The organism is Roseovarius nitratireducens, from assembly GCF_002925845.1.
GTDB lineage: Bacteria > Pseudomonadota > Alphaproteobacteria > Rhodobacterales > Rhodobacteraceae > Roseovarius > Roseovarius nitratireducens.
This window is the reverse complement of record NZ_PDNI01000065.1, coordinates 334,025-387,077: the sequence shown is the minus strand read 5'-3', so window position 1 is coordinate 387,077 and position 53,053 is coordinate 334,025. Positions and strand designations below refer to the sequence as shown.

Annotated in this window: 63 protein-coding genes and 1 tRNA gene (2 of these 64 cut by a window edge); 35 read left to right on the top strand and 29 right to left on the bottom strand. The window is 67.6% G+C overall.

Going from position 1 to position 53,053, the window contains the following annotated elements:
• The 4 genes in view from CRJ03_RS14720 to CRJ03_RS14705 are tightly spaced (at most 12 nt apart) and all read right to left on the bottom strand, a layout consistent with a single transcriptional unit that may run on beyond the window.
• Positions 1-242 carry the 5' end (the start) of a GcvT family protein gene (locus tag CRJ03_RS14720; protein WP_104019620.1) on the bottom strand. It extends 2,209 nt beyond the left edge of the window, so 242 of the gene's 2,451 nt are visible here — the first part of the coding sequence; it begins with the start codon at positions 240-242; its stop codon lies beyond the left edge, outside the window.
• A gap of 12 nt (positions 243-254) precedes the next feature.
• Complete coding sequence (locus tag CRJ03_RS14715; RefSeq protein WP_206018376.1) at positions 255-626, bottom strand: GFA family protein; 372 nt, start codon at positions 624-626, stop codon at positions 255-257.
• Positions 626-1,246 carry a LysE family translocator gene (locus tag CRJ03_RS14710; RefSeq protein WP_104019618.1) on the bottom strand — a complete coding sequence of 207 codons (621 nt, stop codon included), beginning with the start codon at positions 1,244-1,246 and terminating at the stop codon, positions 626-628. Before CRJ03_RS14710 ends, CRJ03_RS14715 begins: the two co-directional genes overlap by 1 nt.
• 10 nt (positions 1,247-1,256) lie before the next feature.
• Positions 1,257-1,829, bottom strand: a complete 573-nt coding sequence (locus tag CRJ03_RS14705) for a helix-turn-helix domain-containing protein (protein WP_104019617.1) — start codon at positions 1,827-1,829, stop codon at positions 1,257-1,259.
• Between the two features lie 190 nt (positions 1,830-2,019).
• On the opposite strand from CRJ03_RS14705, the gene rnr reads away from it, so the two are divergent.
• Both rnr and CRJ03_RS14695 read left to right on the top strand, forming a co-directional pair.
• Complete coding sequence (gene rnr / locus CRJ03_RS14700; protein WP_104019616.1) at positions 2,020-4,275, top strand: ribonuclease R; 2,256 nt, start codon at positions 2,020-2,022, stop codon at positions 4,273-4,275.
• Between the two features lie 97 nt (positions 4,276-4,372).
• On the top strand, positions 4,373-5,701 hold the full coding sequence (locus CRJ03_RS14695) for a lytic murein transglycosylase (protein WP_104019615.1): 1,329 nt from the start codon (positions 4,373-4,375) through the stop codon (positions 5,699-5,701).
• A gap of 9 nt (positions 5,702-5,710) precedes the next feature.
• Here CRJ03_RS14695 and CRJ03_RS14690 read toward each other — a convergent pair whose 3' ends face one another.
• From CRJ03_RS14690 to CRJ03_RS14675, 4 genes are all read right to left on the bottom strand, one after another.
• Positions 5,711-6,064: an H-type lectin domain-containing protein gene (locus CRJ03_RS14690; protein WP_104019614.1), complete on the bottom strand. Its 354-nt coding sequence runs from the start codon at positions 6,062-6,064 to the stop codon at positions 5,711-5,713.
• Between the two features lie 215 nt (positions 6,065-6,279).
• Positions 6,280-6,963: a cysteate racemase gene (gene cuyB, locus CRJ03_RS14685; protein ID WP_104019613.1), complete on the bottom strand. Its 684-nt coding sequence runs from the start codon at positions 6,961-6,963 to the stop codon at positions 6,280-6,282.
• An 8-nt stretch (positions 6,964-6,971) separates the two neighbouring features.
• A complete protein-coding gene (hisD, locus tag CRJ03_RS14680; protein ID WP_104019612.1) occupies positions 6,972-8,267 on the bottom strand; it encodes a histidinol dehydrogenase in 1,296 nt (431 codons plus the stop codon).
• Between the two features lie 128 nt (positions 8,268-8,395).
• Positions 8,396-8,833: a low molecular weight protein-tyrosine-phosphatase gene (locus CRJ03_RS14675; RefSeq protein ID WP_104019611.1), complete on the bottom strand. Its 438-nt coding sequence runs from the start codon at positions 8,831-8,833 to the stop codon at positions 8,396-8,398.
• Between the two features lie 39 nt (positions 8,834-8,872).
• Between CRJ03_RS14675 and CRJ03_RS14670 the strand changes: the two genes are divergently transcribed.
• A complete protein-coding gene (locus tag CRJ03_RS14670; RefSeq protein WP_104019610.1) occupies positions 8,873-9,583 on the top strand; it encodes an NAD-dependent deacylase in 711 nt (236 codons plus the stop codon).
• Here the strand turns inward: CRJ03_RS14670 and CRJ03_RS14665 are convergent.
• From CRJ03_RS14665 to rpmB, 3 genes are all read right to left on the bottom strand, one after another.
• On the bottom strand, positions 9,571-10,041 hold the full coding sequence (locus CRJ03_RS14665; protein WP_104019609.1) for a copper chaperone PCu(A)C: 471 nt from the start codon (positions 10,039-10,041) through the stop codon (positions 9,571-9,573). The two genes, CRJ03_RS14670 and CRJ03_RS14665, sit on opposite strands and share 13 nt — an antisense overlap.
• 40 nt (positions 10,042-10,081) lie before the next feature.
• Positions 10,082-10,429, bottom strand: coding sequence for a hypothetical protein (locus CRJ03_RS14660; RefSeq protein WP_104019608.1), 348 nt, complete (start codon positions 10,427-10,429; stop codon positions 10,082-10,084).
• Positions 10,430-10,530: 101 nt separating this feature from the next.
• Positions 10,531-10,821: a 50S ribosomal protein L28 gene (gene rpmB, locus CRJ03_RS14655; RefSeq protein ID WP_104019607.1), complete on the bottom strand. Its 291-nt coding sequence runs from the start codon at positions 10,819-10,821 to the stop codon at positions 10,531-10,533.
• 199 nt (positions 10,822-11,020) lie between these two features.
• On the opposite strand from rpmB, the gene CRJ03_RS14650 reads away from it, so the two are divergent.
• Positions 11,021-11,416: a (R)-mandelonitrile lyase gene (locus tag CRJ03_RS14650; RefSeq protein ID WP_104019606.1), complete on the top strand. Its 396-nt coding sequence runs from the start codon at positions 11,021-11,023 to the stop codon at positions 11,414-11,416.
• Positions 11,417-11,636: 220 nt separating this feature from the next.
• Positions 11,637-12,398, top strand: a complete 762-nt coding sequence (locus tag CRJ03_RS19730) for a hypothetical protein (protein ID WP_129590290.1) — start codon at positions 11,637-11,639, stop codon at positions 12,396-12,398.
• Between the two features lie 148 nt (positions 12,399-12,546).
• On the opposite strand, the gene CRJ03_RS14645 is transcribed toward CRJ03_RS19730, so the two are convergent.
• The 8 genes from CRJ03_RS14645 to CRJ03_RS14610 all read right to left on the bottom strand — a co-directional run bounded on the left by CRJ03_RS14645 (position 12,547) and on the right by CRJ03_RS14610 (position 21,929).
• Positions 12,547-13,593 carry a threonine aldolase family protein gene (locus CRJ03_RS14645; protein ID WP_104019605.1) on the bottom strand — a complete coding sequence of 349 codons (1,047 nt, stop codon included), beginning with the start codon at positions 13,591-13,593 and terminating at the stop codon, positions 12,547-12,549.
• Positions 13,593-14,072: a YcgN family cysteine cluster protein gene (locus CRJ03_RS14640; protein WP_104019604.1), complete on the bottom strand. Its 480-nt coding sequence runs from the start codon at positions 14,070-14,072 to the stop codon at positions 13,593-13,595. Before CRJ03_RS14640 ends, CRJ03_RS14645 begins: the two co-directional genes overlap by 1 nt.
• Positions 14,069-15,007, bottom strand: coding sequence for a bifunctional riboflavin kinase/FAD synthetase (locus CRJ03_RS14635; protein WP_104019603.1), 939 nt, complete (start codon positions 15,005-15,007; stop codon positions 14,069-14,071). Before CRJ03_RS14635 ends, CRJ03_RS14640 begins: the two co-directional genes overlap by 4 nt.
• Before the next feature lie 20 nt (positions 15,008-15,027).
• Positions 15,028-18,399, bottom strand: a complete 3,372-nt coding sequence (locus CRJ03_RS14630; RefSeq protein WP_104019602.1) for an efflux RND transporter permease subunit — start codon at positions 18,397-18,399, stop codon at positions 15,028-15,030.
• A 5-nt stretch (positions 18,400-18,404) separates the two neighbouring features.
• Positions 18,405-19,844 (bottom strand): efflux RND transporter periplasmic adaptor subunit, encoded by a 1,440-nt coding sequence (locus tag CRJ03_RS14625; RefSeq protein WP_104019601.1) that lies wholly within the window; start codon positions 19,842-19,844, stop codon positions 18,405-18,407.
• A gap of 106 nt (positions 19,845-19,950) precedes the next feature.
• A complete protein-coding gene (moaB, locus tag CRJ03_RS14620; RefSeq protein WP_104019600.1) occupies positions 19,951-20,493 on the bottom strand; it encodes a molybdenum cofactor biosynthesis protein B in 543 nt (180 codons plus the stop codon).
• Positions 20,494-20,499: 6 nt separating this feature from the next.
• Positions 20,500-21,120 carry a LysE family translocator gene (locus tag CRJ03_RS14615; RefSeq protein WP_104019599.1) on the bottom strand — a complete coding sequence of 207 codons (621 nt, stop codon included), beginning with the start codon at positions 21,118-21,120 and terminating at the stop codon, positions 20,500-20,502.
• The gene (locus CRJ03_RS14610) at positions 21,117-21,929 is read right to left on the bottom strand and encodes a uracil-DNA glycosylase (RefSeq protein WP_104019598.1); all 813 of its coding nucleotides are present in this window, start codon (positions 21,927-21,929) and stop codon (positions 21,117-21,119) included. Before CRJ03_RS14610 ends, CRJ03_RS14615 begins: the two co-directional genes overlap by 4 nt.
• A 159-nt stretch (positions 21,930-22,088) precedes the next feature.
• On the opposite strand from CRJ03_RS14610, the gene CRJ03_RS14605 reads away from it, so the two are divergent.
• The 12 genes from CRJ03_RS14605 to CRJ03_RS14550 all read left to right on the top strand — a co-directional run bounded on the left by CRJ03_RS14605 (position 22,089) and on the right by CRJ03_RS14550 (position 31,250).
• Complete coding sequence (locus tag CRJ03_RS14605; RefSeq protein WP_104019597.1) at positions 22,089-23,030, top strand: aspartate carbamoyltransferase catalytic subunit; 942 nt, start codon at positions 22,089-22,091, stop codon at positions 23,028-23,030.
• Positions 23,027-23,557 carry a hypothetical protein gene (locus CRJ03_RS14600; protein ID WP_104019596.1) on the top strand — a complete coding sequence of 177 codons (531 nt, stop codon included), beginning with the start codon at positions 23,027-23,029 and terminating at the stop codon, positions 23,555-23,557. The genes CRJ03_RS14605 and CRJ03_RS14600 overlap by 4 nt, the downstream gene beginning before the upstream one ends.
• Positions 23,558-23,577: 20 nt before the next feature.
• Positions 23,578-24,006 (top strand): hypothetical protein, encoded by a 429-nt coding sequence (locus CRJ03_RS14595; RefSeq protein ID WP_240611685.1) that lies wholly within the window; start codon positions 23,578-23,580, stop codon positions 24,004-24,006.
• 133 nt (positions 24,007-24,139) lie between these two features.
• Positions 24,140-25,420, top strand: a complete 1,281-nt coding sequence (pyrC, locus tag CRJ03_RS14590) for a dihydroorotase (RefSeq protein WP_104019594.1) — start codon at positions 24,140-24,142, stop codon at positions 25,418-25,420.
• Positions 25,420-26,031, top strand: a complete 612-nt coding sequence (gene plsY / locus CRJ03_RS14585) for a glycerol-3-phosphate 1-O-acyltransferase PlsY (protein ID WP_104019593.1) — start codon at positions 25,420-25,422, stop codon at positions 26,029-26,031. Before pyrC ends, plsY begins: the two co-directional genes overlap by 1 nt.
• Before the next feature lie 31 nt (positions 26,032-26,062).
• Entirely contained in the window at positions 26,063-26,368 is a 306-nt protein-coding gene (locus tag CRJ03_RS14580) for a DUF805 domain-containing protein (RefSeq protein ID WP_240611684.1), read from the top strand.
• Between the two features lie 254 nt (positions 26,369-26,622).
• A complete protein-coding gene (gene rpsD / locus CRJ03_RS14575) occupies positions 26,623-27,243 on the top strand; it encodes a 30S ribosomal protein S4 (protein WP_104019592.1) in 621 nt (206 codons plus the stop codon).
• Between the two features lie 112 nt (positions 27,244-27,355).
• A complete protein-coding gene (hisC, locus tag CRJ03_RS14570) occupies positions 27,356-28,441 on the top strand; it encodes a histidinol-phosphate transaminase (protein WP_104019591.1) in 1,086 nt (361 codons plus the stop codon).
• On the top strand, positions 28,438-29,355 hold the full coding sequence (locus CRJ03_RS14565; RefSeq protein ID WP_104019590.1) for a prephenate/arogenate dehydrogenase family protein: 918 nt from the start codon (positions 28,438-28,440) through the stop codon (positions 29,353-29,355). Before hisC ends, CRJ03_RS14565 begins: the two co-directional genes overlap by 4 nt.
• Positions 29,352-29,960, top strand: coding sequence for an extensin-like domain-containing protein (locus CRJ03_RS14560; RefSeq protein ID WP_104019589.1), 609 nt, complete (start codon positions 29,352-29,354; stop codon positions 29,958-29,960). The genes CRJ03_RS14565 and CRJ03_RS14560 overlap by 4 nt, the downstream gene beginning before the upstream one ends.
• Positions 29,961-30,141: 181 nt before the next feature.
• Positions 30,142-30,474, top strand: a complete 333-nt coding sequence (locus tag CRJ03_RS14555; RefSeq protein WP_104019588.1) for a hypothetical protein — start codon at positions 30,142-30,144, stop codon at positions 30,472-30,474.
• Positions 30,475-30,806: 332 nt separating this feature from the next.
• Positions 30,807-31,250 (top strand): MmcB family DNA repair protein, encoded by a 444-nt coding sequence (locus CRJ03_RS14550; RefSeq protein WP_104019587.1) that lies wholly within the window; start codon positions 30,807-30,809, stop codon positions 31,248-31,250.
• Here CRJ03_RS14550 and CRJ03_RS14545 read toward each other — a convergent pair.
• Positions 31,245-31,433, bottom strand: a complete 189-nt coding sequence (locus CRJ03_RS14545; protein ID WP_104019586.1) for a DUF6324 family protein — start codon at positions 31,431-31,433, stop codon at positions 31,245-31,247. The genes CRJ03_RS14550 and CRJ03_RS14545 overlap by 6 nt on opposite strands.
• Before the next feature lie 77 nt (positions 31,434-31,510).
• On the opposite strand from CRJ03_RS14545, the gene CRJ03_RS14540 reads away from it, so the two are divergent.
• Positions 31,511-31,996, top strand: coding sequence for a GNAT family N-acetyltransferase (locus tag CRJ03_RS14540; RefSeq protein WP_104019645.1), 486 nt, complete (start codon positions 31,511-31,513; stop codon positions 31,994-31,996).
• Positions 31,997-32,037: 41 nt separating this feature from the next.
• Positions 32,038-32,114: transfer RNA gene (locus CRJ03_RS14535), tRNA-His, on the top strand.
• Positions 32,115-32,265: 151 nt separating this feature from the next.
• Here CRJ03_RS14535 and CRJ03_RS20485 read toward each other — a convergent pair.
• The 3 genes from CRJ03_RS20485 to CRJ03_RS14525 all read right to left on the bottom strand — a co-directional run bounded on the left by CRJ03_RS20485 (position 32,266) and on the right by CRJ03_RS14525 (position 33,323).
• Positions 32,266-32,397 carry a hypothetical protein gene (locus CRJ03_RS20485; RefSeq protein ID WP_276308237.1) on the bottom strand — a complete coding sequence of 44 codons (132 nt, stop codon included), beginning with the start codon at positions 32,395-32,397 and terminating at the stop codon, positions 32,266-32,268.
• Entirely contained in the window at positions 32,390-32,770 is a 381-nt protein-coding gene (locus CRJ03_RS14530; RefSeq protein WP_104019585.1) for a hypothetical protein, read from the bottom strand. The genes CRJ03_RS20485 and CRJ03_RS14530 overlap by 8 nt, the downstream gene beginning before the upstream one ends.
• Positions 32,771-33,011: 241 nt before the next feature.
• Positions 33,012-33,323: a DUF6476 family protein gene (locus tag CRJ03_RS14525; protein ID WP_104019584.1), complete on the bottom strand. Its 312-nt coding sequence runs from the start codon at positions 33,321-33,323 to the stop codon at positions 33,012-33,014.
• Here CRJ03_RS14525 and CRJ03_RS14520 point away from each other — a divergent pair.
• From CRJ03_RS14520 to CRJ03_RS14505, 4 genes are all read left to right on the top strand, one after another.
• Positions 33,322-34,368 carry an RluA family pseudouridine synthase gene (locus CRJ03_RS14520; protein WP_104019583.1) on the top strand — a complete coding sequence of 349 codons (1,047 nt, stop codon included), beginning with the start codon at positions 33,322-33,324 and terminating at the stop codon, positions 34,366-34,368. The genes CRJ03_RS14525 and CRJ03_RS14520 overlap by 2 nt on opposite strands.
• 139 nt (positions 34,369-34,507) lie before the next feature.
• The gene (rpoH, locus tag CRJ03_RS14515; RefSeq protein ID WP_104019582.1) at positions 34,508-35,404 is read left to right on the top strand and encodes an RNA polymerase sigma factor RpoH; all 897 of its coding nucleotides are present in this window, start codon (positions 34,508-34,510) and stop codon (positions 35,402-35,404) included.
• Between the two features lie 66 nt (positions 35,405-35,470).
• Positions 35,471-36,553 carry an alpha/beta hydrolase gene (locus CRJ03_RS14510; protein WP_104019644.1) on the top strand — a complete coding sequence of 361 codons (1,083 nt, stop codon included), beginning with the start codon at positions 35,471-35,473 and terminating at the stop codon, positions 36,551-36,553.
• Positions 36,554-36,615: 62 nt separating this feature from the next.
• On the top strand, positions 36,616-36,885 hold the full coding sequence (locus CRJ03_RS14505; protein WP_104019581.1) for a DksA/TraR family C4-type zinc finger protein: 270 nt from the start codon (positions 36,616-36,618) through the stop codon (positions 36,883-36,885).
• On the opposite strand, the gene CRJ03_RS14500 is transcribed toward CRJ03_RS14505, so the two are convergent.
• Positions 36,848-37,234, bottom strand: a complete 387-nt coding sequence (locus tag CRJ03_RS14500) for a YigZ family protein (protein ID WP_104019580.1) — start codon at positions 37,232-37,234, stop codon at positions 36,848-36,850. The two genes, CRJ03_RS14505 and CRJ03_RS14500, sit on opposite strands and share 38 nt — an antisense overlap.
• A gap of 56 nt (positions 37,235-37,290) precedes the next feature.
• Positions 37,291-39,111, bottom strand: a complete 1,821-nt coding sequence (locus CRJ03_RS14495) for a M3 family oligoendopeptidase (protein WP_104019579.1) — start codon at positions 39,109-39,111, stop codon at positions 37,291-37,293.
• A gap of 272 nt (positions 39,112-39,383) precedes the next feature.
• Here CRJ03_RS14495 and CRJ03_RS14490 point away from each other — a divergent pair, with 272 nt between their 5' ends.
• Complete coding sequence (locus tag CRJ03_RS14490) at positions 39,384-40,214, top strand: fumarylacetoacetate hydrolase family protein (protein ID WP_104019578.1); 831 nt, start codon at positions 39,384-39,386, stop codon at positions 40,212-40,214.
• A gap of 317 nt (positions 40,215-40,531) precedes the next feature.
• Here the strand turns inward: CRJ03_RS14490 and CRJ03_RS14485 are convergent, their stop codons facing one another.
• The gene (locus CRJ03_RS14485; protein ID WP_104019577.1) at positions 40,532-41,485 is read right to left on the bottom strand and encodes an alpha/beta fold hydrolase; all 954 of its coding nucleotides are present in this window, start codon (positions 41,483-41,485) and stop codon (positions 40,532-40,534) included.
• On the bottom strand, positions 41,485-41,775 hold the full coding sequence (locus CRJ03_RS14480) for an SCP2 sterol-binding domain-containing protein (protein WP_104019576.1): 291 nt from the start codon (positions 41,773-41,775) through the stop codon (positions 41,485-41,487). Before CRJ03_RS14480 ends, CRJ03_RS14485 begins: the two co-directional genes overlap by 1 nt.
• Positions 41,776-41,846: 71 nt before the next feature.
• Here CRJ03_RS14480 and CRJ03_RS14475 point away from each other — a divergent pair, with 71 nt between their 5' ends.
• From CRJ03_RS14475 to CRJ03_RS14455, 5 genes are all read left to right on the top strand, one after another.
• The gene (locus CRJ03_RS14475; RefSeq protein WP_104019575.1) at positions 41,847-42,407 is read left to right on the top strand and encodes a tetratricopeptide repeat protein; all 561 of its coding nucleotides are present in this window, start codon (positions 41,847-41,849) and stop codon (positions 42,405-42,407) included.
• A 32-nt stretch (positions 42,408-42,439) separates the two neighbouring features.
• A complete protein-coding gene (locus CRJ03_RS14470; RefSeq protein WP_104019574.1) occupies positions 42,440-45,265 on the top strand; it encodes a helicase-related protein in 2,826 nt (941 codons plus the stop codon).
• A gap of 2 nt (positions 45,266-45,267) precedes the next feature.
• Positions 45,268-45,648 carry an RNA-binding S4 domain-containing protein gene (locus CRJ03_RS14465; RefSeq protein WP_104019573.1) on the top strand — a complete coding sequence of 127 codons (381 nt, stop codon included), beginning with the start codon at positions 45,268-45,270 and terminating at the stop codon, positions 45,646-45,648.
• A gap of 63 nt (positions 45,649-45,711) precedes the next feature.
• Positions 45,712-46,050, top strand: coding sequence for a ferredoxin FdxA (gene fdxA / locus CRJ03_RS14460; RefSeq protein ID WP_104019572.1), 339 nt, complete (start codon positions 45,712-45,714; stop codon positions 46,048-46,050).
• A 293-nt stretch (positions 46,051-46,343) separates the two neighbouring features.
• Positions 46,344-46,853: a CarD family transcriptional regulator gene (locus CRJ03_RS14455; RefSeq protein ID WP_104019571.1), complete on the top strand. Its 510-nt coding sequence runs from the start codon at positions 46,344-46,346 to the stop codon at positions 46,851-46,853.
• Positions 46,854-46,922: 69 nt separating this feature from the next.
• On the opposite strand, the gene cobS is transcribed toward CRJ03_RS14455, so the two are convergent.
• A complete protein-coding gene (gene cobS, locus CRJ03_RS14450; RefSeq protein WP_104019570.1) occupies positions 46,923-47,687 on the bottom strand; it encodes an adenosylcobinamide-GDP ribazoletransferase in 765 nt (254 codons plus the stop codon).
• A 77-nt stretch (positions 47,688-47,764) separates the two neighbouring features.
• On the opposite strand from cobS, the gene cobT reads away from it, so the two are divergent.
• Positions 47,765-48,790, top strand: a complete 1,026-nt coding sequence (gene cobT, locus CRJ03_RS14445) for a nicotinate-nucleotide--dimethylbenzimidazole phosphoribosyltransferase (RefSeq protein WP_104019643.1) — start codon at positions 47,765-47,767, stop codon at positions 48,788-48,790.
• 184 nt (positions 48,791-48,974) lie between these two features.
• On the opposite strand, the gene CRJ03_RS14440 is transcribed toward cobT, so the two are convergent.
• Positions 48,975-49,541 carry a TlpA family protein disulfide reductase gene (locus CRJ03_RS14440; protein ID WP_104019569.1) on the bottom strand — a complete coding sequence of 189 codons (567 nt, stop codon included), beginning with the start codon at positions 49,539-49,541 and terminating at the stop codon, positions 48,975-48,977.
• Between the two features lie 25 nt (positions 49,542-49,566).
• Between CRJ03_RS14440 and argH the strand changes: the two genes are divergently transcribed.
• The 5 genes in view from argH to CRJ03_RS14415 are tightly spaced (at most 40 nt apart) and all read left to right on the top strand, a layout consistent with a single transcriptional unit that may run on beyond the window.
• A complete protein-coding gene (gene argH / locus CRJ03_RS14435) occupies positions 49,567-50,958 on the top strand; it encodes an argininosuccinate lyase (RefSeq protein WP_104019568.1) in 1,392 nt (463 codons plus the stop codon).
• The gene (locus tag CRJ03_RS14430; RefSeq protein WP_240611683.1) at positions 50,955-51,137 is read left to right on the top strand and encodes an argininosuccinate lyase; all 183 of its coding nucleotides are present in this window, start codon (positions 50,955-50,957) and stop codon (positions 51,135-51,137) included. The genes argH and CRJ03_RS14430 overlap by 4 nt, the downstream gene beginning before the upstream one ends.
• Positions 51,134-51,442 (top strand): DUF2834 domain-containing protein, encoded by a 309-nt coding sequence (locus CRJ03_RS14425; RefSeq protein WP_104019567.1) that lies wholly within the window; start codon positions 51,134-51,136, stop codon positions 51,440-51,442. Before CRJ03_RS14430 ends, CRJ03_RS14425 begins: the two co-directional genes overlap by 4 nt.
• A gap of 40 nt (positions 51,443-51,482) precedes the next feature.
• The gene (gene lysA / locus CRJ03_RS14420) at positions 51,483-52,748 is read left to right on the top strand and encodes a diaminopimelate decarboxylase (RefSeq protein WP_104019566.1); all 1,266 of its coding nucleotides are present in this window, start codon (positions 51,483-51,485) and stop codon (positions 52,746-52,748) included.
• Positions 52,749-52,788: 40 nt separating this feature from the next.
• Positions 52,789-53,053, top strand: partial view of a TIGR02302 family protein gene (locus tag CRJ03_RS14415; protein ID WP_104019565.1) — the beginning only. The gene runs 2,300 nt beyond the window's last position; the window shows 265 of its 2,565 coding nt (coding positions 1-265); it begins with the start codon at positions 52,789-52,791; the stop codon falls past the right edge of the window.

Genomic DNA, 53,053 nt, shown 5'->3' with positions numbered 1-53,053 from the left:
ACCTCGGCCCCGAGCCGTGCATAAAGCTCGGTCGAGTAGCGCTGCATGTTCATCACCGACCAGCTCGTGGAAAAGGTGGGCACATTGCCCGCCGCGTGCCAGGTGCTGCCCGCTGTCAGCTCGTTGCGCTCCAGCAGGACGCTGTCGGTCCAGCCCGCGCGGGCCAGGTGATAGAGGCAGGACGCCCCCACGGCGCCCCCGCCGATGATGACCGCGCGTGCGGTCGTTGGAATCTCAGCCATGTCTCCCCTCGCTCACTCTTTCTGCGGCAACCCGTCCGCGATGTCGTAATAGTCACCCTTGTCCGCGACAAAGATATGCTTCTCCAGCCTCACGCCGGTCGGCTCGTCCAGCGCACCAAGCGCGAAACTCATCGTGTCCTCACCGTGCGCTTTCCAGAACAGGAACGATCCGCAGCGCGGGCAAAAGCCGCGTTTCGCGGTGGTGCTCGCCTCGTACCACGTGACCCGACCGGTGATTGCGATGTCGTGCTCCGGCGCGTAGGCCGAGGCCCAGAGGTGCCCCGATTGATTGCGGCATTGTCCGCAATGGCACACGCTTGGCCCCTCCGGCGCCGCGTTCACGGTAAATGTCACGTCTCCGCACAGACACGATCCCTTGTGCATCATATCCTCCCCGGTGTTGCGGCGCTGCCCAGGGCCACGCCATAGAGCACGAACGCGGCGGCCATCCCCCGCCGCAGCCAGACATTGACCACCGCCCCCAGCGCCGCCCGCCCCAGCCCCGCGCCAAGCGCGGTAAAGCCGGTATAGCTGAGCGCCGTGATGGTCAGCGCGGTGGGAAAGATCACCCACATCTGATCCCAGATCGGCACGCCCGGCTGCACGAATTGTGAAAACGCGGCGAGATAGCCCGCCACGCTCTTGGGGTTGATCGTGGCGACCATGAAGGCCCGCCAGAACACCGACCCGCCGCTTTGCGTGCCGGTCTCGATGGGCCGTCGCGCCCGCATCCAGCCGCGTATGCCGAGCCAGATGAGCACACCCGCACCGGCGAGTTTCGCGGCCTCGAACGCCACCGGCGACGCGGCGATCAAGGCGGTGATCCCCGCCGCCGACAGGGTCAGGAACAGAGTTGCCTGCGTCAGGATCGCCGCCACCGCCCAGAGGCCGCGACGGAACCCGACATGCATGCCGGTCTGGATGCAGTTGACATGGTTTGGCCCCGGCGTGGTGACGAACACCACCCAGAAGAGGGCAAAGACGGTCCAGGCCTCCCAGCTCATGCCCGCGCCCTCAATAGACCGGCGGGGCGATCACCCAGATCGCCACGCAGGGGGTGTCATAGGGGTTGGCCCAGGAATACGGCTCGCCACGAAAGCGGAAGCTGTCGCCGGGGCCAAGGGTGAACCGCCGCCCACCGATGCTCAGGTCGAGTCGGCCAGAGACGATATAGCCCACCTCCTGCGTGGGCCGCTGTGCCGCGCGCTGCATTTTCGATGCAGGCTCGAAGGTCGAGTGGATGACCTCGAAATCGTCGGTCAGGTCGGGCGACAGCAATTCCTCGATCAGGCCCTCCTCGCCCGACCCCATCGGTCGCCGCGCGCCCGCGCGCACCACGTATCCCTGCTCTTCGGCGGGGGCGCTGGCATGACCGAACAGCAGCGACATCGGCACGCCCAGCACCTCGGCCACCTGCCGCAGGTCGCTGATCGACGGCTCCGACAGGTCGCGCTCGACCTGAGACAGCCAGCCCACCGACCGCCCCAGCCGCCCGGCCAGCGCCGCGAGCGTCATGCCGCGCGCCTTGCGCAGCGCGCGCAAGTCGGCACCGAGGGTGCGCGTCTCGCTCGGGTCCTGTTGCAGCATCGGCGGCGTGCTCCCTGTGAAGATTCTCGGTTTCCCCGATCCTGCGCGGGGAAAATGAAAATTCCAAGGATTTTTTCACGCGCCGTCGGTGAGGCCGACGCGATACCGACGGAATACCGACAGAATACCGACACGGTTTCAGCCGCTTTTCGCGGATGACGCGCCCGGCGCGCCGTGCTACGTGCAGGCCATGAGCCAACAGCCCTCCAAGGCGGAAATCCTGCAATGGATTTCCGACAACCCGACCCTCACCTCCAAGCGCGATATCGCCAAGGCCTTTGGTATCAAGGGGGCTGCGCGGATCGACCTCAAGCGCGTCCTGCGCGAGCTAGAGGCCGAAGGACACTTGGAAAAACGCAAGAAGACCTACCGCGACCCCGAGCGCCTGCCGCCCGTCACGGTGCTTCAAATCAACGCGCTGACGCCCGATGGCGAACTGCTCGCCCGGCCACTGGAATGGCACGGCGAGGGGGTGGAGCCGGTGGTGCTGGTGCTGCCCCGCGCCGCCGATCCGGCGCTGGGCGAAGGCGACCGCATCCTCGCCCGCGTGCATGACGTGCGCGCCGAAGCGCACCATTACGAGGCCCGCCTCATCCGCCGTATCGGGGCCAACCCACGGAAAGTACTTGGGATTTTCCGCAAGAGCGAAGAGGGCGGCCGGATCGTTCCCATCGACAAGGGCGCGGGAAAGGAATGGCTCGTTGCACGCGACGCCACCGGCGGCGCGCAGGATGGCGAGCTGGTCGAGGCCGAGCAGGCCGGGCCGCCGGGGCGCATGGGATTGCCGCGCGCGCGGGTGCTCGACCGGCTGGGCGATCCCTCGGCACCCAAGGCCGTGTCGCTGATCGCCATCCATCAGCACGGCATCCCCGACGAATTCCCCGACGAGGTGATCGCCGAGGCCGACGCGATGAAACCCGCCGGCCTCAAGGGCCGCACGGATCTGCGCGACCTGCCGCTCATCACCATCGATCCGTCGGACGCGCGCGACCATGACGACGCCGTCCACGCCCATGCCGATGACGACCCGAAAAACCCCGACGGCCACGTCATCTGGGTCGCCATCGCCGATGTCGCCCACTACGTGCGCCCCGGCTCCGCGCTCGACAACGCGGCGAAAAAACGAGGCAATTCCAGCTACTTCCCTGATCGCGTGGTGCCCATGCTTCCGGACCGGCTATCGGCGGACCTGTGCAGCCTGCACGAGGGCGTCCCGCGCCCCTGCGTCGCCGTGCGGATGCAGATCGACGCAGCAGGCGAAAAGATCGGCCACCGCTTTGTGCGCGGACTGATGCGCTCTGCGGCGTCACTCACCTATGCCCAAGTGCAGGCGGCGATGGACGGCGCGCCCGATGACAAGACTGAGCCCCTGCTGGAGGACGTGATCCGCCCGCTCTACGCCGCCCACGCCGCGCTCGCCAAGGCGCGCCACCGGCGGCAGCCGCTCGACCTCGACCTGCCCGAGCGCAAGGTCGAGCTGAGCGACGAGGGCAAGGTCACTTCGGTGCGTTTCGCCGAACGGCTCGAGGCGCACCGGCTCATCGAGGAGTGCATGGTACTCGCCAATGTCGCCGCAGCCGAGGCGCTGACCACCCGCAAGAGCCCGCTCTTGTTCCGCGTCCACGAGGAGCCGCCGGCTGAAAAGCTCGACACGCTGCGCGAGGTGGCCGAGACTGCGGGGCTGGTGCTGGCCAAGGGGCAGGTGCTGCGCACCGCGCATCTCAACGCGCTCCTGCACGCCGCGCGCGATACGGACCATGCCGAGGTCATCAACATGTCCACCCTGCGCGCCATGACGCAGGCCTATTACGCGCCACAGAATTTCGGGCACTTCGGTCTATCGCTCAGGGCCTATGCGCATTTCACCTCGCCCATCCGGCGCTATGCCGACCTGATCGTGCATCGCGCGCTCATCTCGGCGCATGGTTGGGGCAAGGACGGGCTGAGCGGCCCCGAGATCGAAGGGCTCGACGCCACCGCACAGCATATCTCGGATACGGAGCGCCGCTCGATGGTGGCGGAGCGTGACACCAATGATCGCTACCTCGCCGCCTTTCTCTCCGAGCGTTTGGGCGAGGAATTCACTGGCAAGATCAGCGGCATCGCCCGATTCGGCGTGTTCGTGAAGCTGGACGAGACCGGAGCGGACGGGCTCGTCCCGATGCGCGCGCTGGGCCGCGAATATTTTCATTTCGACCCCGAGCGCGGCATCCTGATGGGGGCCGATACCGGGCGCATTATCGCACTGGGGCAGCGGGTGACCGTGCGCCTTGCCGAGGCGGCGCCGGTCTCGGGCGGGCTGGCTTTTGATCTCCTCGATATCGAGGGGTCACAGGTGCCCAAGGGTGAGGGCACAGCACGTGGCAAGCCTCCGCGCCGCAAGATCGGCGCGGCGCGGCGCAAGTCGGCCAAGCTAAAGCGCAAGGCGGAGCGCAAGCGCGGCTGAGATCGGCGGCCACCCGCGCGGCACCGCCGGGATCGCTTTCGGAACGGGAACAATCGCGCTATGATCGGCCAATAATCCGGGCAGGCGGAGACAGGCGATGCGGGCAGGACTGGTGTTGATAACGGGATTGGCGCTCCTTTTCGGGGGGGCAGTCGCGGCGTCGGTGACGGAATCCCTGCGCCCGGAATTGCGGCCGGGGTCCGGCGCGGTGAGCACGGCGGTGGTGATCTCGGTGGACGTGCCGGTGCACAGCCTGCGCCCGCGCGCCCGGCCCGATGTGGCTGACGGTGCCCGCGTCGTGCTGGCAAGCGGCAATACGGGCTTTGACCGCTGGATCGCCGGGTTCCGGGCGCGGGCGGCCTCGGCGGGTATCCGTGGCGACGTGCTTGACCGCGCCTTCCGGGGCGTTCGATACGACCCGGAGGTGGTGGCAAAGGACCGCAACCAGTCCGAGTTCAAGCGCGAGATATGGGATTACCTCGACGCGACCACCTCGCCGAAACGGGTCGAGGACGGGCGGGCCGCGCTGCGCCGCCATAGCCGCGTGCTGAATCGGATCGAGGCGCATTACGGCGTGGAAAAGGAGATCGTCACGGCGGTCTGGGGCATGGAGAGCGCCTATGGCACGCGGCTCGGCGATTTGCCACTGGTGCAGTCGCTGGCGACTCTGGCCTATGACGGGCGGCGCGGTGCATTCTTCGAGAAACAGTTGATTGCCGCGATGCAGATCCTGCAATCGGGCGACGTGAACCCGCGCGACATGAAGGGCTCTTGGGCGGGCGCAATGGGGCACACGCAGTTCATCCCGACCTCCTATCTTGCCTATGCGGTAGATTTCACCGGCGACGGCCGGCGCGACGTGTGGTCGGACGATCCCACCGATGCGCTGGCCTCGACGGCGGCGTATCTCAAGCGGTTCGGCTGGCGCAAGGGGATGCCCTGGGGCGTGGAGGTACGCGTGCCGCGCGGGGCGTCCTTTGGCAACACCAGCCGGATGCCTTCGGACTGGGCGTCGCGCGGCGTGGTGGGGACAGACGGGCGCGCGGTGCGCGATTACGGCTCGGCGCGCATCCTGCAACCGGCGGGTCCGGCGGGGGCGTCGTTCATGGTGTTCGCCAATTTCGACGTCATCAAGCGCTACAACAACGCCGATGCCTATGCGCTCGGGGTGGGACATCTTGCCGACCGGATCGCGGGCGGCCCACCCATCCAGGCGAGTTGGCCGCGCGGCTATGACCCGCTGAGCTTCGACGAGCGCAAGGAAATGCAGCGCCGATTGAAGCGCAAGGGATTCGCGGTCGAGAAGATCGACGGGATCGTGGGGCCCAATACGGTGGAGGCGATCCGCGCCTTTCAACGATCGGTCGGGGCCGAGGCGGATGGTCTGCCCTCGCAACAGCTTCTCAGTCTTTTGCGACGCTCCTGAGCGCGGCGGTCATTCGAGATCGCGCCAGTCATCCTCGTGATGTGCCGCGCCAATGGCGATCCAGCGTACCCGCACGCGGGCGATGCGCGTGTCGCCCCAGGTTCGAAAGACGATGTCGAACCCGCCCGCGGCAATGTTGTCGGCGCTCACCTCCATGCGGGCGTTGGTCCTGCAATCGGTATCCCACAGTGACAGGCCGACATGGACGCTCGGCGCGGCCCGGAAGGGCGGGTCGAACACCACCCGCTTGCGCCGTTCGCGCGTGCCCTCGGCGGTCCACATCTCGCCGCCATCCGCGAAATCGGAAAAGAGGGACTCGTCGCCCTGTGCGATCCCTATCGCCTCTCTCAACAAGACCTGCATGGCATTTCCGTCGATTTGATCCAGAAAGATAACTGGTCCCGCCGAGGGGCTGCAAGTCAAGCCCTCATCACTTTCGCCCCACGCCGCGGCAGCACCATGCTCCTGTCTTATGTCAGGTCGGGCCTATGTGTCCCGCCCCATTGATGTGCTGCGTCCATGACCGGGCCCAGGGCCTTGCGCGCACCATTTCCCGTGACGGACTTGAACGACCGGGATCAGCCGCGGGCGAAGTCCACGATCGCGGCGGTCAGGCAATCTAGGCTGTCGGTATAGTGTCGGTATTGCGTCGGTAATGCATCGGACATCAGCGAGAGTTCGGTGCAGGCGATCAGCAGGTGATCGGCCCCTTGCGCGATGAGGGCCTCGGCCTCGGTGCGCAGGCGGGGACGGAGCGCGGCGAGCGGCTCGCCCGCCTTGACCGCGCGGATGACCGACAGGAGGGCCGCGTCGTCCCGGAGAAAGACGGGTGTGAGGCCATGAGTGGCGAAGGGCGCGTCGAACACTCCCGCGAGCCGGGTCGCGGGCGAAGCGAGCATGCCGATGCGCCGCGCCCCCGCCCCTGCCAGATGCGTAGCGGTCAGGTCCAGCATGTCGAGAAACGGCAGCGCCGTCGCCTCGCGAACCGCCGGGGCGTAGTGATGCGCGGTGTTGCACGGCATGGCGAGCGCCTGCGCGCCGCCTGCCTCGAGATCGCGGGCCATGCGCGCGAGGGTGGGGCCGGGGTCTTCTCCGGTCCCCTCGATCAGCGCCTTGATGCGGCTGGGCACCTGCGGGTTCTGGTGCACGAGGAGTGGCACGTGGTCGGAATCGTCGCGCGCGGGCACTGCCGCCATCACCTTTTGCATCAGGAGGATGGTGGCCTCTGGCCCCATCCCCCCGAGAATGCCCACGGTTTTCATCGGTCGCTCTACCCCGTCGAGGTGAGGGCGCGGTCCTCCGCGCCCATGCGGATATCGGCGCTGCGCGCGTGCCCCTCCATCCCCTCCGCCCGGCTGAGCCGCGCCGTCACCCCGGCCAGATCGCCGAGCGCCTGCGACTCGACCCTTTGCCAGGTAACCGTCTTGAGGAACTTGTGCACCGACAGCCCCCCCGTGTAGCGCGCGGCCCCGGAGGTGGGCAAGACATGGTTGGGCCCCGCCGCCTTGTCGCCGAAGGCCACGGTCGTGCGTTCGCCCAGAAACAGCGAGCCGTAGGCGGCGAGCCGACCCAGCCACCAGTCGAGATCGCGGGCCTGCACATGCAGGTGCTCGGGTGCGCGGTCGTCGGCATGGGCGGCCATTTCCTCGGCGCTGTCGCATAGCACCACCTCGCCCAGGTCGCGCCACGCGGTCGCGGCGGCGGTACGGTTCGGTTCGGGCAGGGCGGCGATGAGCGCAGGCACGCGCGCCATGACCGTCTCGGCCAGCGCGCGCGAGCTGGTCGCGAGCCACACCGGCGAGGTCGCGCCGTGCTCGGCCTGTCCCACGAGGTCGGCGGCGATGGTCTCGGGGTCGGCGCTGTCATCGGCGAGCACGAGGCTGTCGGTCGGCCCGGCGAACATGTCGATGCCGACCGGGCCGAAAAGCTGGCGCTTGGCCTCGGCCACGTAGGCGTTGCCGGGGCCGACGAGGATATCCGCCGCCGGGGCACCGAACAGGCCGAAGGCCATCGCCGCGACGCCCTGCACCCCACCGAGGCACAGGATACGCGTGGCCCCGGCCAGATGCATCGTGTGCACCAGCGCATCGGGGATGCCGCCCGGCCCGGAGGGAGGCGAGCAGGCGGTGATGTCGCCCACGCCGGCCTCTCGCGCGGTGGCGATGGACATCAGCGCCGAGGCGATGTGGCTGTAGCGCCCGCCGGGGACGTAACACCCAGCCGCGCGCACCGGGATCTGCTTCTGCCCGGCGATCAGGCCGGGGCGCAGCTCGATTTCCATGTCCTGCGCGGTGGCGCGCTGGGCGGCGGCGAAGCGCGAGATGTTGTCATGCGCCCAGGCGATATCGTCCTTGAGCGCCTGCGGCACGCGGGCCGAGGCGGCTGCGATCTCGGCCTCGCCGAGCGTCACAGGCCCGTCCCAGCCATCGAGGTCGCGGGCGTATTCCAGTGCCACTTGCGCGCCGCCCGCCCGCAGCCGCGCGAGCATGACCTGCACCGTGTCGGCGATATCGGCAGCGGCCTGTGGCATCTCTGCGTGGGCGATCTTGAGGTATGTCAGCGGCATGGTGCGGGTCTCCTTCCCCTCTTGGAATGGGGCGCGGCGCCGTGACGGGCAAGCGATTTGCCGGGGATGTGACGGGGTTTTTCCAGCACGTGAAAGCCGGTTTCGGACTTTCCGAACGGGCGCGCGGATCAGAGCCGCGCGGCGAGGCCCCGCGCGCAGCTCTCTATCAGGTCGAGTACACCGTCGAAATCGCGCGTGTAATAGGGGTCGGGGACGTGATCGGCACGCGCCTCGGGCGCGTAATCGGTGAGCAGGGTGACCGGCGTGGCGCAGTGCGCTGGCCGCAGCGCCTCGATCGCGCGGCGATTCTTGTCGTCCATCGCGACGATCAGGTCGAAGCGCTCGAAATCCGCCGCCTCGAATTGCCGCGCGCGCAGGTCCGAGATGTCGAGCCCGCGTGCCTGTGCCGCGTGCTGCATCGGGCCATAGGGCGGCTCGCCCACATGCCAGTCGCCCGTGCCCGCGCTGTCGGTTTGTGCGCCCGGCAACAGCGCGCGAACCGCGCCCTCGGCGGCGGGCGAGCGGCAGATATTGCCAAGGCAGACAAATAGAATCCGGGTGGTCATGGGGCCTCCGATCCGGCAGATATAGACGGGGAGGTCGCGATGGAAAAGATCGTCATTCTCACCGGCGCGGGGATTTCCGCGGAAAGCGGGCTCGCGACCTTTCGCGACGCGGGCGGCCTGTGGGCCAAGCACCGGATCGAGGACGTGGCCACACCCGAGGCATTTATCCGCGACGCGGGCCGCGTGCACCGTTTCTACAACACCCGCCGTGCGCAGGCCGCCGGTGTCCGGCCCAATGCCGCGCACGCGGCGCTTGCGTGGCTGCAGGCGGCGCACCCCGGCGAGGTGGTCATCGTCACGCAGAACGTGGACGCTCTTCACGAGGCGGCGGGGAGCCGGGGGGTGATCCACATGCACGGAGAGTTGGCGCGCGCGCTCTGTGCCGCTTGTGGCCACCGGTGGGACGCGCCACCGGAGATGTCACGCGCCGATGCCTGCCCGGCCTGCGGTGCGTGCGCCTGCCGCCCCGACGTGGTCTGGTTCGGCGAGATGCCCTACCGGATGGAGGAGATTCTGGACCATCTGGCCGGTGCCGACCTATTTGCGGCCATCGGCACATCGGGGCAGGTCTGGCCTGCGGCGGGATTTGCGCAGGAGGCGGCAGGCGCGGGCGCGCATTGCGTCGAGATCAATCTGGAGGCGTCTGCGGTGGCAAGCGATTTCCACGAGGCGCGGCAGGGCCGCGCCTCGCGTGTCGTGCCCGAGTGGGTGGCGGGCCTTATCGGAGAGGCGGGCGTTCAGTCGCCGTGACCTTGCCCGTTGCCTTGCCCGGCCTTGCGTGCGAGATCGACCGGCACCTCGATCTCGATCTCGCCGGATTTCTCAAAGACGAGGGTGAGCGAGATGGTCTTGCCCTGCTCGAACGGCTCGGCCAGGCCCATGAGCATGACGTGGTTGCCGCCGCGCTGGAGGAAAATGGTCTCGCCCGCCGGGACGGCAAAGCCCTCCTCGACATGGACCATCTTCATCACGCCGTCTTTTTCGCGATGGGTGTGAAGCTGCGCCAGCTTGGCGGCGGGAGAAGTGACGTCGATCAGCCGATCATCCGCGTCGCCGATATTCTCGATCAGCATGAAGGCGGCGCCGGTTCTGGCCATCGGGCTGGCGCTGCGGGCGTAGGGGTCGAGCACGTGGATTTCCTGCGCCATGGCGGGCGCGGCGAGGGTGAGGGCGGCAAGCGCCGTGAAGGCGGTGGATCTGAGGGACATGGTGTCGCTCCTGTGGGTCTGGTTGCGGGAAAGTGTGAACTCAGACCTGGAGCGGCGGCGCGCGCGCCAGCATCGCCGGGCGCGCGGGCGCGGCGGCGTGGCTCGCCTCGGCGAAGGGCGCGCGCGCGGTTGTGCAGGCGGCGCGCGGGGCGGGCAGGGGATCGCGCAGCGGGCTGGCGTGGAAGGCGAGCAGGCAGTCGGGGCAGATATGCGGTGGCGCCACCGGCTGTCCGTCGGCATCGACGGCCAGCCGTTGCATCCCCTCGCCGGTGCAGATCACCATCACCCCCACCGGCCCCGGCGCGCCGCGCGCCACCGCGAGGGTGACGCTGGTAAGCGCCAGAAACAGGCAGAGCCCGAGAGTGGTTATGCCGCGCGAGGCTGTCATCGCCCGCAGGTATAGGCGGGTCCGGGCGCGCGCGGCAAGCGACAAAACGAAACAGCCCCGCCGCGGCGCGACGGGGCAGGTCTGTCGGATCGGGGCCGGGCTCAGGCGGTGGCGGCCTGTGCGCGGGCGATCTCTTTCTTGACCTTCAGCGCGGCGGCCGAAAGCTCTTCGTCCTTGGCCTTGGCGAGAAAGGCGTCGAGCCCTCCGCGATGATCGACGCTGCGCAGTGCGTGTGCCGAGATGCGCAGCTTGATGCCGCGGTTCAGCGTCTGCGATTGCAGCGTCACGTCGTTGAGGTTCGGCAGGTACCGGCGCTTGGTCTTGTTGTTGGCGTGGCTCGAGTTGTTGCCGACCATCGGGCCTTTTCCAGTCAGTTCGCAGCGGCGCGACATGGGGTCATCCTCGTCTCTGGGTGAGGGCATCGAGGCCCTGTCTCAATACAAACGGGCACCGCCACAGGCAGCGCCCCGAATTCCGTGAACGGTGCTTAAGCGCAAAGCCACGGGGCGTCAAGAGAGTCGCCGGGGAAAAAGCGGCGTTGCATCATGCGGCGCGCGGCGTAGGATCGGGAGCGAAACAAGGGAGTGGCTCATGGAAATCATCAGGACAGATACACGCGCGAGCCGTCCCGCCGACCCCGACTATTTCACCGGCACGGTCTGGCACGAGCCGGTGATCGGCGAGGGGGCCGGGACCGATATCCGCGCTCTGCGCGTCACCTTCGCGCCCGGCGCGCGTACCGCGTGGCACACGCATCCGCGCGGGCAGACGTTGCACGTTCTGTCGGGCGTGGGCCGCGTCGCCACCCGCGGCGGCGCGGTGGAGGTGATCCGCGAAGGCGACACGGTCTGGATTCCACCCGGCGAGGAGCATTGGCACGGCGCGGCACCGGACCGCGTGATGTGCCACCTCGCCATCCAGGAATCGGTGGACGGGCGCACGGCGGACTGGCTCGACCATGTCAGCGATGCTGATTACGCGGGCTGAGGGCGTGGCATCCGCCGCGTGGCATGGGACACCCGATGGACGCAGGGTATCGGGCACGGGGTCGGCGTCCTTGAGCGAAAGGGTAGGATGAGGGCGAGGGGGCCGACAGTGCTGAATGTTGCGATGCGCATGAAGGTAGGCTTATGTTGACGCCGCCAAGAGCGTGACAAGAATTCCAGCTAGCGTTATTCCAAGACCACGAACAAAAAGGGATAGGTTGTTGGCTGAACGCAATATACCAGAGTGGTTTATTAGGGCCGAGGAAGCATTCGATCCCGTCCACCAGAGAGTCGCCGCGGCGATCAAATCGCATGGCCTGCCAACTCACCTATCTTTGGTGCCGCAAGAAGCAGTCTATTTTTTTGTGCATGCCATGGAAATCGCTTATGAAGCCAACAAGGCAGGCATTCACGCCAACGCGCTCTCCCAAACCCGATATTGCATCGAAGCGCTGGCAATAATTGAGCTGGGCATGTGCCGAACGAATGGCCGAGAGGCGATTCTAGAAGACTGGTTGAAGGGCAGAGCGTCACCTGGCAAAGTCCGCCAGTGGCTCGCTAGGGAGGTATGGCCTTCCTATGGTACGGGGCTTTGGTCGGAGAGTTGGGAAGATTTCATGGCTAAGCTGGCAGGAGCCGTCCAGCCATATGCACATTACACTTCGCAACTAGCTCAGTGGCAAAGTCGTTTGCACTTTGCCAACCCCGGCGAGAGCACTGCGTATATTGAAAGTGGGCCGATCGTTTATGACCCTCAAAAGGCCACTCGAATAACGTTGTATCACTCGATCCTGCATTACACTCTAGGACGTATTTGGCTTGCTAACTGCGCCTCCGAGGACACGAAATTTTGTGAAATTGTCTCTCGTCTTGGAGACGCGCTCGGGAAGTCCCGCTATCTTGACGGCCACCAGACGAACTGGGATCAGCAATTTTGGGCAATGGTCTGGGATCGCCGAACTGGTTCGCCGCATCTTGAATAGACTGGCCCGTTGCCGGTGCCTTGAAGCGGACCTTGGTGAGGCAACATCGAACGGCTGCTTCGTCCGCACACCCGCCCTCGCCCCTTCGTCCGAGCGACCAAGGCCGCACCGGAGGCAAACCACGCCCCTTTTATTCAGGTGGCGAACACTACCCCGCCGCCATCTCCAGAAACCGGTCGATCTCGTCTTCGCGCACCGACCAGTCGCAGACGAATCGGGCCATCAGCGGCTCTTCGTCCGGGCCTGCGTCCAGCGGCCCCTCGTGGAGCGCGTAGGCCGCGCCTGCCGCCCTGAGCCGCCGGTGGGTGGCTCGCGGCAGTCGGGCGAAGATCATGTTGACCTCGCGGTTGTGCACCATCTCGGCCCCCGGCACGGTCCGCAGACCCTCGGCCAGCCTGGCGGCGTGGGCATTGGCGAGCTGTGCCGCCTCGCGCCATGCATCCGCCGTGACATAGCCAAGCATCTGCGCCGAGAGATACCGGTGCTTGGAGAAGAGATGCGCCGAGCGCTTGCGCCGCAGCTCGAATTCCCAGGCGTTCTCGGGGTTGAAGAAGATCACCGCCTCGACGCCGAGACAGCCGTTCTTGGTGCCGCCGAAGCTGACGGCGTCGATGCCCGCGCGCCACGTCATCTCGGCGGGGGTGCAGCCGAGCGCCGCCGCCGCGTTGGCAAAGCGCGCGCCGTCCATGTAGGTGGGCAGGCCGTGCTCGCGCGCCACGCCGCAGAGCGCGGCGATTTCCTCGCAGGTATAGATGCGGCCGCGTTCGGTGGCCTGCGTGAGCGACACCGGTCCGTGCTGCGGATTGTGGACGTCGCCCGCAGGCCAGCCGCCGATGGCGCGCTCCAGCTCATCCGGCGTCATCTTGTCGCCTGCGCCCACGAGGCTGAGCTTGGCGCCGCCGGTGAAGAACTCGGGCGCGTTGCATTCGTCGGTGTGGACATGCGCCAGCGGCGTGCAGAACACGGTCTGCCACGGCTCCGACAGGGTGGCGAGCGCCAGCGCGTTGGCCGCCGTGCCGGTGGCCACGAGGTAGACGCTCGCCTGCGGGGCCTCGAACAGGTCGCGCAGCCGGTCGCGGACCTCTTCCATCAGCGCCTCGGCGCCGTAGGAGGGGGCGTGCCCCGCGTTGGCGGCGATCATCGCCTCCATCACCTGTGGCAGGGCGGGACCGGCATTGTCGGAGGCAAATTGCATCAGGTGGGCTCCTCTATGATGTGGTCTTCCCACTCCTCTTCCGGCACGTCGAATTCCGGCAAGGTCCTGTGCTGAACCGACACGCCCGCCGCGTGCACGCTCTCGGGCGTGCCCGAGATGAGCGGGTGCCAGTCGAAGAGCGGCCTGCCCTCGTGAAGCAGCTTGTACGCACAGGTTTCGGGCAGCCAGTAGGCATGGCGCTCGATCGTGTGGGGCTTGAGCGAGATACATTCCGGCACGAATTGTTGCCGGATCGGATATTGCGCGCAGCGGCAGGTGGTGTCGTCGAAGAGCCGGCAGGCGACGCGGGTCAGCGCCACCTCGCCGGTCTCGTCATCCTCCAGCTTGTTGAGGCAGCACTTGCCACAGCCGTCGCAGAGCGCCTCCCATTCCGCCTGCGTCATGCGGTCGAGGGGCGTTGTCTCCCAGAAGCGGGGGCGCAGGCCGCTGCGGTCGATGGGATCGTCGGTGTCACTCATGTCGCGGCCAGGATGTCGCGGGCGCGGGCGCAATCGGCATCCATCTGCGCGATGAAGGCGTCGAGGCCGTCGAATGTCTCTTCGGGGCGGAGGTAGTCGACGAGGCCGACCGAGAGATGCGCGCCGTAGAGATCGCCGGAAAAATCGAACAGGAAGGTTTCGAGATTGGGCTCCTGGCCCTGAAACATGGGTCGCAGTCCGAGCGAGGCGGCACCGTGATAGTGCCCCGCATGCGGGCCGTCGAGGACGTCCACGAGCACGGCGTAGATGCCGAAGCGCGGCGGGTGCAGCCCGGCGATGGACATGTTGGCCGTCGGGTATCCGAGCGTGCGTCCGCGCTGCTCGCCGCCCACCACCGGCCCTTCGATCCGGTGCCAGTGGCCCAGCATTTCCGCGGCATCGCGCGGGCGGCCTTCGGAGAGTGCCTGCCGGATCGCGGTCGACGACACCTGTCCGTCCGAGCCTTCGAGCAGGTCGGCGATGGTCACGCCAAAGCCCAATTCCGCACCGAAAGCCTGCAGGTCGGCGGCGTCGCCCGCGCGCCCCTTGCCGAAGCAGAAATCCGCGCCGACCACCACGTGGCGCAGCCCCAGCCCGCCGGCCAGCACCTCGCTGGCAAAGGCGCGCGGGCTGAGCCCCGCGAGGGCCGCGTTGAAGGGCAGTTCGTACAGCCGCTCGACCCCGATTTTTTCCAGCCTGTGGGTGCGCGCCTCGGCGCTCATCAGCCGGAAGGGGGGGGCGTCGGGGGCAAAGAATTCGCGCGGGTGCGGCTCGAAGGTCAACACGCCCAGAGGTGCGCCGATCCGCGCGCCTGCGTCGCGGGCGATGTCGATCACGTGGCGATGACCGATGTGGACGCCGTCGAAATTGCCGATGGCGACGGACGCGCCCCGGTCGGCCTCGGTGGCAAAGCTATGGTCGCGCACGATCCGCATGGCGCAGGCGTAGCGCCGGATCAGGGACGGCGCAAGCCGCTTTGGCGGCGCCTGTACTTCGCCACCATCGCCCCGGTCCAGATCAGTGCGAGCAGCATTGCCGCCCCGCCCGCCTGCAACACCAGCGCCGCCTGCATCGGCGCGAGCGGCACCAGCCCTGCGAGCGGCGCGGGCAGTGCGCCGGTGACCAGGACCCAGCCCACCGTTGCCGCGAACCACGCCGCCAGCGCAGCACCTGTGCCCCGCATCAGTGCCGCCACGCCGCCACGCCGCGCCCGCCAGCCGCGCCCCAGCGCGGTGAAGGGCCGCCCCAGATCGCGCCCGATGGCCAGAAGCGCGGGCACGAGGATCAGCACCAGCACCATGCCGAAGCCAAGGCCATAGACCAGCGTGATGACCGTCGGCTTGAGAAACTGCGCCTGTGTCGAGCGCTCGAACAGTAGCGGCGCGAGCCCCATTACCGTGGTGAGCGTGGTCAGCACCACGGCGCGCAGCCGGTCCGCCGTGCCCTCGATGATGGCGGGGATCAGCCCGCGCCCCCGCGCGTGCCCATCGATCGCGGTCACCAGCACGATGGAGTCGTTGATGATGATGCCGGTCATGCCCAGAAGCCCCACCACCGAGAACATCGACAGCGGCATGTCCCAGTGTGCATGCCCCCAGATCGCGCCGACGAGGCCGAAGGGGATCACCGCCATCACCGCAAGCGGCCGCGCCCAGCTTGCAAACACCAGCGCGAGGACGAGGTAGATGCCCAGCAGGGTGAGCATCAGCCCCAGCCGCGCATCGGCGAGGAAATCGTCCTCCTGCTCGGCTAGACCGCCCATGCGGTATTCCACCCGGTGCTCGCCCGCGATGCGCGGCAGGATCTCGGTCTCCAGAGCGCGGGTGATCTCGGCGGCGCGGGCGGGGTCGTCGCCGGAGATGTCGCCCGTAACCGTCACCAGCCGCAGCCCGTTTTCGCGCCGCACGGTGGCAAATCCGGTGCGCGTGGTGACTGTGACGATATCGGCCACCGGCACGTATTGGCCGGTGGCGCTGCGCACCATCGTGGTGTCGAGGAAATCCGCCGACAGGTCCGCCTCGGGCAGTTCCACCCGCACCGCGGCAGAGCGCGGCCCGTCGGGATATGTCGCCGCCTCGATGCCGCTCACCCTGTTGCGCAGCGTGCGGCCCAGCGCGTCGATGTCGAAACCCAGCGCCTGCCCGTGGGGCGTCAGTTCCAGTACGAGTTCGGCCTTGTCCCAGGCCAGCGTGTCCTCCAGCGCCGAGACCTCGGGCTCTTGCGCCAGGCGCGTCTTGAGCGCCTCGGCGGCGGCCTTGAGCGTTTCTGCCGTGGCCCCGTAGAGGGCGATGTCGATGGCGTCCCCGCCGGGGCCCGAGCGCGACCCGCGAAAGCTCAGCGCTTCGGTCATCGGCAGGCGCGGCGCGCGTTCCTGCAGGTCGGCAAGGAAAGCGAAGCTAGAATAGGGGCGCAGGTCGGCGTCGATCAATTCGATGGAAATGCCGCCCTTGAGGTCGTCTTCGCGCGTCTCGGACCCGGCCATGCCGCGCCCGGCATGGTCGCCCACCTGCGCGAGTACGTGTTGCACGGGGTTCTGCCCGTGGCGCGCGGCGTATTCTTTGCCCAGATCCTCCACCGCCTGTTGCAGCGCGCGCATTTGCGCCAGCGCGTCGGCGCGCGTGGCACCCGGCGCCATCGCGAAATTGCCTGTAACGCTGCCGCGTTCGGGCGCGTTGAAGAACCGCCACGTCACGTCGCCGCGCACCACGCTCGCGACCTGCACGGCCAGCAGCAGCACCGCCGCCGCCAGCACCGCGTAGCGTGCCCGGATCACCAGCCCCACGAGTGGCCGGAAGGCACGGTCGCGAAAGGCCGTGAAGCCGCGGTTCACCACCCGGCTCGGAATGTCGTACCACCGCTCGCGCGCCGAACGCGCCAGCGCGTGGGCCATGTGGTTGGGCAGGATCAGGAAACATTCCAGCAGGCTCGCCGTCAGCACGGCGATGACGGTGAAGGGGATGTCGTAGATGAGGTTGCCGAACCGCCCGCCTATGATCGCCAGCCCGAAGAACGCGATCAGCGTTGTGAGTGTCGCGGAAAAGACCGGCAGCGCCATGCGCCCGGCAGCGCGTTCGGCGGCGATGGGGGGCGGTTCGCCATATCGGCGGTGGCGGGCGTCGGCGTGCTCGCCCACCACGATGGCGTCGTCCACCACGATCCCCAGCGTAATGATGATCGCGAAAAGCGAGATCATGTTGAGCGTGAGCCCCGCGGCATACATCAGCGCCAGCGCCGCCAGCATCGCCACCGGAATGCCCGCCGCCACCCAGAAGGCAGTGCGCGCGTTGAGGAAGAGAAACAGCAGCCCTACCACCAGCGCCAGCCCGGTGGCTGCATTGTCGAGAAGCATCGTCAGGCGGCTTGAAATGGCCTCGGACCGGGTACGCACGAGCTCGATCGCTACGCCCTCGGGCAGGCGGCGCAGCATATCGCCCGCGATCTGTTCCACCTTTGCCTGCACGTCGAGCGCGTCGCCCTCGGCGGGGCGGTCCACCCGGACGGTGACGGCGGGGGCGTCCCCCACGTAATAGGCAAGCCCGCGGTCGAAACCGCCCGCGCGCACCGTCGCCACGTCGCCGATCGTCAGCGCCGTGCCGTCAGGGCGCAGCCGCAGCGGGATGGCGGCGATCTCGGCAGGGTTGCGTCGCTCGGTGCCGGTGCGCAGCCGCGCGTTGGCCCCGGTCACGTCGCCCGCCGGGGCGGCATCGACGCGCGCGGCGATGGCGGCGGCGATCCCGGCCATGCTCAGGTCATGGGCGACGAGCGCGTGCGCGGGCACCTCGACCCGCGTTTCGGGCACCGCCACCCCCGAGACGGTGGCCCGCGTTACCCCGGCGGCGAACAGCCGGGTGACGAATTCGTCGGCGATACGGGCCAGTTGCTCGGCCCCGACCGGCCCGGTGATGACCACGTCGGTCACGCGGTCGCGCCACGCGCCACGGCGGACCACCGGTTCCTCGGCATCCTCGGGCAGGTCGGTGATCTGTCCCAGCGCGGCCTCGACCTCGTTGGCGGCGCGCCCCATGTCCCAGCCGGGCTCGAATTCGAGGGTCATCGCGGCGCTGCCCTCGCGGCTCGTGGCGCGCGCCTCGGTTACTCCCTCGACCGCCAGCAGCGCGGGTTCGACAAGCTGCACGATCCCTGCGTCCACGTCCTCGGCGCTCGCTCCCTCCCAGGCGACCGTAACGGAGACATTGTCCACCACCACGTCGGGAAAGAACTGCGCGCGCATGTTCGGTGCGGCCATCAGCCCGAGCGCCACCATCAGGATCAACAACAGGTTGGCCGCCGTTCGGTGCCGGGTGAAGAAAGGGATGATCCCGCCCACGGGGGTTATCCGCCGACTCTGGCTTCGATCCGCGCCACTGTGCGCGCGGGCACGCGCGGTCGGGCGAGATCGGCCAGCAGGCGGCGGCGTTCGTGTTCGGGGAGCGCGGTGTCGGCCTCGACCTGAGCGCGCAGCCGCGCGCGCCGCTCGGAACTCAGAGACACGGTGTCCGCCTCTTGCGCGCCGATGCGCCGCACCTTGAGGCCGGGGCCGAGCGCCGGGCTGCGCTCGGTCACGATCTCGCGCCCCGCCACGCCGGGGGCCGCGAGCAGCACGTCGTTGACCTGTCGCCGCAACAGCGTGACTGGCAGCACCTCCAGCCGGTTCCCGTCGCCGACCGCGAGAACCGTGCTGTCGCCGCCCAGCGCCGAGGCCGGTAGCCGCACTACCCCGTCGAGGGGCAGTTCCTCGACGCTGACGTGCACGAAGTCGCCGGGTTTGAGCGCCGGGGCGCCGCCCAGCGCGGCAAAGATCATGCGACCGCTTTCGCCTTCGGCGACGGCGGCGGCCTCGCGCGCGATGTGGCCCGTCGCGCGGACCGAAGTGTCGCCGCTGTCGAGCGTGGCGGTAACGGGCAGGGGCATCAGTGCGCCATCCGCGTCCAGAAGCCGTGTGTATTGCGCCGTGGAGACGCGAAATGCCGCCTCGAGCGCGCGCCCGTCAACCAGCCGAGCCATTTGTTCGCCCACCGCGACGATCCCGCCCTCGACCGCACTCACCTCGTTCAGCCGTCCCGAGAACCCGGCGGTGATCCGCGTCTCGGCCAGCCGCCGTTCGGCCTCTGTCAGCGCCAGTTCGGCGCGTGAGACCGATGTCGCGGCCTGATCGACGCGCGCCTCGGCGACGGCCAGTGCCTGGCGGCTCGCAAGCACCGCCTGCCGCGCCTGCATGACGTTGTATTCGGCGCTCTCGATCGCGGTGAGGGTGCCTACGCCGCGCGATTCGAGGTCGCGTTGCCGCGCCAGCGCGCGGGACTGAAGCGCCGTCTGATCCTCGCGCGCCGCGAGATCGTCCCGCGCGAGGATCAGCGCGCGATCCGCCTCACGCGCCTCGGCGCGGGCATCGGCGAGGTCGATCCGCGCGCGTTCGCGGGCGTCCTCTGCCTGCGCCGGGTCGATCCGCACGAGGAACTGCCCCGCCTCGACGGTGCCACCCTCGATGAAACCCTCGGCAAGCTCGACAATTTCACCGGCGACCTGCGCCCGGATATCGAGGGTGCGGCGGCTCTCGATCCGACCGAACGCCGCGAGCTGTGGTGTAACGGTTTCGGCTTCGGGCGTGAAAGTGCGCACGGCGAACACGCGCTCGCGCCTCTCGGGGGCATACGTTTCGCGCGCCATTCGCGCCTCGACGGCGTCCCGGATCACTTGCCCGGCATAGCCGAGCAGCCCCGCCGTCAGTGACAGGATGAAGAGGCCCAGTAATCCCTGGCGCAGAAACCGCATGGCGCGCACCCTTGTGCAACCGGTCCGGCTGGCGTGCGGACAGTGTTGAATCTAGCCATTGCCGGGCAAATGCCAAGCCGTGAGGCCCTTTACACGCGCGCCGCGCTCATTTCCGGCGCCGATGTTCGTCGAGCCGCGGCATGATTTCCACGAAATTACAGGGCAGGTGCCGGTAATCGAACTGGTGGCACAGGATTTCGTCCCAGGCGTCGCGACAGGCACCGGGACTGCCGGGCAGGGCAAAGAGGTAGGTCCCGCCCGCGACGCCGCCGGTGGCGCGGCTCTGCACGGCGGAGGTGCCGATCTTTTGCATCGAGACAATGGTAAAAACCGTGCCGAATGCGTCGATCTCTTTTTCGTAGACGTCGCGATGCGCCTCGACGGTCACGTCACGGCCGGTGAGCCCGGTGCCGCCGGTGGAAATGACCACGTCGATATCGGCGTTGGCGATCCATTCGCGCAATTGCTCGACGATCTGGTCGCGTTCGTCGCGCACCACCATGCGATCGGCCAGCGCGTGGCCCGCCGCCTCGATCCGCTCGGCCAGCACGTCGCCCGAGCGGTCCTGCGTCAGGTCGCGCGTGTCCGACACCGTCAGCAGCGCGATGCGCACCGGGATGAAATCCTTGGTTTCGTCAAGACGCGGCATAGGGCGTCAGCTCCTTTGCATGAGGGCGAGGCGAGCAGCGAGCGCGGTAAAGATCCCTGCCGAGACGAGCCCGATCGCGCGCGCGAGCCGGGGCGAAGTCGCGAGACGGCGGCCGAGCCCCCCGGCAAACAGTCCGACCGTGCCGTTGATAATGAGGCCGCCCAGCGCCAGCACGAGGCCGTAGACGAGGAATTGCGGCAAGATCGCGCGGGCCGGGTCCACGAATTGCGGGATAAAGGCAAGCACGAAGAGGATCACCTTGGGATTGAGAAGGTTGACGACCATTCCCTCGCGAAAGGCGCGGGCTGCGCCCATCGCACGGGCTTGTGCCCGAACCGGCCCTTGCCGCAGCGCACCCCAGGCCAGCCATAGCAGATAGGCAACGCCCAGCCAGCGGATCACGTCGAGCGCCAGCGGAAACGCCGCGATGGCGGCGGCGAGACCCAGCCCGGCAAGCGTGACATGCACCATGCCGCCCGCCGAGATGCCCGCGCTCGCGGCGATGGCCGGGCGCGGGCCCGCCCGCAGGCCGAGCCCGAGGCAGAACATCATGTCCGCCCCCGGCGTGAGGTTGAGCGCCAGCGCGGCGGGGATGAAGGCCAGCAGCGTGAGCGGCTCGACGATCATGCGCTGCCCCCCTCCAGCCGCGCCTTGAGTGCCAGAAGATCGGCCCATGCCTCGCGCTTGGCCGACGGGTTGCGCAACAGGTATGCGGGGTGGAACATCGGCAGGGCGGGCTTGCCGTATGCTTGCGCCCACTGCCCCCGCAGGCGCGTGATGCCCCGCCGCCCCAGACCCGCGTCGCAGCTAACGTTGCCCATCAGCACCACGAGATCGGGCGCGGCCAGCGCCACGTGCCGCGCCATGAAGGGGCGCAGCATGGCGATTTCCTCGGCGCTGGGGTCACGGTTCTGCGGCGGACGCCAGGGCGAGATATTGGTGATGTAGAGCGCGGTCTCGGGGTTCGCGTCGCCGCGCGACAGCCCGATCGCGGCGAACATCCGGTCGAGAAGCTGGCCTGCGCGACCCACGAAGGGACGGCCTTGAAGGTCCTCGTCGCGCCCCGGCGCCTCGCCGATGATCATCACCCGCGCCGCCGGGTCGCCATCGGCAAAGACGAGATTGCGCGCGCCGCGCTTCAGGTCGCAATGCGGGTAGGTGCCGAGTGCCGCGCGCAGCGCGTCGAGCGTGGTGGCGGTGGCGGCTGCGGCCTGCGCGTCGGCCACGGGATCGCCGTCCGCGGGCGCGGTCGTCGCGGGTGCCGCGATTTCATGAGTGGTGGCGGTTTGGGCCGGGGGTCTCGCCGCCGGTTGGGCCGTCTTGTCCGGCAGGTCGTAGCGATTGACCGGCGCATCCCCGATCGCCTCGGTCGCGCCAAGTTCGATCTGCCAGGCGAGGCTTGCGAGGGCAGTCTCGGATGTGAGGGGCGATTCCATTCCGACACGCTATCGCGCGGCATCGGCAGGGGAAAGAGGGCAGGCCGTCGCGCCGCGATCGTGTGAAGAGAGTATTTGTGGAAAGATGAAGCCCGGTGCCGCGGCTTGCCCATGCGCCGCGGCCTTTCTATAAGCGGGGGAAACCGCATCGGAGGCGGCATGACCTACCCGCACGCGCATCTTCTCGGGATCGAACCGCTTACCCCCGGCGATATCACCGGCATCCTTGACCTTGCCGAGGAATACGTGGCGCTCAATCGCAGCGATGCCAAGCACCGCGACGTGCTGAGCGGGCTGACGCAGATCAACATGTTCTTCGAGGCATCGACCCGCACGCAGGCGAGCTTTGAGCTGGCCGGCAAGCGGCTCGGGGCGGACGTGATGAACATGGCGATGCAGGCCTCTAGCCTCAAGAAGGGAGAGACGCTGATCGACACCGCGCTCACCCTCAACGCCATGCATCCCGACCTTCTGGTGGTGCGCCACCCGCATTCCGGCGCGGTGGACCTGCTTGCGCAGAAGGTGCGCTGTGCCGTGCTCAACGCCGGCGACGGTCGGCACGAGCATCCGACGCAGGCGCTGCTGGACGCGCTCACCATCCGCCGCGCCAAGGGGCGGCTGCACCGGCTCAACATCGCCATTTGCGGAGACATCGCGCACAGCCGCGTGGCGCGCTCCAACATCCTGCTGCTGGGCAAGATGGAGAACCGCGTGCGCCTCGTCGGCCCGCCGACGCTCATGCCCGCGGGCATCGCCGAGTTCGGGGTCGAGGTGTTCGACGACATGAAGGCGGGGCTGGAGGGCGTGGACGTGGTGATGATGCTGCGGTTGCAGCGCGAGCGGATGGATGGCGGCTTTATCCCCAGCGAGCGCGAGTATTACCACCGCTTTGGCCTCGACGCCGAGAAGCTGGCCTATGCCAAACCGGACGCCATCGTGATGCACCCGGGGCCGATGAACCGCGGCGTCGAGATCGACGGCGAGATCGCCGACGACATCAACCGGTCGGTGATACAGGATCAGGTCGAGATGGGTGTCGCGGTGCGCATGGCGGCGATGGAGCTGCTGGCGCAGGGCCTGCGGGCGCGCCGCGCGGCATGAGCACCGTGCTCCATGTCCCCGCTTACGAGGCGCATGTGGTGCGCGTCTTTTCCGTGCTGGAGGACGCGGGCGCGCCGCTCGATGATGCCGCGGTGATGGACGCGCTGGGGGCCGATGGCGCGTTGGACGGCCATGAGATCGAGCTGTTCGATCTTGGCGATCTCGGTGCCATGCCGCTGTCCGAATATCTGGTCGAGGGCCATGGGATTGCGAAGGCGGACATCGCGGAAATGCGCTCGCAGATCGACGGGCTGACGGGCCGGGTGCTGATCCTGCCGTCGCGCGCCTTCGGCGGTCGCGCGACGGTGCTGCGCCCCGGGCGCGGTCTGCGCCTCGTGTCCCGATTCGAGGAGGATGTGCCAGAGGTGCGTTTCGAGCGGTTACCCGCGGGCGGTGCGGCGGGCAGCCTGGCCCCGTCTGCGGGCCCCGGCCATTCGCGCCGCGCGGCACGGCTTGCGGCGGTGGTGTTCTTTGCCGGGCTCGCGGTGCTCGTGGCGCTGGTGATCTGGCTGGTGGTAACGCCATGAGCGAGGGGCCGATCCATTCCATGACCCCCACCACCGCACTCGCCGAGGGCGAGCGCGTGATCGAGAGCTTTCACCCCGACCGCGCGACCTACTGGCGCGATCACGCGTGGCTCGCGGCGGGGGCGATGGCGCTCGGGATGGCGGTGCTCTGGGCCGCTGGCAATCCCCATGTCTGGACCGGTGCGGTGGGCGGGCTTGCGGCGGTGGCGGTGCGCGCGGGCTACGTGGCCTCCGACGAGCTGCAGGCGCGATGGGACTTGACCGACCGGCGGCTTCTCGGGCCGCTCACGCGGGCGGTGCGGCTGGCGGAGATCCGGACGGTGCGCGGGCTGGGCAGCGCGGTGCAGGTGGTGACGACCTCGGGCGACAAGCACCTGATCAAATACCAGGCGGACCGTGGGGCGACCGAGGCCCGCATCCGCGCCGCCGCCGGCCTGAGGGAGGGCTGAGCGATGCAGGAGCCGAAGGACCCGCGCATGTCCGGCAAGATCGCGATGGTGGCGCTGGCGGTGATCGCGGCGCTGACGGTGGTAATGGTATGGGTGGCGGGATGAGCGAAACAAGAGGCGAGGACGGGACGGCATGACCACCACACTCTTTACAAACGCCCGCCTGATCGACCCCGAGGCGGGGACGGACGGCCCCGGCTGGCTGCTGATCGACGGCGGTGTGATCGCCGGGCGCGGCAGCGGCGAGGACAGGCCGCAGGCCGAGGCGGTGGTCGATTGCGGCGGGCAGTGTCTTGCCCCCGGGATCGTCGATATCGGCGTGAAGGTCTGCGAGCCGGGTGAGCGGCACAAGGAAAGCTATCGCTCCGCCGGGCTGTCGGCGGCGGCGGGGGGCGTGACCACGATGGCCACGCGGCCCGACACGCTGCCCGCCATCGACAGCCCCGAGGTGCTGGAATTCGTGGAGCGCCGCGCCAACGAGGCGGCGCCCGTGAACGTGCTGCCGATGGCCGCGCTGACCAAGGGGCGCGAGGGTCGCGAGATGGTCGAGATCGGGTTCCTGATGGATGCGGGGGCCGTGGCCTTTACCGATTGCGACCACGTGGTGCGCGACACCAAGGTGCTGGCTCGTGCGCTGAGCTATGCGCGCAGCCTGGGCGCGCTGGTGATCTGCCATCCGCAGGATCCCGGGCTGAGCGCGGGGGCGGCGGCGACGAGTGGAAAGTTCGCCTCGCTACGAGGCCTGCCCGCCGTCTCGCCGATGGCCGAGCGGATGGGGCTCGATCGCGACATTGCCCTGCTGGAAATGACGCAGGCGCGCTATCACGCTGACCAGATCACCACCGCCCGCGCGTTACCTGCCCTGCACCGGGCAAAGCGTAACGGTCTGGATATCACGGCGGGAACGAGCATCCATCACCTGACGCTCAACGAGCTCGACGTGTCGGACTATCGCACCTTCTTCAAGGTCAAGCCGCCGCTCCGGTCCGAGGAGGACCGGCAGGCGGTGACGGAGGCGGTGCGCGAAGGGCTGATTGATATCATCAGCTCGATGCACACCCCGCAGGACGAGGAGAGCAAGCGCCAACCATTCGAGGCGGCGGCGAGCGGGGCGGTCGCGCTGGAGACCCTGCTCCCGGCGGCGCTCAGGCTCTACCATGCCGAGGCGCTTGACCTGCCGACGCTGTTTCGTGCGCTGTCGCTCAATCCGGCGAAGCGGCTGGGGCTGTCTGCCGGGCGGCTTGTGCAGGGGGCGCCTGCGGACCTCGTACTGTTCGACCCTGGCAAGCCGTTCATCCTCGACCGGTTCGCGCTGCGTTCGAAATCCAAGAACACGCCGTTTGACGGGGCGCGGCTTCAGGGTAGGGTGAGCGCCACCTATGTCGCCGGTTGCTGTGTTTACGAGGCTTCCTGATGCCCCCTGTCGAGAGCGCCGCCAGCATCCTGATCCTGTGGGCCGTGGCGGGCTACCTGCTGGGCTCTATCCCGTTCGGCATGGTGCTGGCGCGGGTGATGGGGCTGGGCAACCTGCGCGAGATCGGCTCTGGCAATATCGGGGCTACCAACGTGCTGCGCACGGGCAACAAGGTGGCCGCCGCGCTCACGCTGCTGCTGGACGGCGGCAAGGGGGCGCTGGCGGTGCTGCTGGCGCGGGCGATCGCGGGCGAGGACGCGGCGCAGCTCGCGGGGCTCGCGGCCTTTGCCGGGCATTGTTACCCGGTCTGGCTGGGCTTTCGCGGGGGCAAGGGTGTGGCCACGTTCCTTGGCCTGCTGCTGGCGCTCGCGTGGCCCGTGGGGATCGCGGCCTGCCTGACATGGCTGGCCACGGCGGTGGTGGCGCGCATCTCGTCGTTGGCGGCGCTGGTGGCGGCGGTGCTGGCGCCGGTCTGGGCGCTGGTGCTGGGCCACGGCGCGGCGGTGGCGCTGGCGACCTGCCTCGCGGCGCTGATCCTGTGGCGGCACCGCAGCAACATCGCGCGGCTGCGCGCCGGAACCGAGCCGCGCATCGGTCAAAAGGACAAGTGACAAAGGCAAGGAGTTTCGGACCAAGGATTTCATGACGGCGGTCAGGACGGTTCTCACCGAGAATTACGCCAATTTCAGCGGACGCGCTGCACGCTCCGAATTCTGGTGGTTCGCGCTTTTCGTCCTGGTGGTGAGTCTCGTGCTGCAATTGATCCTCGGCGATATCGTCAGCGCGATCTTCTCGCTGGCCGTGCTCTTGCCAAGCATCGCCGTTGCCGTGCGCCGCCTGCATGATGTGGACCGCTCCGGCTGGTGGTATCTGCTGGTTCTGATCCCGGTGATCGGGGGGGCTGATCCTGATCTTCGCCTTTTTCATCCATCGCGGCACAGTGGGTGACAACCGTTTCGGCCCCGATCCGCTGGCCAATCAGGGCTGACCCGGGGCAGGGGACGCTGCCCCCGTCGCGCATCCGCGCAGCGCTCGCGGAGGTATTTGGACCAGGAAGAAGCCGGGGCGCGCGGGTGGTTGACAGCGCGAACGCGGGGTATATAAGCGCGGCTTCATTGGTGTTGGTGGCCCTCGCAAGGGGATGCCTGTCGGGAGCAATCCAGAGGACAACGCCCTTCGACATATAGAGAAGGAGATCAGCCGTGACCAAACGCACGTCTGCCAAGTACAAAATCGACCGCCGCATGGGCGAGAACATCTGGGGCCGCCCCAAGTCGCCGGTCAACCGCCGCGAATACGGCCCCGGCCAGCACGGCCAGCGCCGCAAGCAGAAGATGTCCGACTTCGGCCTGCAACTGCGCGCCAAGCAGAAGCTCAAGGGCTATTACGGCGATCTCACCGAGAAGCAGTTCCGCCGCATCTATGCCGAGGCAGAGCGTGTCCGGGGCGATACCGGCGAGCTGCTCATCGGCCTGCTGGAGCGCCGTCTCGACGCGGTGGTCTACCGCGCCAAGTTCGTGCCCACAGTCTTTGCCGCGCGGCAATTCGTGAACCATGGCCATGTGATGGTGAACGGCAAGCGCGTCAACATCCCCTCCTACCGCGTGAAGGAAGGCGACGTGATCGAGGTGCGCGAGAAGTCCAAGCAGCTTGTCTCCGTTCTCGAGGCCGTGCAGCTGGCTGAGCGTGACGTGCCCGATTACATCGAGGCCGACCATTCCAAGATGACCGCGACCTTTGTGCGCACGCCGGCGCTGGGCGATGTGCCCTACCCGGTGATGATGGAGCCCAACCTCGTCATCGAATACTACGCGCAGAACTGATCGCGCCCTGACGGGACACGCGGGCCGCGACGGGAAACCGCCGCGGCCCTTTTCGTTCTGGTCAAGGCCGGATGCCAAAGCTAGAACCCCGCCAAGAGGAAAGGCACGGGACATGACCAGGATAACGCCGCAGCCCGGCATCATGCAGATCGCCCCCTACCAGGGCGGGGCGAGCCATGTCGCGGGCGTGGCGGACGCGGTCAAGCTCAGCTCCAACGAGAACCCGTTTGGCCCGCCCGAGGCCGCCCGCGAGGCGGTGCGCCGCAGCGCCCGTGACCTGCATCGCTACCCGTCCACCGATCACGGCGCGCTGCGCGCCGCGATCGGCGAGATGCACGGACTCGATCCCGCGCGCATTATCTGCGGGGTGGGCAGCGACGAGATCCTGCACCTGCTGTGCCAGGCCTATGCCGGGCCGGGCGACGAGGTGATCCATACCGAGCACGGCTTCGCCATCTACCGCATCGGCGCGCTGGCGGCGGGGGCAACCCCGGTCGAGGTGGCCGAGGCGGCGCGCACCACCGACGTGGACGCGATCCTCGCGGCCTGCACCCCGGCCACGCGGCTGGTCTTTGTCGCCAATCCCAACAACCCCACCGGCACGATGATCGGGCCGGACGAGGTGCGGCGGCTGGCCGACGGCATCCCCGAGACCGCGCTGCTGGTGCTCGACGGGGCCTATGTCGAGTATGTCGAGGGCAACGATGGCGGCGCGGCGCTGGTCGAGGCGCGCGACAACGTGGTTATGACCCGGACATTTTCGAAGATCTACGGGCTGGGTGGTTTGCGTGTCGGCTGGGGCTACGCGCCCGCTGACGTGATCGATGTGCTGGACCGCATCCGCGGGCCGTTCAACCTATCGAGCCCGGCGCTCGCCGCTGCCGAGGCGGCGGTGCGCGAGACCGAGTGGATCGTGCGCTGCCGCGACGAGAACACCCGCCTGCGCGGGTGGCTGGCCGGGGCGCTCGCCGAGCAGGGCGTGCCATCGGACCCGAGCCATGGCAATTTCATCCTTGCCCGTTTTGCCGATCGCGCCGAGGCCGAGGCCTGCGACGACTATCTGAAATCGTGCGGGTTGATCGTGCGGCGGGTCGGGGGGTATAACCTTCCCGACTGCCTGCGCATCACCGTGGGCGACGAGGCCGCCTGCCGCCGCGTGGCCCATGCCGTTGGGCAGTTCCGGGCAGGCACGCGATGAGTGTGATCTACGATCGTGTGGCGCTCATCGGGCTGGGGCTCATCGCCTCGTCGATGTTTCATGCCATCCGTCGCAGCGGGCTCGCGCGGGAGGTGACAGGCTATGCACGCAGCCCCGAGACCCGCGCCATCGCGCGCGAGATCGGCCTGTGCGACCGCGTCTGCGAGACCGCCGCCGAGGCCGCCGACGGGGCCGACCTGGTGGTGCTTTGCATTCCGGTGGGGGCTATGGGGGTCGTGGCCGAGGAGATCGCCCCGGTGCTCAAGCCCGGCGCGACGCTGAGCGACGTGGGATCGGTCAAGAAAGCGGTGATCGAGGCGGTCGCGCCGCACCTGCCCGAAGGGGTGCATTTCGTCCCCGCCCACCCCTTGGCGGGCACCGAGCATTCCGGCCCCCGCTCGGGCTTTGCCGAGTTGTTCGACAACCGCTGGTGCCTGATCGTGCCGCAGCCGGGCAGTGACCGCGCGGCGGTGGAGCGGCTGGAGCGGTTCTGGCAGGCGCTGGGCAGCCATACCGACGAGATGGATGCCGAGCATCACGATCTTGTCCTTGCCGTTACCTCCCATGCGCCGCATCTTATCGCCTACACGATGGTGGGCGTGGCCGACGACCTGCGCCGCGTCACCGACAGCGAGGTCATCAAGTATTCCGCCGCCGGTTTCCGCGATTTCACCCGTATCGCGGCCTCCGACCCGACGATGTGGCGCGACGTGTTTCTCAACAATCGCGAGGCGACGCTGGAAATCCTCGGGCGTTTCACCGAGGAGCTGTTTGCGCTTCAGCGCGCCATCCGCACCGGTGACGGCGATCACCTGCACGCTTATTTCACCCGCACCCGCGCTATCCGCCGCGGCATCATCGAAGCGGGGCAGGACGTTGACGCGCCTGATTTTGGACGGGGGAAGAAGGTATGAGGCGCGCGGTTTTCGTCGCCGCATTGGGCCTGAGCGTTCTGGCGACGGGGTGCGGGCGCGGCAACGACGCGGTGACGCGCGGCGGTGGGCTTTGTGGCGATCCGGGGCTGGTGGGCACGGTCTCGGGCATCCTGCCCGGTCGGATCGCGGGCTGCGGGGTGAAGCGTGCCGTGCGCCTCGAATCGGTGCATGGTGTGCGCCTGAGCCAGTCTGCCGCGCTCGATTGTCAGACCGCGCGGACGCTCGGGGCATGGGTCGATCAGAGCGCCAGGCCCGAGGTCGGTCGCATGGGCGGGGGCCTCACCGGTCTGCGCGTTGCGGCGCATTATGCCTGCCGGACCCGCAATAGCCAAAGCGGTGCAGAGATTTCCGAGCATGGCAAAGGCCGTGCCATTGACATTGCCGCGCTGCAATTGCGCGACGGCTCCGAGATTTCGGTGCGCGACGATTGGGGACAGGGGCGAAAGGGCCGGGTGCTGCGTCGCGTCCATCGGCAGGCCTGCGGCCCGTTCGGCACGGTGCTGGGTCCGGAATCTGACCAGTTCCACCAAGACCACTTTCATTTCGACACGGCTCGGAATCGTGGTGGCTCCTATTGCCGCTGAAATTCCGCTGACTCGTGCTGCGACGAATCCGCCCGGGGGCCGGTGCGGTCGGCCGCGAAACCACGCATTTTCACAGGTCTGGACCGGCGATATCTCGCACAGGGCACGGACAGGTCCGGATCGGCCCTTGTAATCTCATGGCAAGGGCGTAACTTTGTTGTAGCAGAAACGGAGGTCGGCCATGCCCAAGCTCATCAAGCTCTACATCACGCAGGTCGCCATCGGCTTCGGCATCGCGGGCGTGTTCGTCGCGCTCCTGCTGTGGTTCGATATCGCCAACCTGTGGCACCTTGTCACCCATAGCAGCGACGGGCCGCTTGCGGTCCTGATCCTCTGGCTGGCAAATGGCATCGTCTTTGCCGGGGTGCAATTCGCCATCGCGGTGATGCGGATGAAGGATGACGATGACGACGATCATCACGGCGGGCTGCGGCAGCATGTCATGCGCCGCGACTATGCCACGATCCCCGCCCGCGTTGATGATACGCGCCGGACGTTTCGACCAAGGGGTTGAGCCGCGCCAGCCGGAGCACTGACCAAAGGCCCCCACGGGGGCCTTTTCGCGTTTATTGGGTTTCACGCCTGCGAATCGGGAAAAGGAGAGAGAGGTGTGACGGGCCCGCACGCAACCGTGTGGTTCTCTCATTCCCGAGGACCTGTGTATACAGGTGGGCGCCGGGTAACCGGACCACGATCCGGACAGAGCCAGCTCCCTCGGAATTGCTTAAGGCCACCGGAATGCAACCGCTCACGAGAAGGGCAGCACCCGCCACACCCCACAGCTAAGCGCTTGTACGCCCCGCGGCAAGGGGTTGCGTGCGTTCCTTATTTGTTCAAAATGCCGATATGGCATTCCCGCATGATCCGTCCCTGCGTCCCGGACAGGCGCTCGCTCGTGGCGTCTGCCGCCACCTGGCCAGCCATGATTTCGCCGTCCTGACGGAATTCGTGCCCGAGCGCGGCAAGCGCGTGGACGTCATGGCGCTTGGCCCGAAGGGCGATATCTGGGTGATCGAGTGCAAATCGGGCCGTGCCGATTTCGCCTCGGACGCCAAGTGGACAGGCTATCTCGACTGGTGTGACCGTTATTTCTGGGCGGTGGACGCGGGGTTTCCCACGGATCTGCTGCCCGACGATACCGGCCTCATTATCGCCGACGGCTACGATGCCGATATTATCCGCATGGCCCCCGAGACCCGGCTTGCGGCCGCGCGGCGCGCCGCACTCATCCGTCGTATCGCCCGCGACGCCGCGCGCCGCCTGCACCGGCTCACCGACCCGCCGCTATGATCCACGCGCCCGGGCGGCGGCTGCCGCGGCACGGATTTCCTCGGCGATTTCCTCGGCCTCGTCGGGTTCGAAATCCATCGGAACCTCGATGCCCTGCGACTCGATGAACAGACGCACCATGCCGCTATCCGTTGGCCCGATCTGGAGATTGGCCTCGATCTCGCGTTCGTCGTTGATGCCCATGACCGCCTCCTGAAACTCGCGATCTGCTACGCTGTTCGCGCTTGATTGGCAAGCCTGCGCGCGCTTTGATGGCGACCATGACCGAGGCCGCGATCCGCCCCTTCCGCCCCGACGACGCGCCCTGGCTGGTCGAGCGTCATGCCACGCTCTATGCGCGCGACGAGGGTTTTGACGAGACGTTCGGCGCGCTGGTCGCGGAGATTCTCGACGCATTCATCGCGGACCACGATCCGAGTTGCGAGGCGGGCTGGATCGCTCATGTCGAGGATCGGCGGCTCGGCTCGATCTTCTGCGTGCGCCAGTCCGAGGGAATCGCCAAGCTGCGGCTGTTCCTCTTGGTGACCGAGGCCCGCGGGCAGGGGCTCGGGCAGCGGCTTCTGGATACCTGCACCGGCTTTGCCCGCGCGCGCGGATATAGCGGCATGGCGCTCTGGACGCATGAGAGCCACCGCGCCGCCTGCGCGCTCTACGCGCGCAACGGCTGGCGGCTCACCGCCTCGAAACCGGTGCGCTCTTTTGGCTGCGACCTTGTCGAACAAAGCTGGGAAATCGCTTTCCGTTAGGCTTGCAATCGGCAGGCGGCAAAGGTAAATCCCCCGTCAGTGCCGCCTTAGCTCAGTTGGTTAGAGCGCTGGATTGTGGATCCAGAGGTCCCCTGTTCAAGCCAGGGAGGCGGTACCACCGCAGTCGTTCTCCCGTCACCAGCCGATAGACCTGCTGCACCTGCCATTGCGCGCGCGGCCCGGTTCGGGGCCACCCCGGAGCCGCATATGCCAGCCATGCGCGTGCGGCTCTGACGTAAGGTGCCATCCCGTTTCGTCCACTGGCAGGTCTACGTGCGCATCGCCCCGCAGGCCACACTGTTGAAGATCGCGGCCGTCCGCGATCTGGTTTCGGAGCGGTCCTGCGCGGCGGCGGTGAGCGGCAACAGGGTGACAAGCAGCGCCGCAACGCGGCTAGTCATCGGTTTGGGGCACCGGCTGTGCCGGGGCGCTCATCGGGCGGTCGGGGTCGGGCACGTATTCGGTGGGCCCGGGCTTGTTCATGTTGGCGAACACGATGACGCCCACGGTGAGGACGAACAGCGTCAACGCAAGCAGTGCGGGCGTCCGTGCGAGCCATCGCTGCCAGCGTATGGTGAGCTTGCTGCCCATCCACCACACCACGACCGCGACCGCGCCCGCGGCAACCTGGTACTGAAAGAACAGCGTCACCCGGTTGAGCCCGCGGGTGAAGCCGTCGCCCATGGGCCCGGTGTGGTACGGCACGAGGAACGATGCCGCATAGAGCGCCGCCCACACGCCGCACAGGATGAAAATGCCGCTCAGCCGGGTCATGCATCTACACCTTTCAAGCCGCTCACTCCTCCGGATCCGCAGATGCATCCCGACGCTGACCCGCTTGGCACAGACACGAGACAGGGGCGCAAACCCTCGTTTTCATGAGAAACCAAGTTGACTCTCCTGAAACGATGAACAGGTCTTGCAACCCTACGAAAGGTAGGCGATCTGCAAAGCGCGGCAGGCCAATCCGCCGTGCCTTTACCTGGCGCTGTTGCCGGAATGTGACAAGAAGACCCTAGTCGCGGATATCCACCACCTGCCGCAGCGTGCCTGTCTCGCGATCATAAATCAGGATGCGCCCGTCATCGGTCACCACCGCGTACCAGCCCTCACCTTGCGTGAAGGCGGTGGCGCGCGCGCCCTCGGGCAGGGTGATGGCCTCGGGCAGCGGGGGCAGGGCGGGCCGTTCGGGTTCGGACCAGAAGCGGGTGACAAGCAGCCCGACGATCACTAGAAGCCCGAGGATCATCGTGGCGGTCAGAACCGTGACCAGCCGCGCGAGGAATTTCAGCGTGGCCGGGCTCACCGGCTGAGGGCTTTCGGACATGGCGCAGGACCTGCTCGGCTTTGTCATCGGGGCGGCACCGCCCCCCCGCCTTGATAAGGCGCTGGCGCGCGATGTGCCAGAGGCTGCGGCGCTGTCGCGCACGCGGCTCATGCGGCTGATCGAAGAGGGCGCGGTGCGCGTCAACGGTGACGTGGTGCAGGACAGCAAGGCGCGCGTGGCCGAGGGCGACCGCATCGACATCGCCTTGCCCGAGCCGCGCGAGAGTCACATGGAGGCAGAGGCGATCGCGCTCGACATCGCGTTCGAGGATGACGACCTCATCGTGATCGACAAGCCTGCGGGGCTTGTCGTCCACCCGGCCCCTGGCACGCCATCGGGCACGCTGGTCAATGCGCTCCTGCACCATTGCGGCGACCGGCTCTCGGGGGTCGGCGGCGCCCGTCGCCCGGGCATCGTGCACCGCATCGACAAGGACACCAGCGGTCTTCTGGTTGTGGCCAAGACCGACGCCGCCCATCAGGGGCTTGCCGCGCAGTTTGCGGCCCACTCGGTCGAGCGCGCCTATCTCGCCATGGTTCACGGTGTCCCCGGTCCGGGTGACCCGCGTCTCGCGGGGTTGGCAGGCGTGCGATTCGAGGCCGATGGCACGCTTGTCATCCGCACCCAGCTTGCCCGCCACCGCACTGACCGGCAGCGGCAGGCGGTGGTGACCAGCGGCGGGCGCCATGCGGTCACGCGCGTGCGGCTGCGCGAGTCGTTCGGCCGGCCACCGGCGGCGTCGCTGGTGGAATGCCGGCTGGAGACCGGACGTACACACCAGATCCGCGTGCACATGGCCCATGTAGGCCTCGGGTTGATCGGCGATCCGGTCTATGGCGGCGCGCGCCGCCTTTCCGTGCGCGCCCTGCCCGAGGGCGCCGCCGAGGCGGCGCGCCACTTCCCTCGGCAGGCCCTGCACGCGGCCAGCCTTGGCTTTCTCCACCCCCTCAGCGGTGCGGCCCTGCGCTTCTCTTCGCCGCTGCCCGACGACATGGCGGCGCTCCTTGCCAACCTGCGCGGAACGGATGACAGCAGGACAGAATGACGTGATCTGTCGACATATTCGCCGGTTTTCGCCGGAAAACCCCGGCTGATGCGTTAAGATGAAGTGTGTATCAACTTGATCTCGCGGGCTGATAGCCTAGATCAATGTTAACACCTTATACATGAGGAGGGACACCCGCATGGGCAATTACGCAAATCTCCCGGCCCCGACCCCGGAAGGCGGGCTCAATCGCTATATGCAGGAGATTCGCAAGTTCCCGCTGCTTGAGCCGGAAGAGGAATACATGCTGGCCAAGCGCTGGGTCGAGGAACAGGACACCGAGGCCGCACATCGCATGGTCACCAGCCACCTGCGGCTGGCGGCCAAGATCGCGATGGGCTATCGCGGCTACGGCCTGCCACAGGCGGAGGTGATCTCGGAGGCCAATGTCGGTCTCATGCAGGCGGTCAAGCGCTTCGACCCCGAAAAGGGCTTTCGTCTCGCCACCTATGCGATGTGGTGGATCCGTGCCTCGATCCAGGAATACATCCTGCGGTCGTGGAGCCTGGTGAAACTCGGCACTACCTCGGCGCAGAAGAAACTGTTCTTCAACCTGCGAAAGGCAAAGGCGCGTATCGGCGCGCTGGAAGAGGGCGATCTGCGCCCCGACGCCGTCAAGAAGATCGCCCACGATCTCGGCGTGACCGAGGACGAGGTGATCTCGATGAACCGCCGCATGGCCGGGGCAGACGCCTCGCTCAACGCCACCGTCGGTTCCGAGGGCGAGGGCACGATGCAATGGCAGGACTGGCTTGAGGACGAAGATGCTGACCAGGCCGGCGCCTACGAGGAACAGGATGAATTGCAGGCCCGACGAGAGCTGCTCGCACGGGCGATGGACGTCCTCAACGAGCGCGAGCGCGACATTCTCACGCAACGCCGCCTCAACGAGGAAACGATCACGCTGGAGGATCTCAGCGCGCAATATGATGTCAGCCGCGAGCGGATTCGCCAGATCGAGGTGCGTGCCTTCGAGAAGCTGCAAAAGCGGATGCGCAGCCTCGCGCAGGAAAAGGGTATGTTGACCCCGGCCTGACCCTCTTGGCGCGGGGCGCAACATCACCTATGTGTCGTCTTTGGACGAGGGCGAGTGATGATTGCGATGCGTCGGACGGCAACGACCTATTTTGATCGGTTGGCCCGTATCGCGCTTGCCGGTGTGGTCCTGGCGTTGCTGGCCGCCTGCGCGCCCCGCGTCACCGCAGAACGCGCGGCCCCGCACCCGCAGGCCCGGATCCAGCCGGCCTTCGTGGCGACGGGCCGCGATCTCGACCGGACCGGACCGGTCTTCGGGCAGGAACGGTCCGAGACAATCCGCTATTTCCGCGTCGATATCTCGATCCCGCCGACCCATGAGACCGGCCGCATCGAATGGCCGGAGGGGCCAGCCGATGCGGCCACCGATTTCGTCGTCAACGGGACGCAGGTGCATGACGGGCCGCGCACGCTCATCCGCGACATGCGCGCGCGCACAGAGGGGCGCGAGACGCTGCTCTTCGTGCATGGCTACAACAACACCCTGTCCGAGGCGATGTACCGGCTGGCGCAGATCCAGTCGGACTTCAACGTGCCGATGCCGGGGCTGCTGTTTGCCTGGCCCTCGGCGGGCGATCCGCGCGGCTATATCTACGACCGCGACAGCGTGCTCTATGCGCGCGACGATCTCGAGACGCTGCTGCATGATCTGACGGCGCGCCCGGGCGAGAAGGTCTTTATCCTCGCCCATTCCATGGGCTCGCAACTGGTGATGGAGGCGCTGCGCCAGATCGCCCTGCGCGGCGACCGGCAGGTGTTGAGCCGGATCAGCGGCGTGGTGTTGATGTCGCCCGATATCGACCCCGATCTCTTTGACCGGCAGGCGGCGGCGATCAGGCAGCTTCCGCAGCCGTTTCTCATCTTCATCACCAAGGCGGACCGGGTGCTCACGCTCTCGGGTCTCGTCACCGGGCGCAAGCCGCGCCTCGGGGTGATCGACGCCGCCGAAAAGGTGCAGCGCGGCGATGTGCAGGTCGTGGATGTCACCGAACTCTCGGATGGCGAGGGCTATAATCATTTCGTGCCGGTCACGTCGCCCGCCGCGATTCGCATGCTCAACGGCATCATCGCGCAGGCGGGGGGCGTGAACAGCGCGTTCCTGCGCGACATGGCGCTGCCTCTGCCCGCCGCCAAATATGTGGAACCCTGAGCGCGATTTGACCCCGACGGCAGGACGGGCCTAAACTGGATGCTGCAAGAAAGGAGACGGCCATGGCCGGCGGATGGGCGCGCGATGGCGCGGTAAGTGAACAGATCGAAGCCTCGATTTCAGATGAGCTGGCGCGGCTCAAGGCCCGGGCGCAGCCGCAGGGCGAGAGCCGGACCCATTGTGCGGATTGTGACGAGCCGATCCCCGAGGCCCGCCGCACCGCCATCCCGGGCGTCAAGCTGTGCATCGACTGCGCCTCCGATCTTCAGGCGCAGAACCAGCCCCGCGGCGGCATCAATCGGCGCGGGTCGAAGGACAGCCAGTTGAAGTGAGATTGGCCGCGTCGAGATAGGCGCGAACCGCCGTTTGCACATGGCGGAACCGGTCACCGCCCAGATGCTTTCCGCCATACCAGCGGGTCACGATGACGAGGTGGTCGCGGATTTCATCGCGCTCTAGCATGCGCAGGATCACGTTGCCCGCGCCGCTTTCGCCGTCGTCATTCTTGACCGGGCCGGAGCCGAGCAGAAGGCCCCATGTATTATGCGTGGCCTTGGCGAATTTCTTTTGTTTCTTCAGGGTTTTGACGAGGGTTTTGGCCTCTTCCTCCGACGCGCAGGGCGCGCCGGAGACGGCATATTTGGAGCCGCGATCAGTAAGGATATTGTCCAGCGTCAGCATTGCGGCGTTGTGCGGGGTTTCTGCGGCTTTCACAATCCCCGCGACGGGTATGCATGTCAGCCCTCCATCGACTCCAACTCGTCGATCATGCCCTCGATCATCGACAGGCCCTTGTTCCAGAACGCCGGGTCCGAGGCATCGAGGCCGAAGGGGGCGAGCAGGTCCTTGTGGTGTTTCGAGCCGCCTGCGCGCAGCATCTCGAAATACCTGTCCTCGAACCCGGCGGGATCTTCCTCGTAGACGGCGTAGAGCGCGTTCACCAGCCCGTCGCCGAAGGCATAGGCATAGACGTAGAAGGGCGAGTGCACGAAATGCGGGATATAGGCCCAGAACGTCTCGTATCCGTCCATGAAATCGAATGCCGGCCCGAGGCTCTCTGCTTGCACGCTCATCCACAGCGCGCCGATGTCGTCGGGCGTAAGCTCGCCCTCGCGGCGCGCGGCGTGCAGCTTGCACTCGAAATCGTAGAACGCGATCTGGCGTACCAAGGTGTTGATCATGTCCTCGACCTTGCCCGCGAGCAGCACCTTGCGCTCGGCGTCGGTCTGCGCCCCGTCGAGCATCCGGCGGAAGGTCAGCATCTCGCCGAAGACGCTGGCCGTCTCGGCAAGCGTCAGCGGAGTCGAGGCCAGAAGCTCGCCCTGTTCCGCGGCGAGCCGCTGATGCACGCCATGGCCCAGCTCATGGGCGAGGGTCATCACGTCGCGCGGCTTGCCGAGGTAGTTGAGCATCACGTAGGGGTGTGCGTCGGTCACGGTGGGGTGGGCGAAGGCGCCCGGCGCCTTGCCGGGCTTCACGCCGGCGTCGATCCAGCCCTTCTCGAAGAACGGCTCGGCCAGCTCGGCCATGCGCGGATCGAACCCTGCATAGGCCGCCGTCACCGTCTCGCGCGCCTCATCCCACGGGATGGTGCGCGGCGCTTCCAGCGGCAGCGGCGCGTTGCGGTCCCAGACCTGCATCCGCTCCAGCCCCAGCCACTTGCGCTTGAGCTCGTAATAGCGGTGCGACAGGCGCGGGTAGGCGCCCACCACCGCGGCGCGCAGCGCCTCGACCACCTCCGGCTCGACATCGTTCGAGAGGTGCCGCCCGGTCTGGGCGGTGGGCATCCCGCGCCAGCGGTCGAGCACCTCCTTTTCCTTGGTGGTGGTGTTGTGGACGCGGGCGAAGGTGCGCAGGTTCTCGCCCAGCACGCGCGCCAGTTCCCGCGCCGCCTCCTCGCGCTTGGCGCGATCGTGATCGGTAAGCAGGGTGAGCGTGGCCTCGATCCCCATTTCCTCGCCCTCGACGGTGAAGGTGAGCCCCGCGATGGTCTCGTCAAAGAGCCGCTCCCACGCGTCGCCCACGACGCCCAGGTCATGGAGGAATTTCTCCAGCTCGTCGGAAAGCTGGTAGGGCTTCATCGCGCGGATGCGGCGCAGCACCGGCGCGTAGCGTGCAAGCCCCGCATTCTCTTCATACATCGCCTTCAGCGCGTCCTCGTCGAGCCGGTTGAGCTCGAGCGAGAAGAACACCAGCGGCGTGGTGAAGCGGGTGATCTTTTCCTGGCAGTCGGAGAGGAATTTCGCCCGCGCGGAATCGGTGGTCTGCTGGTAGTAGCGCAGCCCGGCGAAGGACATGACGCGCCCCGCTACCCGGCTGATCGCCTCGTCGCGGCGGATGCACTCGAGCAGGCCGTCAGCATCGAGGTTGGCCAGCTTGCCCTCGTAGTCGGCGGCGAAGCTTGCGCATTCTGTCTCTAGCCAGTCGAGATCGCGGGCCAGTTCGGGCGCGTCCGCGCCGCTATAGAGATCGCTCAGGTCCCATTCCGGCAGGCGGCCCAGATCCTTGCCCCCGGCGGTGGCGTTGGCATCGTGGACGGGAAAGGGAAGCGTGCGCATGGGGGAAAACCTCGACTGTTGATGAAACCCAGACATAGGCGGGGCCTCGGCGCGGCTCAACCCCGCTTCGCGCGCTCAGCCGTACTGCACCGGCCGGCGCCGCATCACGCGCGCGGCCAGATCGGTGGCGAGACAGGCCCCGTGCCCGCGGCGCAATAGAGACCTTGAGCGGTGACACGCAAGACCATGCCGCGATGATAGCTCTTGTCATGCCCTTGCACAGCCCTGCCCGCCGTCTATTCTGCACGCGACTGCGCAACAGGAGGGATGACATGCGGTTTGCACGCTTTGGGGATCGGGGGCAGGAGCGCCCCGCCGTGCTCGATGCCGAGGGACGGCTGAGGGACCTGTCGGGCGTGGTGCCCGATCTCGCGGGCGAGGTGCTCGGGTCGCTGCCGCGGCTCAACCCCGAGGCGCTGCCGCTTGTGCCGGGCGCGCCCCGACTGGGGCCGCCGGTGAGTGGCATCGGCAAGATCGTGGGCATCGGGCTAAATTACAGCGACCACGCCGCCGAGCTCGGTGCCGAGCCGCCGGCCGAGCCGGTGGTGTTCCTCAAGGCGCTGACCGCGCTTGGCGGCCCCTACGACCCGGTGGTGATGCCGCGCGGCTCGGCCAAGACCGATTGGGAGGTGGAGCTCGGCATCGTCATCGGCCGGCGGGCGAAATACGTGGACCAGGCCCGGGCGCTCGGGCATGTCGCGGGCTACACCATCGTCAATGACGTGTCGGAACGCGCGCTGCAACTCGAGGGGTCGGGGCAGTGGACCAAGGGCAAAAGCTGCGACACGTTCGCGCCGGTGGGGCCGTGGCTCGTCACCCCCGACGAACTGGACGACGTGCAGGGGCTCGATCTTGCCACCGAGGTGAATGGTGAGCGGATGCAGACCGGCAACACGTCGCGGATGATCTTCGGCGTGGCCGAGATCGTGTCCTACCTCAGCGCGATCATGACGCTCGAGCCCGGTGACGTGATCGCCACCGGCACGCCGCCGGGCGTGGGCGTGGGCCACAAGCCGCCGCGATTCCTGTCCGCGGGCGACGAGATGGTGCTGCGCATCACAGGACTGGGCGAGCAGCGGGTGACGGTGCAGGCCGAGGGGTAGCGGGCAGGGTACATGGCGGACATGAGGGCGCTTGTGGGCGAAGTTGGCCTGAAGCGGACCCTCACAGCTTGGTGCCAATGCGCGGAGTAAAGGCGCGTTCACGCGCCGCCGCGCAGCGCCCGACCGCCCCCCGGGCGGGCGCTTTTGTGACGTCTAACTCAGCACAATCGTTGCAGTATTTGGTACCATAAAGCGAGGACCACACCCGTTTGAGCGCCCACCCGCGGTCGGGCGCTGCGCGGCTCCTCGACCGTTGTATGGAATGGCACGATCAGGCCAAGCGCGCTTTTCTCGCAGACGGCGGTGCCTTCTGCGCCTCACGCCGCCGCTGCGCCGTTCCCTGGCCTGTCGTAGAAGTTGCAGATCATCTCGAACAGCCGCGCCTGCACGGCGGGCGTGTCCATCAGGGTTTCGTGCCGCCCGCCCGGAACAATCTCCAGTCGCCCGCCGGGCCAGCGCGCCATGCGGTCGTGGATACGGCCCACATCCACGATTTCCTCGTCGCTGCCCACAATCGTCAGGCAGGGCAGCGCGGGCGAGGGACGCGCCGCCAGCGTCCGCATGTCTCGCAGGGCCTCGTGCAGCCAGCGCAGGCTTGGGCCGCCGATACCCAGCTCGGGGTGCGCCTCGATCTGCCGGGCCATGTAATCCCACATTTCGCGGTCATTGGTGAGCTTGTTGGTCTCGAACGGCTCGCTCAGCACGTAATGCTCGCCCGCGGTGCTTGGCGCGTAGACATGGCCAAGACCAAGCCGCCGCAACCCCCAGGCCAGCGACCACGCGAAGGGGCGCAGCGCAGGACCCATGTGAATCCCCCACATCGGCCCGGAAAAGACAACGCTGCGCACGTCCAGCCCATCCATCACCGCGCGCAGCCCGATGCACCCACCCATCGAATGCGCCAGCAGGTGCCAGGGGCGCGGCAGGTCGAGCGCGCGCGCCGCCCCGACCATTGCCTCCACGTCTTGCTGGTAGTCGGAGAAATGCAGCACGTGCCCGGCCATCGCATCACCAGTGAGCCGGTCCGCCAGCCCTTGTCCGCGCCAGTCCACCGTCAGCGTGGCAAATCCTCGTGATGCGAAATGCTGCGCCGCGCGCCCGTATTTCTCGACATATTCGGTGCGCCCCGGAAACAGCAAAACCGTGCCCGCCGCCGCCTCGCGGTGCCACAGTCCCACGCGGATGCGCACGCCATCCCGCGCCTGAAGCCACCACGCGGCCCCGTTATCGGGGCCGTCGGCAACCTGCGCGAAGAGCGGCGCTGCCTTCATCAGGCGAGGACGCTGCCGAGCTTCATCGCCATGCCCATGTCGCCATCCACCGAAAGCCGCCCCGACATGAACGCGGCGGTGGGATCGAGATCGCCTGCGAGGATCGATTCGAACGTGTCGGCGTCGGCGCTGAGCGTCACGTCGGTGTCGTCATCTGCGGCGCGCGCGCCATCGCTGTCCATCACGATGCTGCCCTCGCCCTCGATCACGAACTTGGCCGATCCGTCGAACCCGTCGCTGCCCATCTTCTCGTTAAGAGCCTTGACCGCGGCTTCAATCACGTCGCTCATCTGGTTCATCCTTTCACGATTGCGATGACGGGGCTTTCGCTCCCGGCATTCCGCGCTACACTGACCCCGTTATGAGAGACAGGCCCCGATATCTCAACCATACCGTTGCGGCACTGCTTGCGCTGGTCATGTTTTCCTTACCCGCGACGGCCGCCGAGACCCGCCTCGACACGCTGTTTTCGCAGCTTGAGGGTGCCGCGCCCGAAGAGGCGCGCCGCATCGCCTCCGAGATCGAGCTGGAATGGGCAAAATCAGGCTCACCGGCGATGGACCTGCTCTTGCGGCGCGGCAAGGACGCGCTCGAGGCCGGCGATATGGAAATGGCAGTTGAGCATTTGAGCGCCGCAATCGACCACGCACCCGGCTTTGCGGAGGCATGGCACTTGCGCTCGGTCGCGTTCTTTCGGCAGGAGCACTATGGTCTGGCCCTCAACGACCTCGCGCAGGTTATCGCGCTCGAACCACGCCACTTCAACGCGCTCTTCGGCATGGGCCGGGTGTTGGAGGAAACCGGGCGTGCGGCGCTTGCGCACGAGGCTTTCGAGCGGTCGCAGGCTATACATCCGCATCACGAGGCCGTAAGCGAGGCGCTGGAAAGGGTGTCGCGTGAAATGGGCGGCACCGACCTCTGAACGGCAATCCATGGCAATAGAACGGGGGGCGCATGTCCGAGCAGTCGAGAACCGTCGCGGTTCTGGGCCCCACCAATACCGGCAAGACCCATTACGCGATCGAGCGGATGCTGGGCTACCGCACCGGCATCATCGGCCTGCCGTTGCGCCTGTTGGCGCGCGAGGTCTATGACCGGATCGTGGCCGTGCGCGGCCCGTCTGTTGTGGCGCTCGTCACCGGCGAGGAGCGTATCGTTCCGCCGCGGGCGCAATACTGGGTTTGCACGGTCGAGGCGATGCCCGAAGGGATGGGGACCGATTTCGTCGCTGTGGACGAGATCCAGCTGTGCGCCGATCCCGAGCGCGGCCACGTCTTTACCGACCGGCTGCTCAGGATGCGTGGCCTGCGCGAGACGCAGTTCCTGGGCAGCCACACCATGCGCCACGTCATTGCCGAGCTGGTTCCGGGGGTGGAGTTTCTCAGCCGCGCGCGCATGTCGCAGCTTGTCTATACCGGGCCGCGCAAGGTCTCGCGCCTGCCAGCGCGCAGCGCCATCGTCGGGTTCTCGGTGGAAAACGTCTATGCCATCGCCGAACTGATCCGGCGGCAGAAGGGGGGTGCTGCGGTGGTGATGGGCGCGCTCAGCCCCCGCACCCGCAACGCGCAGGTCGAACTCTACCAGAACGGCGACGTGGATTACCTCGTGGCGACCGACGCCATCGGCATGGGGCTCAACCTCGATATTGATCACGTCGCCTTTTCCGCGCTGTCGAAATTCGACGGGCGGCGGATGCGCGCGTTGTTCCCTCACGAGCTTGGCCAGATCGCCGGACGTGCGGGACGGGGGATGCGCGACGGCAGCTTCGGTGTCACCGCCGAGGCCCCCGACCTGGAGCCGGCGCTTGCGGAGGCGATCACCGATCACCGCTTCGCCCCGGTGCGCCGTCTCGAATGGCGCAACGCGCGGTTGGCTTTCGGCTCACCCGAGGTTCTTATCGACTCGCTCGAGGCGCGCCCGGAACACACCCTGCTTTCTCGCGGGCGCGAGGCAGACGATCTTGCCGCCCTCCGCTCGCTCTCGGAGGTGCCGGACGTGCGCGCCCGCGCCAGCGATGCGCCCGCCGTGCGGCTGCTGTGGGATGTCTGTCGTATCCCCGACTTTCGCGGCATCAGTGCCACCGAGCACGCCAGCCTGCTGGAGCGCATATTTTGCGACCTGCACGAGCTTGGCCGCGTGCCCGACGACTGGCTGGCCACGCAGATCCGGCGAATCGACCGCACCGATGGCGATATCGACACGCTGTCGAAGCGGCTCGCGCATATCCGTACATGGACCTACGTGGCGCAGCGCAAGGGCTGGGTTGATGACGAAACCCATTGGCGCGAGGCGACACGCGCGGTAGAAGACCGCCTGTCGGACGCGCTCCACGGTGCGCTGACCCAGAGATTCGTGGACCGGCGCACATCCGTTTTGATGCGGCGGCTCAAGCAGAAGGAGGCCATGGTGGCCGAAGTGAACGATCAGGGCGCGGTCAGCGTCGAGGGCGAATTCGTCGGGCGGCTCGAAGGGTTCCGCTTCATCCGCGACAAGGCTGCTGCCGGGCAGGAAGCGCGCACGCTGCAACAGGCGAGCCTCGCGGCGCTCGCCCCCCATTTCCACCTCAAGGCGGACCAGTTCTACAACGCGCCCGATACCATGATCGATTTCACCGAGCAGGGCGGGCTGATGTGGGGCAACGAGGCGGTTGGCAAGCTCACTGTCGGCTCCGATCCGCTCAGGCCGCAGGCCGTGGCATTCGTCGATGACGAGGCGGGTGCAGAGGTTGCGGCCAAGGTACAGCGCCGCTTGCAACATTTCATCGACCGCAAGGTCGCCACCCTGTTCGAGCCGCTGATGGCGATGAGTCGCGACGAGGCTCTCACGGGCCTTGCGCGCGGCTTCGGCTTCCGGCTGGTCGAGGCGATGGGCGTGCTTCCGCGCGGCGATGTGGCCGAGGAGGTCAAGGCGCTCGACCAGGAGGCGCGCGGGCTCTTGCGCAAGCACGGCGTGCGTTTCGGCCAGTTCACCGTGTTCCTGCCCGCGCTGCTAAAGCCCGCACCAACGCGGCTGCGGCTGGTGCTGTGGTCGCTCAGGAATGGGCTCGACACCTTCCCCGAGGCGCCGCCGCCGGGGCTGGTGACGGTGCCTGCCGATACGACCGCGCCGCAGGGCTATTTCGCGATGGCGGGCTACCGCGCCGCGGGCGAACGGGCGATTCGCATCGACATGCTGGAGCGGCTCGCCGACATGCTGCGCAGCGCCGATGGGCGCGCCGGGTTCGAGGCGACGGCGGATATGCTGTCCATCACCGGCATGACGCTGGAGCAATTCGCCGGGCTGATGCAGGGGCTGGGCTACCGTGCCGAGCGCGGCGAGCGCGAAAAGGTCAAGCCGGTGGATCAGGCCGTGGCCGAGGCCCCCGCCGATGCCGCAATCGCCGCCGAAGAGGCCCCGGCAGAGTCCGTCGCCGATGCCGTCGAGCAGATCGCGGATGAGGGCGAGGCTCCCGTTGCCGCCGAACCGCCGCAGCCCGAGCCGGAAGGCACCCCCGAGATCGCGGAGACGCCCGAGGAAGAGGTCGTTCCGGGCGAAACGCCCGAGGTGGCAGAGCCGGAGATCGAGGTCTATTACACTTTCACCTGGGCCCCGCGCGGCAATCGCGCTCCGAAGGGTGCGCGCAGCAAGCCGCAGGGCAAACCCAAGGGCAAGGGCGGTCCCAAGGGAAAACCGCGCGACGAGCGCGCAAAGTCCTTCAGCGCCAGGCCCGAAAAGAAGGATCGAATCGACCCCGACAACCCCTTTGCCGCCGCTCTGATGGGGCTCAAGGACAAGAGCTGAGCGTGGCCCCAAGCGCCGAGCGGTCCCGCCTCGACAAGTGGCTCTGGCATGCGCGTTTTTTCAAGACGCGCGGGCTTGCCGCCGGGCAGGTCTCGGGCGGGCACGTCCGTGTCAACGGCACCCGCGCCGCCAAGCCTGCACAGCAGGTGGGCCCCGGCGATGTGCTCACCTTTGCGCAGGGCACGCAGGTGCGCGTGGTGCGCATCATCGCGTCCGGCACGCGCCGCGGCCCCGCCGCCGAGGCGCGCACGCTCTACGAGGACATCACGCCACCCGCGCCGAAGGACGCTGACCCGCCCAACCCGCGCTACGAGGGAAAGGGACGCCCCACCAAGCGCGACCGCCGCAAACTCTTCCCAGATGGGTCCGGCCCGCTTGAATGATGCCGCGCTCTGGACTAGGTCACACCCGAAACGCCGCACACCCGGCAAGAACGTGAGACACCCATGACCTATATCGTCACCGACAACTGCATCGCCTGCAAATACACGGACTGTGTCGAGGTCTGCCCCGTGGACTGTTTCTATGAGGGCGAGAACATGCTGGTGATCCATCCCGACGAATGCATCGACTGCGGTGTGTGCGAGCCCGAGTGCCCCGCCGACGCGATCCGTCCCGATACCGAGCCGGAAATGGAGCCGTGGGTCGAGTTCAACCGCAAGTATTCCGAGCAATGGCCGGTCATTGTCACCAAGAAAGACCCGCTGCCCGAGGCCGAGGAGCGCGACGGTGAGACCGGCAAGTTGGACAAGTATTTCTCTGAAACCCCGGGCGAGGGCGGCTGAACAGAGCGATTCGCAACGCCATGCGCGGCGGCGCCCCCCGTTCTGTCGCGTCATGTTCACCAAGCGTTTGACGAATAACGTCAAAACCACGCCAATCGGCGCACGCTCTTTCATGAGAGCGGTTTTTGTGTTATGTTCTGAACTCGTAAAACAAGATGTGCTTGAAACCGGCTCCACCTCACCTGCTGCCGGGGTGGAAAATCTATGACAAAGGACACATAAACCCGATCCTGGAAGGGTCGCGGCTTGTGCCCTTTTCTGTGTCGGACGGCGCGCTGCAAGGAAAGAACCGTATGTCGAAAGCCAGGAAGACCGAGTTTCGCCCCGATGACTACGTCGTATACCCCGCGCACGGCGTGGGCCAGATCATCTCGATCGAGGAACAGGACGTTGCGGGCCTCACGCTCGAGCTGTTCGTGATCTCCTTCGAGAAGGACAAGATGACGCTGCGTGTGCCCACCAACAAGGCCACCGAGATCGGGATGCGCAGCCTGTCGAGCCCCGATGTCATCTCCAAGGCGATGACCACGCTCAAGGGCAAGGCGCGGGTCAAGCGGGCGATGTGGTCGCGCCGCGCGCAGGAGTATGAGCAGAAGATCAATTCCGGCGATCTCATCGCCATTGCCGAGGTCGTGCGTGACCTGCATCGCAGCGACGATCAGCGCGAGCAGAGCTATTCCGAGCGCCAGCTCTACGAGGCTGCGCTCGAGCGGCTGACCCGCGAGGTCGCGGCGGCGTCCGGCGGTGACGAGGTGCAGGCCGCCCGCCAGGTGGACGAGGTGCTCATCTCGCGCGCCGCCTGAGTGGCATCGCATCAGGTAATCGGCCGCGTCCGTGAGGGCGCGGCCTTTTTCATGGTGGGGTGCGCAATCTCAGGGTAGCAGGCACATGAGCGCGGCGATCTCGGCAACCTGCTGCGCCGCGCCAAGGATGTCGCCGGTCTGCCCGCCGATCCTTGCCCGGGCCAGCCGCGCCACCACCAGCGCCGCCAGCGCCGCCGCCGCCACCGCCGCGACACCTGCCATGCCCTCGAAAGCCACCGCCGTCACGCTCGCCAGCGCCGCCGCCAGCAGCACCGTGGTCCAGGGCGGGCGGCCCTGCGCCTGCGCCAGTCCGTCCGCGCGGGCGTGGGGCAGGGTGGCCATCACCCCTGCCATGGCCGCGCGCGACACCATCGCCGCGACGATCAGCGCTGCGGTCGCCGCCAGTGCGCCGGCGGCGAAGATCAGCGCCAGCGCCACCGCCCGGAGGCCGAGGCTCAGCACCAGCGCGATCACCCCGTAGCTGCCGATCCGGCTGTCGCGCATGATCTCCAGCCGCCTCTGCTGCGTCCAGCCTCCCCAGAGCCCGTCGGCGGTATCGGCCAGACCATCCTCGTGCAGCCCGCCGCTCAGCATGACCAGCGCCCCGAGTGCCGCCAGCGCCGCCACCGGTGCGGGCAGGCCCAGTGCCAGCGCCGCGCCCCCTGCGAGCGCTGAAAGCCCGCCCAGCACCGCCCCGGCCAGCGGCCACGCCCACGCCGCGCGCGAGCCGCGTGATGCGTCGCCTGCCGGCACCGGCAGCCGCGTGAGCAGCCCGAAGGCGAGCGCGAGATCGGACGGGTGGAGGAGCATGCTCTCGCGGTCGGTCTCTGACATGGTCGCGGCCTTTTCGGGCTGTGGTCGGGGCGCCTTTCGCGATACAGAAGGGCGCGATCACTTGCAACGAGGCCGCCATGTCCGCCCCCTTCGCCACGCTCTCAGACCTTGCCGCCCTGCTACGCGATCTGCCCGGTCCCGACGCGGAGGCCATCGTCGCGGCGCGGGCGCGCGACGCGACACTCACCAAACCGCCCGGCGCCCTTGGACGACTCGAGGAGGTGGCGGCGTGGTATTGTGGCTGGCGTGGCGATCCGCGTGCGCGGGTGCAGCGCCCGCAGGTGGTGGTGTTTGCCGGCAATCACGGGGTGGTGGCGCAGGGCGTCTCGGCCTTTCCGTCCGAAGTAACGGCGCAGATGGTCGCCAATTTCGAGGCGGGCGGCGCGGCGGTCAACCAGTTGGCGGGCGTGGCGGGGGCGCGGCTCGACGTGCGCGCGCTCAATCTTGACCGGCCCACCGGCGATATCGCCACCGGACCGGCCATGTCCGAGGCCGAGTGCGTCGCGGCGCTGGAGGTGGGCTGGGACGCCGTCGATCCGGCTGCGGACCTGTTCGTCGCGGGCGAGATGGGCATCGGCAACACCACCCCCGCCGCCGCCATCGCGCTGGCGCTTTATGGCGGCACGGCGGCGGATTGGACGGGGCGCGGTACCGGGCTCGACGATGCGGGGCTCGCGCACAAGGCGCGCGTGGTCGCGCGTGCAGTGGCGGCCAACCCGGTGCGCGGCGGGCTCGCCGTGCTGGCCGCGCTCGGGGGGCGGGAACTGGCGGCGATGGCCGGGGCGATTGCGCGGGCGCGGACCTTGCGTATCCCCGTGCTGCTCGACGGTTTCATCTGCACCGCCGCTGCCGCCTGCCTCGAGGCCGAGGCGCGCGGCGCGCTCGACCACGCGCTCGCCGCCCATGTCAGCGCCGAGCCGGGCCACGCGCTATTGCTCGACCGGCTGGGCAAGGCACCGCTCCTGTCGCTTGGTCTGCGGTTGGGCGAGGGCTCGGGCGCGGTGCTGGGCATGGGCGTGGTACAGGCGGCGCTGGCCTGCCATTCCGGCATGGCGAGTTTCGCTGAGGCCGGGATTGACGGCGCACCTGACCCCGACGCTTGAACGAGCGGGGCCGGGCGGGTGAACCGTGAGAGTGAAGGCGCCCGTGATGGCCCATCCCCCGGGGCTGCGACACTATCATGCGGTATAGAGGGGGTAACACCGGACCCTTTCGAAAGGTTCGGCGCTATTTCATTTCAAGAAAACGGTGAAGGCGCGATGACTGTTGGGTTCGCGCCTGCCTGTCTCAACTCCCCCCACCCTCATCAATCATCGCCCCAATAATCGCCTTGGCGCTCTTCGAATCCCAATGGGCGTCGCCTTGCAGACGGGCGATCTCACGGCCCTGCGGATCCAGGATCACCGTGATGGGCAGGCCGAAGATGCCCATTTGACGCGCAAGCGCGCTCTTGGGGTCGCGGTGGAGGGGGAGGTTGTCCACCCCGATCTCGTCGAAGAACGCCTTCATCGCCGGGGGCGGGTTGCGTCCCGTCGCGATGGTGACGACCTCGAAATCCTCGCCGCCCATCTCGGCCTGCAAATTCGACAGCATCGGCATTTCCACCCGGCAGGGTGCGCACCATGTGGCCCAGAAATTGACCACGACATGGCGGCCCTGGTAATCGGCGAGCGTGGCCGAGGAGCCGTCTTCGCTCTCGAATTCGACTTGCGGGGCGGGTTTGGGGGCAGAATGGAACATGAGTTTCTTCATGTCCCCCTCGCGCAGCGCCTCGAGTGCTGCGGTGTCGGCCATCGCGGCATTTGCACCGAGCGCGAGGCCCATATAAAGGACGATCCCGAGAAGACGTTTCATAGTTCCCTCCAAAGGGCCGAAAAAAATGACCGACACGACCTCGAACCAGATGTGGGGCGGCCGCTTTGCCGACGGGCCGGACGCGATCATGGAGGCAATTAATGCCTCGATCTCGTTCGACAAGCGGCTCGCGGCGCAGGACATCGCCGGATCGCGCGCCCATGCCGCCATGCTGGCCGCCACGGGTATCGTCAGTGATAGGGATGCAAGCGCGATGAGGGAAGGGCTCCTCACGGTCTTGTCAGAGATCGAGGCCGGGGATTTCACCTTTTCCACCGCGCTGGAGGATATCCACATGAACGTGGAGGCGCGACTCAAGGACCTGGTTGGCCCTGCCGCCGGGCGGCTGCACACGGGGCGCAGCCGCAACGATCAGGTGGCGACCGATTTCCGCCTCTGGGTGCGCGATCAACTCGACGCCGCCAATGGCGCGCTGGTCCGGCTCATGCGCGCGCTGGTCGCACAGGCCGAGGCGGGGGCTGACTGGGTGATGCCGGGCTTCACCCATCTGCAAACCGCGCAGCCGGTGACATGGGGCCATCACATGATGGCCTATGTCGAGATGTTCGGGCGTGACCTGGGCCGCGTGCGGGATGCCCGTGCGCGGATGAACGAATGCCCCTTGGGCGCGGCGGCGCTGGCGGGGACGTCCTTTCCGATCGACCGGCAGATGACGGCAAAGGAGCTGGGCTTCGACCGTCCCTGCGCCAACTCGCTCGACGCTGTGAGCGACCGGGATTTCGCGCTGGAGTTCCTGGGCGTGGCAAGCATCTGCGCCATGCACCTGAGCCGCTTTGCCGAGGAACTGGTGATCTGGTCAAGCGCGCAGTTCCGGTTTGTCGCGCTCAGCGACCGGTTCTCGACCGGCTCCTCGATCATGCCGCAAAAGAAAAACCCCGACGCCGCTGAATTGCTCCGCGCCAAGGTGGGGCGGATTTTCGGTGCGAACGTGGCGTTGATGATGGTGATGAAGGGGCTGCCCTTGGCCTATTCCAAGGACATGCAGGAGGACAAGGAACAGGTCTTTGATGCCGCCGACAACCTGATGCTGGCACTCGCGGCAATGGAGGGGATGGTGCGCGACATGGCGGCGCAGAAGGACAACCTGGAGGCCGCTGCCGGGTCGGGCTTTTCCACCGCCACGGACCTCGCCGACTGGCTGGTGCGGGTGCTGGACATGCCGTTTCGCGAGGCGCATCACGTCACCGGCAGCCTCGTGGCCCGCGCAGAGGCGAAGGGATGCGACCTGCCGGACCTGAGCCTCGAGGAGATGCAGGCGGTGCATGGCGAAATCACCGCGTCGGTCTATGATGTCCTTGGCGTGCACAACTCGGTGGCGTCAAGGACGAGCTATGGCGGCACCGCCCCCGACCAGGTGCGCGCACAGGTGGCACGGTGGAAGGAGCGTTTGGCATGAGGCGGATCGTGGCGTTTCTGATGGCTTTTTCCATCCTGGGGGCCTGCGGCGCAGAGGGGCCGCCGGTGCGCCCGACGCTCAGCACGACGGTCAGCGCGGGTTCGGGTGGAGTGTACGGCGGCGTGCGCACCGGGCTGCGCGTGGGCGGCGTCGACCTGGGTGTCGGGGTCGGGCTGTGAGATGGCTGTGGCTCGCGCTGGCGCTGTGGGGCGCGGTGCACCCGATGTCGTGGTTCCTGGTGTGGTTCAACTCCAATGGCTACGACCTGATGGCGATGGTGGACGCCTGGCACGCCAACGCGGCGACGAGCGGGTTGGTCTGGGATCTGACCATCGCCGCCGTGACGTTGACCATCTGGGCCGTGGCCGAGAGCGTAGCGGAGCGGCGCTGGCTTGGACTTCTGGCGATCCCGGCCACGTTCGGGATCGGGGTGAGTTGCGGCCTGCCGCTCTACCTCTTCCTGCGCAGCCTGCGACAGGCGTGAGGATTCTGGATATTTCTGGCAAGATGAAGCGGGGCTAGGCGTGGATCATTTTCTCTATCGTGGCGGCGTGCTTCACGCCGAGGACGTGCCGCTGCCAGAGATCGCCGAGGCGGTGGGAACGCCGTTCTACTGCTATTCCACGGCCACGCTCACGCGGCATTTCCGGCTGTTCGACGAGGCGCTCGACGGGGTGGATCATCTCGTGTGCTATGCCATGAAGGCGGCGAGCAATCAGGCGATCCTCAAGACGCTCGCGGGCCTCGGTGCGGGTATGGATGTGGTCTCTGGCGGGGAGTACGCGCGCGCCCGCGCGGCGGGCGTGCCTGGCGAGCGGATCGTGTTTTCCGGTGTCGGCAAGACGCGGGACGAGATGCGCCTGGCGCTGGAAGGCGGCGTCCGGCAGGTCAATGTCGAGAGCGAGCCGGAGTTGCACGCGCTGAGCGAGGTGGCGACGGGCCTCGGGCTGAGCGTGCCGATTGCGGTGCGCGTGAACCCGGACGTGGACGCCAGGACACACGCCAAGATCGCCACCGGCAAGAGTGAGAACAAGTTTGGCATTCCGATTGCCCGCGCCCGCGAAGTATATGCCGAGGCGGCACGCCTGCCGGGGATCGAGGTGGTTGGGATCGACGTGCATATCGGCAGCCAACTCACCGATCTGGAGCCGTTTCGGCTGGCCTATCGCAAGGTCGCGGAACTGACGGACGTCTTGCGCGCCGATGGCCACGACATCCGCCGGCTCGACCTGGGCGGCGGTCTTGGCATCCCCTATACCCGCTCTAACGAAGCGCCGCCCCTGCCGGTGGAATACGGGGCGATGATCCGCGAGGAGCTGGGCCATCTTGGCTGCGAGATCGAGATCGAACCGGGGCGGCTCATCGTTGGCAACGCGGGGATATTGGTGAGCCGGGTCATCTACCTGAAATCCGGCGAGGGGCGCGATTTCCTCATCCTCGACGCCGCGATGAACGATCTCATTCGCCCGGCCATGTATGACGCGCATCACGATATCGTGCCTGTGATCGAGCCCGCGCCGGGCGTAGCGCAAACGCCTTATGACGTGGTCGGGCCGGTCTGCGAGTCGGGCGATACCTTCGCGCGGGGCCGGATGCTGCCGCCGCTGGCCGAGGGCGATCTCGTGGCGTTCCGCAGCGCAGGGGCCTATGGCGCGGTCATGTCCAGCGAATACAACACGCGGCCGCTCATCCCGGAAATTCTGGTCAATGAGCGTGACTTTGCCGTGATCCGTGCGCGGCCGACCTTTGACGAAATGATAAATCGCGATACCATCCCCGAATGGCTCTGACGCGGCGGTCGCGCCGGGCCTGAAAGGAGCGGTTTCGCTGATGTCCCGACCGGGCGATCCTCTGGCAACGGCGATGGCGCGGCTGCGTCTGCCGCTCGGCCTCACCTGGGCCGGGTTGCTGGCCGAACGGGTTGCGCGGGCCTTCTGGCCGTTGCTGAGCCTGTTGGCCGTGGTGGCGGGCGGGGTGTTCCTCGGTCTGTACGAGCATGCGTCTCCCGTCGTGTTTCGGTTCGGTACCGCGACGCTCGCGCTCGCCGCGCTGGCGCTTGGGCTTCGCGGGTTCTTGCGGCTGCGCTGGCCGCGAC

Bases quoted from the DNA above. Each gene is read 5' to 3' on its own strand.
- CRJ03_RS14715 (WP_206018376.1), bottom strand. From the start codon at position 626: ATGCACAAGGGATCGTGTCTGTGCGGAGACGTGACATTTACCGTGAAC.
- CRJ03_RS14710 (WP_104019618.1), bottom strand. From the start codon at position 1,246: ATGAGCTGGGAGGCCTGGACCGTCTTTGCCCTCTTCTGGGTGGTGTTC.
- CRJ03_RS14705 (WP_104019617.1), bottom strand. From the start codon at position 1,829: ATGCTGCAACAGGACCCGAGCGAGACGCGCACCCTCGGTGCCGACTTG.
- rnr (WP_104019616.1), top strand. From the start codon at position 2,020: ATGAGCCAACAGCCCTCCAAGGCGGAAATCCTGCAATGGATTTCCGAC.
- CRJ03_RS14695 (WP_104019615.1), top strand. From the start codon at position 4,373: ATGCGGGCAGGACTGGTGTTGATAACGGGATTGGCGCTCCTTTTCGGG.
- CRJ03_RS14690 (WP_104019614.1), bottom strand. From the start codon at position 6,064: ATGCAGGTCTTGTTGAGAGAGGCGATAGGGATCGCACAGGGCGACGAG.
- cuyB (WP_104019613.1), bottom strand. From the start codon at position 6,963: ATGAAAACCGTGGGCATTCTCGGGGGGATGGGGCCAGAGGCCACCATC.
- hisD (WP_104019612.1), bottom strand. From the start codon at position 8,267: ATGCCGCTGACATACCTCAAGATCGCCCACGCAGAGATGCCACAGGCC.
- CRJ03_RS14675 (WP_104019611.1), bottom strand. From the start codon at position 8,833: ATGACCACCCGGATTCTATTTGTCTGCCTTGGCAATATCTGCCGCTCG.
- CRJ03_RS14670 (WP_104019610.1), top strand. From the start codon at position 8,873: ATGGAAAAGATCGTCATTCTCACCGGCGCGGGGATTTCCGCGGAAAGC.
- CRJ03_RS14665 (WP_104019609.1), bottom strand. From the start codon at position 10,041: ATGTCCCTCAGATCCACCGCCTTCACGGCGCTTGCCGCCCTCACCCTC.
- CRJ03_RS14660 (WP_104019608.1), bottom strand. From the start codon at position 10,429: ATGACAGCCTCGCGCGGCATAACCACTCTCGGGCTCTGCCTGTTTCTG.
- rpmB (WP_104019607.1), bottom strand. From the start codon at position 10,821: ATGTCGCGCCGCTGCGAACTGACTGGAAAAGGCCCGATGGTCGGCAAC.
- CRJ03_RS14650 (WP_104019606.1), top strand. From the start codon at position 11,021: ATGGAAATCATCAGGACAGATACACGCGCGAGCCGTCCCGCCGACCCC.
- CRJ03_RS14645 (WP_104019605.1), bottom strand. From the start codon at position 13,593: ATGCAATTTGCCTCCGACAATGCCGGTCCCGCCCTGCCACAGGTGATG.
- CRJ03_RS14640 (WP_104019604.1), bottom strand. From the start codon at position 14,072: ATGAGTGACACCGACGATCCCATCGACCGCAGCGGCCTGCGCCCCCGC.
- CRJ03_RS14635 (WP_104019603.1), bottom strand. From the start codon at position 15,007: ATGCGGATCGTGCGCGACCATAGCTTTGCCACCGAGGCCGACCGGGGC.
- CRJ03_RS14625 (WP_104019601.1), bottom strand. From the start codon at position 19,844: ATGCGGTTTCTGCGCCAGGGATTACTGGGCCTCTTCATCCTGTCACTG.
- moaB (WP_104019600.1), bottom strand. From the start codon at position 20,493: ATGCCGCGTCTTGACGAAACCAAGGATTTCATCCCGGTGCGCATCGCG.
- CRJ03_RS14615 (WP_104019599.1), bottom strand. From the start codon at position 21,120: ATGATCGTCGAGCCGCTCACGCTGCTGGCCTTCATCCCCGCCGCGCTG.
- CRJ03_RS14610 (WP_104019598.1), bottom strand. From the start codon at position 21,929: ATGGAATCGCCCCTCACATCCGAGACTGCCCTCGCAAGCCTCGCCTGG.
- CRJ03_RS14605 (WP_104019597.1), top strand. From the start codon at position 22,089: ATGACCTACCCGCACGCGCATCTTCTCGGGATCGAACCGCTTACCCCC.
- CRJ03_RS14600 (WP_104019596.1), top strand. From the start codon at position 23,027: ATGAGCACCGTGCTCCATGTCCCCGCTTACGAGGCGCATGTGGTGCGC.
- CRJ03_RS14595 (WP_240611685.1), top strand. From the start codon at position 23,578: ATGACCCCCACCACCGCACTCGCCGAGGGCGAGCGCGTGATCGAGAGC.
- pyrC (WP_104019594.1), top strand. From the start codon at position 24,140: ATGACCACCACACTCTTTACAAACGCCCGCCTGATCGACCCCGAGGCG.
- plsY (WP_104019593.1), top strand. From the start codon at position 25,420: ATGCCCCCTGTCGAGAGCGCCGCCAGCATCCTGATCCTGTGGGCCGTG.
- CRJ03_RS14580 (WP_240611684.1), top strand. From the start codon at position 26,063: ATGACGGCGGTCAGGACGGTTCTCACCGAGAATTACGCCAATTTCAGC.
- hisC (WP_104019591.1), top strand. From the start codon at position 27,356: ATGACCAGGATAACGCCGCAGCCCGGCATCATGCAGATCGCCCCCTAC.
- CRJ03_RS14565 (WP_104019590.1), top strand. From the start codon at position 28,438: ATGAGTGTGATCTACGATCGTGTGGCGCTCATCGGGCTGGGGCTCATC.
- CRJ03_RS14560 (WP_104019589.1), top strand. From the start codon at position 29,352: ATGAGGCGCGCGGTTTTCGTCGCCGCATTGGGCCTGAGCGTTCTGGCG.
- CRJ03_RS14555 (WP_104019588.1), top strand. From the start codon at position 30,142: ATGCCCAAGCTCATCAAGCTCTACATCACGCAGGTCGCCATCGGCTTC.
- CRJ03_RS14550 (WP_104019587.1), top strand. From the start codon at position 30,807: ATGGCATTCCCGCATGATCCGTCCCTGCGTCCCGGACAGGCGCTCGCT.
- CRJ03_RS14545 (WP_104019586.1), bottom strand. From the start codon at position 31,433: ATGGGCATCAACGACGAACGCGAGATCGAGGCCAATCTCCAGATCGGG.
- CRJ03_RS14540 (WP_104019645.1), top strand. From the start codon at position 31,511: ATGACCGAGGCCGCGATCCGCCCCTTCCGCCCCGACGACGCGCCCTGG.
- CRJ03_RS20485 (WP_276308237.1), bottom strand. From the start codon at position 32,397: ATGACTAGCCGCGTTGCGGCGCTGCTTGTCACCCTGTTGCCGCTCACC.
- CRJ03_RS14530 (WP_104019585.1), bottom strand. From the start codon at position 32,770: ATGACCCGGCTGAGCGGCATTTTCATCCTGTGCGGCGTGTGGGCGGCG.
- CRJ03_RS14520 (WP_104019583.1), top strand. From the start codon at position 33,322: ATGGCGCAGGACCTGCTCGGCTTTGTCATCGGGGCGGCACCGCCCCCC.
- CRJ03_RS14525 (WP_104019584.1), bottom strand. From the start codon at position 33,323: ATGTCCGAAAGCCCTCAGCCGGTGAGCCCGGCCACGCTGAAATTCCTC.
- rpoH (WP_104019582.1), top strand. From the start codon at position 34,508: ATGGGCAATTACGCAAATCTCCCGGCCCCGACCCCGGAAGGCGGGCTC.
- CRJ03_RS14510 (WP_104019644.1), top strand. From the start codon at position 35,471: ATGCGTCGGACGGCAACGACCTATTTTGATCGGTTGGCCCGTATCGCG.
- CRJ03_RS14505 (WP_104019581.1), top strand. From the start codon at position 36,616: ATGGCCGGCGGATGGGCGCGCGATGGCGCGGTAAGTGAACAGATCGAA.
- CRJ03_RS14500 (WP_104019580.1), bottom strand. From the start codon at position 37,234: ATGCTGACGCTGGACAATATCCTTACTGATCGCGGCTCCAAATATGCC.
- CRJ03_RS14495 (WP_104019579.1), bottom strand. From the start codon at position 39,111: ATGCGCACGCTTCCCTTTCCCGTCCACGATGCCAACGCCACCGCCGGG.
- CRJ03_RS14490 (WP_104019578.1), top strand. From the start codon at position 39,384: ATGCGGTTTGCACGCTTTGGGGATCGGGGGCAGGAGCGCCCCGCCGTG.
- CRJ03_RS14485 (WP_104019577.1), bottom strand. From the start codon at position 41,485: ATGAAGGCAGCGCCGCTCTTCGCGCAGGTTGCCGACGGCCCCGATAAC.
- CRJ03_RS14480 (WP_104019576.1), bottom strand. From the start codon at position 41,775: ATGAGCGACGTGATTGAAGCCGCGGTCAAGGCTCTTAACGAGAAGATG.
- CRJ03_RS14475 (WP_104019575.1), top strand. From the start codon at position 41,847: ATGAGAGACAGGCCCCGATATCTCAACCATACCGTTGCGGCACTGCTT.
- CRJ03_RS14470 (WP_104019574.1), top strand. From the start codon at position 42,440: ATGTCCGAGCAGTCGAGAACCGTCGCGGTTCTGGGCCCCACCAATACC.
- fdxA (WP_104019572.1), top strand. From the start codon at position 45,712: ATGACCTATATCGTCACCGACAACTGCATCGCCTGCAAATACACGGAC.
- CRJ03_RS14455 (WP_104019571.1), top strand. From the start codon at position 46,344: ATGTCGAAAGCCAGGAAGACCGAGTTTCGCCCCGATGACTACGTCGTA.
- cobS (WP_104019570.1), bottom strand. From the start codon at position 47,687: ATGTCAGAGACCGACCGCGAGAGCATGCTCCTCCACCCGTCCGATCTC.
- cobT (WP_104019643.1), top strand. From the start codon at position 47,765: ATGTCCGCCCCCTTCGCCACGCTCTCAGACCTTGCCGCCCTGCTACGC.
- CRJ03_RS14440 (WP_104019569.1), bottom strand. From the start codon at position 49,541: ATGAAACGTCTTCTCGGGATCGTCCTTTATATGGGCCTCGCGCTCGGT.
- argH (WP_104019568.1), top strand. From the start codon at position 49,567: ATGACCGACACGACCTCGAACCAGATGTGGGGCGGCCGCTTTGCCGAC.
- CRJ03_RS14430 (WP_240611683.1), top strand. From the start codon at position 50,955: ATGAGGCGGATCGTGGCGTTTCTGATGGCTTTTTCCATCCTGGGGGCC.